This is a genomic window from Flavobacterium caseinilyticum (assembly GCF_004349085.1).
In the GTDB taxonomy this organism is placed as follows: Bacteria; Bacteroidota; Bacteroidia; order Flavobacteriales; family Flavobacteriaceae; genus Flavobacterium; species Flavobacterium caseinilyticum.
On the sequence record NZ_SMFM01000006.1, the window covers coordinates 57,672 to 115,342 of the forward strand.

At 35.2% G+C, this 57,671-nt stretch carries 48 protein-coding genes and 1 tRNA gene (2 of these 49 cut by a window edge); 21 read left to right on the top strand and 28 right to left on the bottom strand.

The features are described from left to right. The 3 genes from E0F89_RS12405 to E0F89_RS17150 all read right to left on the bottom strand — a co-directional run. Positions 1-5,809, bottom strand: partial view of an HYR domain-containing protein gene (locus E0F89_RS12405; protein WP_131910101.1) — the 5' portion only. The gene continues 2,354 nt to the left of window position 1, outside the view; 5,809 of the gene's 8,163 nt are visible here — the first part of the coding sequence; its start codon is at positions 5,807-5,809; its stop codon lies off the left edge, out of view. A gap of 466 nt (positions 5,810-6,275) precedes the next feature. Beyond that, on the bottom strand, positions 6,276-7,430 hold the full coding sequence (locus E0F89_RS12410) for a leucine-rich repeat domain-containing protein (protein WP_131910102.1): 1,155 nt from the start codon (positions 7,428-7,430) through the stop codon (positions 6,276-6,278). Positions 7,431-7,537: 107 nt separating this feature from the next. After that, a complete protein-coding gene (locus tag E0F89_RS17150) occupies positions 7,538-7,693 on the bottom strand; it encodes a DUF7149 domain-containing protein (protein ID WP_165930027.1) in 156 nt (51 codons plus the stop codon). 448 nt (positions 7,694-8,141) lie between these two features. Between E0F89_RS17150 and E0F89_RS12415 the strand changes: the two genes are divergently transcribed. Next, a complete protein-coding gene (locus E0F89_RS12415) occupies positions 8,142-9,326 on the top strand; it encodes a PAS domain-containing sensor histidine kinase (RefSeq protein ID WP_165930028.1) in 1,185 nt (394 codons plus the stop codon). 527 nt (positions 9,327-9,853) lie between these two features. Here E0F89_RS12415 and E0F89_RS12420 read toward each other — a convergent pair. The 5 genes from E0F89_RS12420 to E0F89_RS12440 form a co-directional block, all read right to left on the bottom strand. Further along, positions 9,854-10,771 (bottom strand): DUF6268 family outer membrane beta-barrel protein, encoded by a 918-nt coding sequence (locus tag E0F89_RS12420; protein WP_131910104.1) that lies wholly within the window; start codon positions 10,769-10,771, stop codon positions 9,854-9,856. Positions 10,772-10,987: 216 nt separating this feature from the next. After that, positions 10,988-13,606 (bottom strand): cyanophycin synthetase, encoded by a 2,619-nt coding sequence (cphA, locus tag E0F89_RS12425; protein ID WP_131910105.1) that lies wholly within the window; start codon positions 13,604-13,606, stop codon positions 10,988-10,990. 137 nt (positions 13,607-13,743) lie between these two features. Further along, complete coding sequence (locus E0F89_RS12430; protein WP_131910106.1) at positions 13,744-14,475, bottom strand: DUF72 domain-containing protein; 732 nt, start codon at positions 14,473-14,475, stop codon at positions 13,744-13,746. 190 nt (positions 14,476-14,665) lie between these two features. Next, complete coding sequence (locus E0F89_RS12435) at positions 14,666-15,286, bottom strand: YciE/YciF ferroxidase family protein (RefSeq protein ID WP_131910107.1); 621 nt, start codon at positions 15,284-15,286, stop codon at positions 14,666-14,668. 783 nt (positions 15,287-16,069) lie between these two features. After that, a tRNA-Met gene (locus tag E0F89_RS12440) sits at positions 16,070-16,146 on the bottom strand. Positions 16,147-16,301: 155 nt separating this feature from the next. Here E0F89_RS12440 and E0F89_RS12445 point away from each other — a divergent pair. Both E0F89_RS12445 and E0F89_RS12450 read left to right on the top strand, forming a co-directional pair. Then, a complete protein-coding gene (locus tag E0F89_RS12445) occupies positions 16,302-16,694 on the top strand; it encodes an START-like domain-containing protein (RefSeq protein WP_131910108.1) in 393 nt (130 codons plus the stop codon). A 55-nt stretch (positions 16,695-16,749) separates the two neighbouring features. Beyond that, positions 16,750-17,589: an aminotransferase class IV gene (locus E0F89_RS12450; RefSeq protein WP_131910109.1), complete on the top strand. Its 840-nt coding sequence runs from the start codon at positions 16,750-16,752 to the stop codon at positions 17,587-17,589. Here E0F89_RS12450 and E0F89_RS12455 read toward each other — a convergent pair. The 5 genes from E0F89_RS12455 to E0F89_RS12475 all read right to left on the bottom strand — a co-directional run bounded on the left by E0F89_RS12455 (position 17,586) and on the right by E0F89_RS12475 (position 22,158). After that, entirely contained in the window at positions 17,586-18,146 is a 561-nt protein-coding gene (locus E0F89_RS12455) for a YqgE/AlgH family protein (protein ID WP_131910110.1), read from the bottom strand. The two genes, E0F89_RS12450 and E0F89_RS12455, sit on opposite strands and share 4 nt — an antisense overlap. A 117-nt stretch (positions 18,147-18,263) precedes the next feature. After that, the gene (locus E0F89_RS12460) at positions 18,264-18,536 is read right to left on the bottom strand and encodes an HU family DNA-binding protein (RefSeq protein WP_073017033.1); all 273 of its coding nucleotides are present in this window, start codon (positions 18,534-18,536) and stop codon (positions 18,264-18,266) included. 180 nt (positions 18,537-18,716) lie between these two features. Then, positions 18,717-19,664, bottom strand: a complete 948-nt coding sequence (fmt, locus tag E0F89_RS12465) for a methionyl-tRNA formyltransferase (RefSeq protein WP_131910111.1) — start codon at positions 19,662-19,664, stop codon at positions 18,717-18,719. After that, entirely contained in the window at positions 19,664-21,559 is a 1,896-nt protein-coding gene (locus E0F89_RS12470) for a RecQ family ATP-dependent DNA helicase (protein WP_131910112.1), read from the bottom strand. The genes fmt and E0F89_RS12470 overlap by 1 nt, the downstream gene beginning before the upstream one ends. A 59-nt stretch (positions 21,560-21,618) precedes the next feature. After that, complete coding sequence (locus E0F89_RS12475) at positions 21,619-22,158, bottom strand: AAA family ATPase (protein WP_131910113.1); 540 nt, start codon at positions 22,156-22,158, stop codon at positions 21,619-21,621. Positions 22,159-22,305: 147 nt separating this feature from the next. Between E0F89_RS12475 and E0F89_RS12480 the strand changes: the two genes are divergently transcribed. The 4 genes from E0F89_RS12480 to E0F89_RS12495 all read left to right on the top strand — a co-directional run bounded on the left by E0F89_RS12480 (position 22,306) and on the right by E0F89_RS12495 (position 25,805). Next, entirely contained in the window at positions 22,306-22,590 is a 285-nt protein-coding gene (locus tag E0F89_RS12480) for a DUF493 family protein (protein ID WP_131910114.1), read from the top strand. Positions 22,591-22,677: 87 nt separating this feature from the next. Next, positions 22,678-23,403 carry a DUF4290 domain-containing protein gene (locus E0F89_RS12485; protein ID WP_131910115.1) on the top strand — a complete coding sequence of 242 codons (726 nt, stop codon included), beginning with the start codon at positions 22,678-22,680 and terminating at the stop codon, positions 23,401-23,403. 107 nt (positions 23,404-23,510) lie between these two features. Continuing rightward, positions 23,511-24,821 (top strand): UDP-N-acetylglucosamine 1-carboxyvinyltransferase, encoded by a 1,311-nt coding sequence (gene murA / locus E0F89_RS12490; RefSeq protein WP_131910116.1) that lies wholly within the window; start codon positions 23,511-23,513, stop codon positions 24,819-24,821. A gap of 114 nt (positions 24,822-24,935) precedes the next feature. Beyond that, the gene (locus tag E0F89_RS12495) at positions 24,936-25,805 is read left to right on the top strand and encodes a cation diffusion facilitator family transporter (RefSeq protein WP_131910117.1); all 870 of its coding nucleotides are present in this window, start codon (positions 24,936-24,938) and stop codon (positions 25,803-25,805) included. Positions 25,806-25,962: 157 nt separating this feature from the next. Here the strand turns inward: E0F89_RS12495 and E0F89_RS12500 are convergent, their stop codons facing one another. The 3 genes from E0F89_RS12500 to E0F89_RS12510 all read right to left on the bottom strand — a co-directional run bounded on the left by E0F89_RS12500 (position 25,963) and on the right by E0F89_RS12510 (position 29,681). Further along, entirely contained in the window at positions 25,963-28,452 is a 2,490-nt protein-coding gene (locus tag E0F89_RS12500) for a DUF5686 and carboxypeptidase regulatory-like domain-containing protein (RefSeq protein ID WP_131910118.1), read from the bottom strand. A gap of 175 nt (positions 28,453-28,627) precedes the next feature. Next, the gene (locus E0F89_RS12505; protein WP_131910119.1) at positions 28,628-29,041 is read right to left on the bottom strand and encodes a type II 3-dehydroquinate dehydratase; all 414 of its coding nucleotides are present in this window, start codon (positions 29,039-29,041) and stop codon (positions 28,628-28,630) included. A 76-nt stretch (positions 29,042-29,117) separates the two neighbouring features. Continuing rightward, positions 29,118-29,681, bottom strand: coding sequence for a porin family protein (locus E0F89_RS12510; protein WP_131910120.1), 564 nt, complete (start codon positions 29,679-29,681; stop codon positions 29,118-29,120). Positions 29,682-30,030: 349 nt separating this feature from the next. On the opposite strand from E0F89_RS12510, the gene E0F89_RS12515 reads away from it, so the two are divergent. The 3 genes from E0F89_RS12515 (at position 30,031) to xerD (ending at position 32,372) form a co-directional block, all read left to right on the top strand. After that, complete coding sequence (locus E0F89_RS12515) at positions 30,031-30,621, top strand: porin family protein (RefSeq protein ID WP_131910121.1); 591 nt, start codon at positions 30,031-30,033, stop codon at positions 30,619-30,621. 168 nt (positions 30,622-30,789) lie between these two features. Beyond that, entirely contained in the window at positions 30,790-31,380 is a 591-nt protein-coding gene (locus E0F89_RS12520; protein ID WP_131910122.1) for a porin family protein, read from the top strand. Between the two features lie 80 nt (positions 31,381-31,460). Next, positions 31,461-32,372, top strand: a complete 912-nt coding sequence (gene xerD / locus E0F89_RS12525; RefSeq protein ID WP_131910123.1) for a site-specific tyrosine recombinase XerD — start codon at positions 31,461-31,463, stop codon at positions 32,370-32,372. Between the two features lie 95 nt (positions 32,373-32,467). Here the strand turns inward: xerD and rny are convergent, their stop codons facing one another. From rny to E0F89_RS12545, 3 genes are all read right to left on the bottom strand, one after another. Continuing rightward, positions 32,468-34,033 carry a ribonuclease Y gene (gene rny / locus E0F89_RS12530; RefSeq protein ID WP_131910124.1) on the bottom strand — a complete coding sequence of 522 codons (1,566 nt, stop codon included), beginning with the start codon at positions 34,031-34,033 and terminating at the stop codon, positions 32,468-32,470. Positions 34,034-34,240: 207 nt separating this feature from the next. Then, a complete protein-coding gene (locus E0F89_RS12540; RefSeq protein WP_113637896.1) occupies positions 34,241-34,534 on the bottom strand; it encodes a cell division protein ZapA in 294 nt (97 codons plus the stop codon). Between the two features lie 8 nt (positions 34,535-34,542). Continuing rightward, complete coding sequence (locus E0F89_RS12545; protein ID WP_131910125.1) at positions 34,543-34,833, bottom strand: hypothetical protein; 291 nt, start codon at positions 34,831-34,833, stop codon at positions 34,543-34,545. Between the two features lie 174 nt (positions 34,834-35,007). Between E0F89_RS12545 and E0F89_RS12550 the strand changes: the two genes are divergently transcribed. From E0F89_RS12550 to E0F89_RS12560, 3 genes are all read left to right on the top strand, one after another. Beyond that, positions 35,008-36,705, top strand: a complete 1,698-nt coding sequence (locus tag E0F89_RS12550; RefSeq protein WP_131910126.1) for a M23 family metallopeptidase — start codon at positions 35,008-35,010, stop codon at positions 36,703-36,705. 12 nt (positions 36,706-36,717) lie between these two features. Then, on the top strand, positions 36,718-39,186 hold the full coding sequence (locus tag E0F89_RS12555) for a TonB-dependent receptor (RefSeq protein WP_131910127.1): 2,469 nt from the start codon (positions 36,718-36,720) through the stop codon (positions 39,184-39,186). Between the two features lie 119 nt (positions 39,187-39,305). Next, positions 39,306-40,028, top strand: coding sequence for a hypothetical protein (locus E0F89_RS12560; protein ID WP_131910128.1), 723 nt, complete (start codon positions 39,306-39,308; stop codon positions 40,026-40,028). 11 nt (positions 40,029-40,039) lie between these two features. Here E0F89_RS12560 and E0F89_RS12565 read toward each other — a convergent pair whose 3' ends face one another. From E0F89_RS12565 to E0F89_RS12585, 5 genes are all read right to left on the bottom strand, one after another. Next, positions 40,040-40,741 (bottom strand): hypothetical protein, encoded by a 702-nt coding sequence (locus E0F89_RS12565; protein ID WP_131910129.1) that lies wholly within the window; start codon positions 40,739-40,741, stop codon positions 40,040-40,042. Positions 40,742-40,842: 101 nt separating this feature from the next. Next, complete coding sequence (locus E0F89_RS12570; RefSeq protein WP_131910130.1) at positions 40,843-42,672, bottom strand: ABC transporter ATP-binding protein; 1,830 nt, start codon at positions 42,670-42,672, stop codon at positions 40,843-40,845. Next, positions 42,672-44,399: a phospho-sugar mutase gene (locus tag E0F89_RS12575; protein ID WP_131910131.1), complete on the bottom strand. Its 1,728-nt coding sequence runs from the start codon at positions 44,397-44,399 to the stop codon at positions 42,672-42,674. Before E0F89_RS12575 ends, E0F89_RS12570 begins: the two co-directional genes overlap by 1 nt. A gap of 326 nt (positions 44,400-44,725) precedes the next feature. Then, positions 44,726-45,685 (bottom strand): glycosyltransferase family 2 protein, encoded by a 960-nt coding sequence (locus E0F89_RS12580; RefSeq protein ID WP_131910132.1) that lies wholly within the window; start codon positions 45,683-45,685, stop codon positions 44,726-44,728. A gap of 4 nt (positions 45,686-45,689) precedes the next feature. After that, positions 45,690-46,232, bottom strand: coding sequence for a DUF4199 domain-containing protein (locus E0F89_RS12585; protein WP_131910133.1), 543 nt, complete (start codon positions 46,230-46,232; stop codon positions 45,690-45,692). A gap of 237 nt (positions 46,233-46,469) precedes the next feature. On the opposite strand from E0F89_RS12585, the gene E0F89_RS12590 reads away from it, so the two are divergent. Both E0F89_RS12590 and E0F89_RS12595 read left to right on the top strand, forming a co-directional pair. After that, the gene (locus E0F89_RS12590) at positions 46,470-46,721 is read left to right on the top strand and encodes a type B 50S ribosomal protein L31 (protein WP_039109118.1); all 252 of its coding nucleotides are present in this window, start codon (positions 46,470-46,472) and stop codon (positions 46,719-46,721) included. Between the two features lie 162 nt (positions 46,722-46,883). Beyond that, complete coding sequence (locus E0F89_RS12595; protein WP_131910134.1) at positions 46,884-48,059, top strand: GlmU family protein; 1,176 nt, start codon at positions 46,884-46,886, stop codon at positions 48,057-48,059. Between the two features lie 77 nt (positions 48,060-48,136). On the opposite strand, the gene E0F89_RS12600 is transcribed toward E0F89_RS12595, so the two are convergent. After that, positions 48,137-48,670 carry a murein L,D-transpeptidase catalytic domain family protein gene (locus tag E0F89_RS12600; protein ID WP_131910135.1) on the bottom strand — a complete coding sequence of 178 codons (534 nt, stop codon included), beginning with the start codon at positions 48,668-48,670 and terminating at the stop codon, positions 48,137-48,139. A 585-nt stretch (positions 48,671-49,255) separates the two neighbouring features. On the opposite strand from E0F89_RS12600, the gene E0F89_RS12605 reads away from it, so the two are divergent. The 3 genes from E0F89_RS12605 (at position 49,256) to E0F89_RS12615 (ending at position 53,797) form a co-directional block, all read left to right on the top strand. After that, entirely contained in the window at positions 49,256-50,719 is a 1,464-nt protein-coding gene (locus E0F89_RS12605; RefSeq protein ID WP_131910136.1) for an alanine/glycine:cation symporter family protein, read from the top strand. A 151-nt stretch (positions 50,720-50,870) separates the two neighbouring features. After that, positions 50,871-52,505: an ABC-F family ATP-binding cassette domain-containing protein gene (locus tag E0F89_RS12610; RefSeq protein WP_131910137.1), complete on the top strand. Its 1,635-nt coding sequence runs from the start codon at positions 50,871-50,873 to the stop codon at positions 52,503-52,505. A gap of 266 nt (positions 52,506-52,771) precedes the next feature. Continuing rightward, on the top strand, positions 52,772-53,797 hold the full coding sequence (locus E0F89_RS12615; protein WP_131910138.1) for a hypothetical protein: 1,026 nt from the start codon (positions 52,772-52,774) through the stop codon (positions 53,795-53,797). 66 nt (positions 53,798-53,863) lie between these two features. Here E0F89_RS12615 and E0F89_RS12620 read toward each other — a convergent pair whose 3' ends face one another. Together E0F89_RS12620 and E0F89_RS12625 are read right to left on the bottom strand one after the other, a co-directional pair. After that, positions 53,864-54,148, bottom strand: coding sequence for a GNAT family N-acetyltransferase (locus tag E0F89_RS12620; protein ID WP_131910223.1), 285 nt, complete (start codon positions 54,146-54,148; stop codon positions 53,864-53,866). A 23-nt stretch (positions 54,149-54,171) separates the two neighbouring features. Next, positions 54,172-54,894 carry a pirin family protein gene (locus E0F89_RS12625; RefSeq protein WP_131910139.1) on the bottom strand — a complete coding sequence of 241 codons (723 nt, stop codon included), beginning with the start codon at positions 54,892-54,894 and terminating at the stop codon, positions 54,172-54,174. Between the two features lie 113 nt (positions 54,895-55,007). Between E0F89_RS12625 and E0F89_RS12630 the strand changes: the two genes are divergently transcribed. Continuing rightward, positions 55,008-55,691, top strand: a complete 684-nt coding sequence (locus E0F89_RS12630) for an alpha/beta hydrolase (protein ID WP_131910140.1) — start codon at positions 55,008-55,010, stop codon at positions 55,689-55,691. 28 nt (positions 55,692-55,719) lie between these two features. After that, entirely contained in the window at positions 55,720-56,613 is an 894-nt protein-coding gene (locus E0F89_RS12635) for a lytic transglycosylase domain-containing protein (protein WP_131910141.1), read from the top strand. Positions 56,614-56,887: 274 nt separating this feature from the next. On the opposite strand, the gene E0F89_RS12640 is transcribed toward E0F89_RS12635, so the two are convergent. Beyond that, positions 56,888-57,403 (bottom strand): DUF2892 domain-containing protein, encoded by a 516-nt coding sequence (locus tag E0F89_RS12640; protein WP_131910142.1) that lies wholly within the window; start codon positions 57,401-57,403, stop codon positions 56,888-56,890. 163 nt (positions 57,404-57,566) lie between these two features. Between E0F89_RS12640 and rpmH the strand changes: the two genes are divergently transcribed. Further along, on the top strand, positions 57,567-57,671 hold the 5' portion of the coding sequence (rpmH, locus tag E0F89_RS12645; RefSeq protein ID WP_007136275.1) for a 50S ribosomal protein L34. The gene runs 57 nt beyond the window's last position; 105 of the gene's 162 nt are visible here — the first part of the coding sequence; the start codon lies at positions 57,567-57,569; the stop codon falls past the right edge of the window.

Consider the following 57,671-nt stretch of genomic DNA (forward strand, 5'->3'; position numbering starts at 1 on the left):
GGCTGTTCGCATAAGTAACAGCAATATGATACCATCGATTAGACCCTATTTTATTAGGTGATGTAATACTTCCAACTCCATTCCATCTAAAAGTAACAAAATCATTTTGGATGCTTAAATCGTAACCATTGTCTCCATTACTATTTGCATTTTTTTTCGAAAATATGGTTTGAACATTATTTGATGATGCTTCCGGTTTTACCCATACTTCAAGACTGAAATTTGAATTTAAATGATAATTCTGTGCTTTAAAATCTACATAATCATTTACACCGTCAAAGTCTACAGTTGCGCAATTTGAAATTTCTATGTTTACGCTACTTTTGCAACCAAAAACAGTCCACTCTAGTATATAACTTCCCACTTCTGCTGTAAAAGTTGCGTCGGGATCATGTATGTCAGAAAATGTTCCAGTGCCACAACTGCTGGATCCACTGATAGACCAAGTACCTTGAATATTTGTTCCCGGGTCATCACATGTGGTACAACCCGCCGGAATAATATAAGAACCCTTGGTGGCATTTTGATTAGCAGTTTTGGTGTTGTCGTATGCATTTAATTTTACACTGTTAGAACCGCAATTGTCAGGTCCCAGCGTAATGTTGCTTCCTGCAAAGGAATAGCTCACATTAACATCGGCGAGTGCCGTTCCTAATTCTCCATAAGATCTGCAGCCTGATGCTAATATTGTTGCTCCATATTTGTGTTTTCCTGGTGCTTCAGGTGTATAGGTGTACGATGTTTCTAATACTCCTTGTGATAATGGAGGTACTCCTGGTTTTCCAATACCGTCAGTCCATTCAATTTGGTCTAATACAGGTGCTGTGGGAATTGAAATTCCATCAATAGCCCAGACACTGAAATCAGTTGTGCCATAAAAAGTCCATCTTGCTCGTACTTTTGAGTGCCCTAAGTAAGCACTCAAATCAAAGGAAGAATTATCATTTTTAAAATTGTATGTCGTTGCCGATGATCCTGTGCCCGCATTTCGTGGACTTGCCCAATCCCATGTTTGCCCGCCAACTAAAGTTTGTAAACGATAAGGATACGTAACACCGCCATCTATTGACAGGTCTAAATAAGCGCGATCTGCATCGACTAAGTTATAGGCCTGATCAAAATTAAGAAAAGCGGCTCTCATGTTTACTAAACTAAAAATTGGTGTTTCCAGCGTTGTTTTTCCTTTATAAACCTGAGGTTGTTGTTTTTTTATCCACTCTGAATAGTAATTTCCTTGTGCGATACTAAATTTAGGATCTCCGGAATCATATTCTATTGTTCCAAATTCATGCGGATTTGTAGCTGCCCAGTTGGTTTCCTTGGTTGCATTTCCATTTGCAGTATAATGAGAAGCTGAAGGCGCACCGTCGATTCTCCATGCATCATCATTGAATTTATCGGGGAATTGACCAGTGTTAAAATCTCCACCTTTTCCGGTAATAGCATCTTCCTGAATTGTATAACTTCTGCGAGCTAGTAAAGTTACTTGTTCGTTCAAGCAGATATTGAACACACTTTGAGCCAAAACCGGTGGCTGATCCGCCGGTAACGCTCGCACATAAAAATTGCTGGAATACTGGTAACAGGTTCCTACTTGCACCAATGCTCTGAAATAGGTAGATTCTGTTGTTGTGGGATAAAAAGTAACTGTATAGTTGTTTGTTGTATTTGGAATTGTTGCCCAAACAGCACTTCCTAGGTCATATTTTTCCCATTGAATTATCGTACCTATTTGTCCGGATAAATTCATTTTAATTTCGTTACCGCCACTAGAACATGATTTTATGTCAATGATACTTTTCGCAGTCTTTGGATCATCAACTGTCAAATAGCCTAGTAAAACACCTCCACTAATTTTTTCGGAAGTCATCGTAATATTTTGAACTTGCGTCGCTGCATTTCCTGTCGCATCGGTATAGGTCCAGGTTATCTGACTTGTTCCCAGTACGCTGTATGGGAATTGAATACTTGGAACACCCGTAATTATACCGTTACATGCATCTACTGCAGTTGGATACGTTAATTGAGAACTCAAAATTTGACATCCAATAAAACTTATGTTGGGCAGACTTGTTACACTAGCCACAGGTGCATTTGTATCTGTAACCGTAACTGTTTGAGATATATTTTTGCTATTTCCGGATAAATCAGTAAAATTCCAATTTATAATGTAAAAACCAGGTTTCGAATAGGTGTGTGGTAATGTAATATCGCTAGTAATACCCGTTACTGTTCCGCAATTATCAGGTGAAGTAGGGGCAGTTATGGTTATAGAACAGTTGCCTGTTAGAGCTGGCAGTGATGTTATCGAAGGCAGTTCGTTGTCAATTACAGTTATCGTTTTAGAACCGGTAACTGAATTATTTGAAGCATCCGTGACCGTATAATTAATGGTTGTTACTCCTTTGTTAAATACGTAAGTTCCTACTTGACCGGCTGTTATCATTTTTATTGTAGCACCACTTAAGGTATAAGAAATAGTGGCAGTACAGTTATCAGAAAAAGAAGTATCTACTACTGTTACCGGAGCATGGCAGGCGCCCGGTGAAGTATTTACTGACTGATTTGCTCCTGGAGTTATCGTTGGTAAAATAATGTCCGTTATGGTTACTATTTGTGTTGCTGTAGCACTATTGTTAGCGGCATCTTTCACAGTCCAAGTTACTGTGGTGATTCCAACAGGGAAAGCGGCAGGAGCATCATTTGTTACAGTCAAACTGGCTGTAGCGGTGCAATTATCGGAAACTGTAGGTAATCCCAAAATTACATTAGTCGAAGTACATCCTACATTCGTTGTGCCCGTTTTTGCTACTGGCGCGGTGATTGTTGGCGCGATATTATCTGTTATTGTCACTATTTGTGCTGCTGTAGCAGTATTATTGGCGGCATCTTTCACAGTCCAAGTTACCGTGGTGATCCCAATTGGGAAAGCGGTAGGAGCATCATTGGTTACAGTCAAACTGGCTGTCGCGGTACAATTATCGGTAATTACAGGTGAACCTAAAACAACATTGGTCGAAGTACATCCCACATTAGTTGTTCCCATTGTAGCCGCTGGCGCCGTGATTGTTGGCGCGATATTATCCGTTACGGTTACTGTTTGTGTTGCTGTAGCGGTATTGTTGGCGGCATCTTTCACAGTCCAAGTTACCGTGGTGATTCCAATAGGGAAAGCGGTTGGAGCATCATTGGTTAGAGTCAAACTGGCTGTAGCGGTGCAATTATCGGCAACTGTCGGTGATCCCAAAATTACATTAGTCGAAGTACATCCTACATTGGTTGTGCCCGTTTTTGCTACTGGCGCTGTGATTGTTGGCGCTATATTATCCGTTACGGTTACTGTTTGTGTTGCTGTAGCGGTATTGTTGGCGGCATCTTTCACAGTCCAAGTTACCGTGGTGATTCCAATAGGGAAAGCGGTAGGAGCATCATTTGTTACAGTCAAACTGGCTGTAGCGGTGCAATTATCGGCAACTGTCGGTGATCCCAAAATTACATTAGTCGAAGTACATCCTAAATTGGTTGTACCCGTCTTTGCTACTGGCGCGGTGATTGTTGGCGCGATATTATCCGTTACGGTTACTGTTTGTGTTGCTGTAGCGGTATTGTTGGCGGCATCTTTTACAGTCCAAGTTACCGTGGTGATTCCAATAGGGAAAGCGGTTGGAGCATCATTTGTTACAGTCAAACTGGCTGTAGCGGTGCAATTATCGGCTACTGTCGGTGATCCCAAAATTACATTAGTCGAAGTACATCCTACATTGGTTGTTCCCGTTTTTGCTACTGGCGCTGTGATTGTTGGCGCGATATTATCCGTTACGGTTACTGTTTGTGTTGCTGTAGCGGTATTGTTGGCGGCATCTTTTACAGTCCAAGTTACCGTGGTGATTCCAATAGGGAAAGCGGTTGGAGCATCATTTGTTACAGTCAAACTGGCTGTAGCGGTGCAATTATCGGCAACTGTCGGTGATCCCAAAATTACATTAGTCGAAGTACATCCTACATTGGTTGTGCCCGTTTTTGCTACTGGCGCGGTGATCGTTGGCGCGATATTATCTGTTACGGTTACTGTTTGTGTTGCAGTTGCAATATTGTTAGCGGCATCTTTTACAGTCCAAGTTACCGTAGTGCTTCCAATTGGGAAAGCGGCTGGAGCATCATTGGTCACTGTCAAACCGGCTGTAGCGGTGCAATTATCGGAAACTGTAGGTAATCCCAAAATTACATTAGTCGAAGTACATCCTAAATTGGTTGTGCCCGTTTTTGCTACTGGCGCTGTGATCGTTGGCGCGATATTATCTGTTACGGTTACTGTTTGTGTTGCTGTAGCGGTATTGTTAGCGGCATCTTTTACAGTCCAAGTTACCGTAGTGCTTCCAATTGGGAAAGCGGCTGGAGCATCATTGGTCACTGTTAAACCGGCTGTCGCGGTGCAATTATCGGCAACTGTCGGCGATCCCAAAATTACATTAGCAGAAGTACAACCGACATTGGTTGTCCCCGTTTTTGCTACTGGCGCGGTGATCGTTGGCGCGATATTATCTGTTACGGTTACTGTTTGTGTTGCTGTAGCGGTGTTGTTGGCGGCATCTTTTACAGTCCAAGTTACCGTGGTGATTCCAATAGGGAAAGCGGCTGGAGCATCATTGGTCACTGTCAAACCGGCTGTCGCGGTGCAATTATCGGCAACTGTCGGTGATCCCAAAATTACATTAGTCGAAGTACATCCTAAATTGGTTGTGCCCGTTTTTGCTACTGGCGCGGTGATCGCTGGCGCGATATTATCTGTTACGGTTACTGTTTGTGTTGCAGTTGCAATATTGTTAGCGGCATCTTTTACAGTCCAAGTTACCGTAGTGCTTCCAATTGGGAAAGCGGCTGGAGCATCATTGGTCACTGTCAAACCGGCTGTCGCGGTGCAATTATCGGCTACTGTCGGTGATCCCAAAATTACATTAGTCGAAGTACATCCTAAATTGGTTGTGCCCGTTTTTGCTACTGGCGCTGTGATTGTTGGCGTTATATTATCCGTTACGGTTATTGTTTGTGTAGCTGTGGCGGTATTGTTGGCAGCATCTTTCACAGTCCAAGTTACCGTGGTGATTCCAATAGGGAAAGCGGTTGGAGCATTATTTGTTACAATCAAACTGCCTGTAGCCGTGCAATTATCGGAAACTGTCGGTAAACCTAAAACAACGTTAGTGGAAGTACAACCGACATTGGTTGTCCCCGTTTTTGCTACTGGCGCGGTGATCGTTGGCGCGATATTATCTGTTACGGTTACTGTTTGTGTTGCAGTTGCAATATTGTTAGCGGCATCTTTTACAGTCCAAGTTACCGTAGTGCTTCCAATTGGGAAAGCAGTTGGAGCATCATTTGTTACAATCAAAGTGCCTGTAGCGGTGCAATTATCGGAGACTGTCAGTAATCCCAAAACAACATTGGTGGAAGTACATCCTCCATTTGTTGTTCCCGTTACAGCTGCTGGAGCAGTAATTGTAGGAATGGTGGTGTCATCTACAATTATATTTTGATTTGCAGTTGTAGAATTTCCGTTGTCGTCCTTAAAAGTCCAAGTTACTACCGTTGTTCCTTGTGTAGTTATTGGAAAAATGGTTGTAGTAGTTCCTGTAATGGTACCCGCGCAAATATCAGTTGTTGTTGGAGCAACTGGCGTTCCACCGCATTGTCCAACATTCACATCAGTAAGAGTTGGAGTATTAGGAGAAGTTTCGTCTGGAGTGCACTGCCCGTAACCATGATAAAAATTAATAAGCAGTATAAATATATAAAAGTATTTTTTCCTCATATCGGTATGACTTTTTACAGTTATATTTTGACTTATCACACAGCAGCAGAAAGAGCGTCTGTAAATCAAAATTTAGTGAATAAAAGTATAAAAAAGTCGTTTTAATACCGATGAAAAACTGATAAAATCGATAAACTCCGTTAAAAATAGTTAAAAGTAAGTTAATTGATACAAAAAATATAAGCAGTTATCTTGTAAAAAATCGTTTTCAATTCCTGCAAACAGGTCTTAATTATTTTTTTCTAAATTCCGGTGCGACTGCCTGATGACCTGCAGTTTAGCCATAATCTTTTTACATGAAAGCAATACTCCGCATGTGGATGCCTTTTCACTCGAAGTCAAATAATTCAAATATACAATGACAAATTCTATCAGGAACGGCGAAAGTTCCTGATGGAGTTTAAGTTTGTGGCTATCGAATGACTGAATTGATCACCAAATAAACCACTATGTTCTGAATTTCTGCTTAAAAGCAAGTAGTACTTACTACACAATTATAACCATTAATTGCCACTTGATTTTGAACCTCGGTAACTTCGGAGGCATCGCAACAAATCGATCTCAGATTTGGGTTATTTGCGAAAAAATAATCGGTCAATTTGCTTCCATTTTTTAAGACCAACGTTTGTAAGTTGTTGTTATAAAGGCTTAAACGTGCCATTTCCGGTGAATCACGAATATCTAAACTGGTGATTTGATTGAACGAACAATCTAAACTATTTAAGGTTACCATTCCTTTTAAATCCAAAGCGGTTAATTTATTCCCACTACAGCCCAAGAAATTTAATTTGGTACAATTGGTAATATTCAAAGTGGTCATCGCGTTACTTCGCGCATGCAGCCAACCCAGATTGGTACAATTAGCAGCGTTTACACTCGTCAAGCGATTGGAGTCGCATTGTACATTATAAAGCTTCGATAAGTTACTTACATCCAGCGTAGTCAGTAGATTGTTCGAAATATTCAAAGACTCCAAATTAGTCAAATGTCCTACGGATAAGGTCGTAATCAGGTTGGAATCCCCACGTATAAACTTTATGTTTTTAGAATCACTGATATTCAAATTGCTAATTTTATTATAAGGAAAATCAACTTTTTCCAAAGCCGGCAGTGATTTCAAGTTCAGTTCAGTTAACTGATTTTGGTCGCACGAAAGTTCTTTTAAATTGTTTAAGCCCTGCACATTTAAGTTCGTAAGAGCATTGTTAGTACAGTATACGACTTGTAATTTTTTTAGACTGGACACATCCAAAGAAGTGATTTTGTTATCCCTGCACGAAAAAATTTTAAGGTTTCGGAACGAAAGTAAGCCTTCCAGCGAGGCGATATTGGAATTGTCCACCGTTAGTGAGCCTATGTTTTCGGCTTCACAAACTTGAATGTTACCATCACCATTGGTATCAATTACACAGCCAATACCTTCTAAATTTCCAGCAATACTATATCCGCCAGCAGTTGCTGATAGCAGTTTAGCTTTGAAATTAGCGTCCGGAATATTGACTATCTGGCTGCAATTTTTGTCAGAATTGATGATCTCAGCATCGTCCTCTGAAGTGGTACAACTGGAAACGAACATACTTGCAACGATTAACGAACGGATAAAAAAGGATTTAATTTTCATAAAAAAGTTTTACTGTTTTTTTGTTTATTAATTATTCTCGACAATATTAATTTCTTCGGCAGTCAAGCCATACAACTATAATAGGTTTTCTTCAGGAAATCAATCACTCAGTTTTTATGAAACTCGTCGCTTTCCTTTTCATTGATGGAATCTAAAATCTGAATCAAATTCGTTTTAAAACGCTCAATGTGAATCCGATTTGGTTTGATTTTAAAACATGCTTTGTTGAATGCTTTGCGAGGTTCGAGAAGAATTGTATTCATGGGATTTTTTCAGAATTCTTAGTGATCAAACTTACTATTAAAAAAGGACAACTACAATCAGTAAGATACTATTTATCTGACTATTTGTACGGTCCACAAATGCAGCAATTCGCACAGACAATACTTTATGGCTTTCGTTATTTTTGCTAATAAAAAAGCTTCTGAAAATCTTCTTATATTTTCTGTAAAGGGTATTAAAACTCCATTGCATATCGGTCGGCAACAATTAAACAGCGCTTTTCAACACCCATTTAGTAAATCGCAAGGCGAACGCAGCATAACTAACGTATTTAGCATTAGCATTTTTAAAGTATTAGCGCATCGTTTTTGAAAGAAAAACTAAGAATTGAATATTGCAAAAAATAAAAATATTTTTATGACACATTATACAGTAAAAAAAATACATTTGCGTTTTGATTCTTCATACAATATCTTTAAATCCAATAAAATGTCTACAGCAACAACGACTAGAGGTCTCAAAGAACAATACGTTCCTACAGCAGAATTTTATAGCCAAATCATCGATAGTTTATTGGATTATTCCATTTTTACAGTAGACACTGATTTAAAGATAAACAGTTGGAATTCCGGAGCAACAAATATATTTCAATATGAAACAGATGAAATTATAGGGAAACCTTTTGAAATAATTTTTACCGAGCAAGATAAAAAAGACGGGATTCCCCAAAAGGAGATTGATGTTGCGCGCAAAACCGGAAGATGTACAGATATAAGATGGCACTTGTGCAAGGACGGGAAAACATTTTTTGCAGATGGATTGGTATTTCCATTGAAAGATGAAGATGATGAGGTTATAGGATTTGTAAAAATATTGTGTGATATCACTGCTAAAAAAGAATCCGAGGACGCGATAAAAAAATATGCAAAAGACCTGGAAGACCTTAATGCGCACAAGGAAAGTGTACTTGCGATTTTGTCTCATGATTTAAGAAGCCCATTGGCAGGAATTATTCAGGGTGCTCAATATTTGGAAACAAATTTTGACAAAATTAATCCTGAATTAGCCAAAGATTTGTTGAAGGAATTGCACACTGCTGCAGTTAACGAGTTGAATATGCTGGATTATCTGGTAGAATGGACAAGGATAAAATATGCTGCGGAAGCATTTGTTCCGACAAAAATAGAACTTGTTCATTATGTGAAAAAAGTTTTTGATTCATTAAAAGAAACCGCATCAATCAATACCATAAATCTTCACAGTGAAATAGAGGAAAACTGTAGTGTGTTTGCTGATGAGAAAATGTTGCTTTCTATCTTGCAAAATATAGTTTCGAATGCGATCAAACATTCGCACAAAGGAGGCCAAATTACGCTGTCAGCAAAACAGGATGATGGTATGATGATAGTGGCAATTAAGGATTCAGGTAAGGGCATGTCAAAAAAAATAATGGATAAACTTTTTGCTCCACAGGTTAAATCTCTTTCTAAATCTGTTGAGGAGAATAAAGGAGCAGGCATTGGTTTATTATTGGTAAAAGGATTTTTAGAAAAAAATAATGGTAATATATGGGTTGAAAGTGAAGAGGGTAAAGGATCTTCTTTTTATTTCACGTTACCGCTCGACGAGCCCGTAGATAAGACGGATATTTCAGAAAAAGCAGAGACTGTTTAACCTATAGAAATTCATTCTTGTTACCCTTTGGGTGTAATTAGATTTAAATATTAAAGCTAAGAATTGTAATTTTAGCCTGTTGATTCTGTTATTTCGAGGAACGAGACTCGAGTGACAGCGAACAGGCGAAGCAAATCTCATTATGTAAATCTATAATATGATTCCTCCTCTGTCGGAATGACAAAATAAAAACTTCAGCGAAACACAATCAACCACACTTCGACTTTGCTCTGTTCAAGCTTGAAACATAGAAAAAAAGAGTTAGATAGCCCATTTCCTGACTTCAAAACACTATGATTTTCTTTAAAAAAGATAAACGCCTTCCGAATTTTTAAAATCTCTTTTTCTGCGTGTTACAATAGGAATTGTAATAGCTACAATTTACTTTAGTATTTTAATAAAGCAGTAATTTCTTCGCCACAGATCGATTTGTCATTGCGCTTTAAAATCTTTTTAATCGTTCTAATCTTTGGCAACATCTCCTGTTAATAATTGCAACAATATATCTTATTTGCTCTTTAGTTGTTTTAAGACTTATTTTTTAAGGTGCCCAAATCGAAGCGATAAATAGCTTCCATCTTCAAAAGAAATGTGTTTGAAGTATTCTGTATTAATTGTGTTCGGTTGTCTCCCAATCTCAAAACTAGAATTTGTAAATCAAGTTTTTGGTCTATTGGATAAACTCTGAAATCGTTTAAAGAATAGCCCATTTTCAGACGCAAAAGAATCTTTTTGTCCAAAACGCTTCGCTGTACGTACGAAGAAAAATCTATTGAATTATTTTCGACATAATTAGCACGAACGTTGTCAGTGGTCACTTTATAACTGTTTCCATGACCCAGAAAATCCACGCCAACTCTTGTTTTATCAGTCAAATTATAATTGATATCAGCGTCATTTGGCATAAAGGCATTTATTTCAAAACGTTTGTTTGGACTGCGATAATAGAAAGTGACAATAGGAACCACGGACATTCCATAAGCTTCGCTGCTGCTGTAAATCCCAAAGCCATAACCGAAATTTTCGTTTCTTTTGTATTTTAATAAAGCCAATCCTCCCAGGTAAATATCTTCGGTGCTGATATTGATATAATCAGATGCCACTTTTGGGAGAAAAAGGTATAGTCCACTCCAGTGTTCGGAATGATTGACACTCAGACCTACTCTTAAATTTGTAGAGTATAAATGATTGTTATCAGAATCAGGGAACAATTGTAGGTTGTAGCTACTGAAATTTACATTGGTTAAAGCAATATATTTTTCATTTAAAACAATTGGTAAAATAAGATTCGTTTGAAATGTTGTGATGTCGGTCTCAAAAGATGAATTTTCGAAAGTCGTTTTTTGCGATTTACCATAATTGATAGAAAATAGATCGATGTATTCCTGCGCACTGCATAAAAAAGGCAGTATTAAAAATAACAATGGTATTAATTTTTTTTTCATTTTATAAATGTAGATGTTATGTTTTTGATCGATGGGCATTTCACTTTTGACAAATATTTCAGCTGTTTTTCTTTAAAACAAAACCACAATACAAATTTAAGAGTGTAAAGTATCACAGCTGTTACAGCAGCGAATTATCCTTGGCTAATTTATTTATATTTCCAGTTGCTTTCGTAAGCTTATTATACTAAATTATTACTATTATGAATGCGATATTTATTCAGCTATTTCGTTTTCCTTATCTAATTGTTGTTGGACATAGGCAAGCGTATTTTGAATGTCATCGACACACACAAAAATAAATTCACCGGTTTGCGCATGATCAATGGCATATTGTACGGATTCTATTTCATTTGAGATGATACTTATTTTAATGTTGCTGTCAATTTCCCGAATACCATCAGAAAGCATCGTGCTAAGTTCTTCGGTTGTTCTTCCTCTGTTGTCTCCGTGTCTGATTATTATTTCATCAAACATTTGAGCAGAAAGCCGGCCAATGTTTTTTATATCTTCGACACGACGGTCGCCGGTGGCTGAAATAATCCCTGTTTTTTTTGTGGCGTCAACCTGTGCCATGAATTTTTGCATCTGCACGTACCCATCGGTATTGTGAACGTAATCAATCATTAATTTAAAATTCTTAAACTCGAAAACATTCATTCTGCCGGGTGTCAATGTTGGCGATGGAATGAAAGATTGAAGCGCAGCAGTAATGGTTTCGACAGGAAACTCGCTGATTGTTGCAGCTAAAATAGCGGGTAAAACATTTTTAATCATAAACTCGCAGGTAGCGGAAAAGGTTAGAGGCACCTGATCAACTGCTGCAATTTTCGTTTTCGATTCGCCTTTACTGATGACAAAATAATTATTCTCAACAAAAGCCGCTAGTCCGCCTTCACTGCTATGTTTTTTGATACGTTCATTATTGGCATCCATGCTGAACAATGCGATTGTGCAGCTAAGCGTATTTTTCATTTGATAAACCAAATCGTCATCCGCATTTAGAATTGCGGTTCCGCTATCAAAGGTGCTTTGCGGCACCACTGCTTTGACACGTGCCAATTGTTCGATGGTGTCAATATCATTTAATCCCAAATGATCCTCAGTAACATTGGTTACTACACTGATTTTGCATTTATCAAATCCTAAGCCGGATCTGAGTATTCCGCCTCTGGCACATTCGAGCACTGCAAAATCAACAAGCGGGTCGCGAAGCACGGTAGCTGAACCGCCAGGTCCGCTGCAGTCTCCAAAACGAACTGTAGTTCCATCGATATAAATTCCATCCGTCGTCGTATATCCTGTGTGATGACCGGCTGCTTGCGCCAAATGAGCAATCAATCGTGTAACCGTTGTTTTGCCATTGGTGCCTGAAACAGCAACAACGGGAATACGCCCGTCTGCATTATTAGGGAAGAGCATATTTACTATAGGTTCAGCCACATTTCTTGCTGTACCTTCGGTAGGGGAAAGGTGCATTCTCAAACCCGGACCTGCATTTACTTCAATCACAGCTCCGTTTTTTTCGGTGATGGGAATAGTGATGTCTTCTGCCATGATATCAATACCACAAATATCTAAATTCATCAGACGTGCAATGCGTTCCGCCATAAAAACATTCTGTGGATGCACTAAATCAGTTACATCTGTGGCTGTTCCGCCCGAGCTTAAGTTCGCGGTGTCTTTTAAAAATAAAATTTCTCCAATAGGTAAAACCGAATCCAGTCTAAGTTCTTTTGCTGCTAAGATGGATAGTGTTGCCGTATCAATTGTTATTTTGGTAAGTACTTTCTGGTGTCCTTCCCCTCTGTTTGGATCGGTATTAGTTTCATGAATCAGTTCTTCAACTGTTGCTATGCCATTGCCCGTCACTAAAGCCGGTGTTCGTTTTGCTACCGCTGCCAATTTGTAATTAATAACCAAAAAGCGATAGTCATCACCTGATATAAAACGCTCGATTATCACATTTTCGGAAATTTTTTGAGCATCATCAAAACCATTTTGTGCCTGTTCTAAAGTTGTTATTCGTGTAGTAATTCCTCTACCGTGGTTGCCATTTACCGGTTTGGTTACCAGCGGAAATCCAATTTTCTTTATAGCTTCTTCCAGCCCAGTTTTATCGTCAATTAACAGACCTTTAGGTACGGGAATGTAAGCCTTCGATAAAATGTTGCGGGTAGCATCTTTATTAGAAGCCAAATCAACGGCTATGTTGCTGGTAGTTGATGCTATGGAAGCGCGGATAATTTTTTGGTTGTATCCTTGTCCCAACATCAATAAAGAGTTCTCATTTAGTCTGGTATAGGGAATATTTCTGCGTTCCGCTTCTTTAACAATGGCAAACGTACTGGGACCTAATTTTTCTTTGTTGTACAAGTGCTGCAATTCTTGTATGGTAGCATCCACATTATAATCTAATCCGATCAATAAATCTTTAACTAAATCAACCGCAGCTTTGGCAGCATATTTCCCGGCTCGTTCCGTACTATATGAAAATACAACATTATATATGCCCATTACATTGGTGGATAGAGTTTGTCCGAAATCACATTCCATTCCCGCAAGGCTTTGCAATTCAAGTGCAACATGTTCTACGACATGTCCGAGCAATGTTCCTGTTTTTACACGCTCCAAAAAACTGTCTTGAACTCCTTCTGAACATTGGCGCATTTTTATGGACGGCAACAGTTGTTCCAATGCTTCGCCAAAACCTTCTATCCTGTTAGTTGGCTTTTGTTCCCAATCACCAAGATCAAGTTTCATGACAATGAGGTTTTTATTGTATCCTGACCAGTAATTGGGCCCGCGCATCACTTTAATTGCTATTATTTTCATTGTCTTTTGCTATTTTTTAAAACGTATTATTTTATTAATTAAATCCATCTGTACAAAAATTATCTACTTTGAAATACCTTTAAAAAGAATTGAACTCTATCTAAGAACAACTTGGTACAAAGTGCATAAATTGATAATTAAGATTTAAAAATTGTGGTTAGTTTTTTTGCATTTAAAACTTCGGCTTCGCTTGCGGTGTTATTACAATATATAAAGACTTGTTCGAGTAATTTCTTTTCAATAATAACATCATGAAGCTTTATCAAATCAGTAAAGCTGTACTCAGAATAAAACATCTTTGGAATTCCGTGAAGCCTGACATAACCAACAGTTGAGGTGGCAATAATATCAGTTGGCATTGCCGGACGGCTGACGCTGGCAAAGGTAATATTATTTCTTGCTAAGCGTTCATACACTTCCTGAGACCACCAACCTGGGTGTCGCAATTCGATCGCTATTTTAAAATCGGGGCTCATAGATTCTATAATAAGATCAAGCTTTTCAGGGCTATAATGAAAACTCAGTGGAAGCTGAAATAAGATGCACTCCAGTTTTTCATTGAGTCCTTGTTTACAGAGCGAGAAGAATTCATCTATTTCTGATTTGCAGTCCACGAACTTTTTGATATGCGTTATCAATTTTGGTGCTTTAACGGAATAGATAAAACCATCCGGGCTTTTTTTATACCAATTTTCAAAGATTCGCAACGTTGGAAATTTATAAAATGTAGCATTTATTTCAAAGGTATTGAAATGCGTGCAATAAAAATTAAACCATTTGGACGGCAGAATGTTTTCAGGATAAAAGACATTCTTCCATTTGGTATTATGAAAGGAAGAATAACCGATATGTATATTTTTAGCGAACATAAAAATAAGAATAAAATTAATGAAAAGGAATGCTGAATTGTTGTCAGTTCTACTTAACAAAAAAGTCTTCTTCAAACATTTTGACTGCAATGAAGAAGATTAGAATCCAAAAAAGTAAAAAACGTAAGCGCCCAAATCTTTGATTCGGGCGCATTGTATCTCTATTAAATCCTTGATTGAGAATCTTTATTTATTTATGACCTTCATGCGCAGCATCAACATTGATATGTGATACAGCGATTTCCTTTAATTTTATTTCAGCGTTTTTCTCTTCTGCGAGTGTTTTTGCAAGTAGTAAGGCAGTTCTTGTTTTACCAAGAGTAACTGCGTAAACACGCAAAGTTCCATAAGCAGCTATTTCATAATGCTCCACTTTCTGTGCTGCGGCTATCATCGCTGCATCACGAACATTCCCAACTTCCGTTTCTTGGATTATTTTATCAGTCTCATCTAACAATCCTGCCATCGCATCGCATTTTTTGGCAACTGCTTCCAGACCCAGTGATTCAAAAACTTGTTCCAAACGGGTAACATGTTCTTCTGTTTCCTTCAAATGATCTTCAAACGCTTTAATTAACTGAGTAGATGTTGCATTTTTGGCCATTTTAGCCAGTGCTTTTGTCAATGCTTTTTCTGCCCAATAAATATCTTTCAAACCATCTTCCAAAAAATCTCTTAAGTTTTCCGCTGCATCAGGTTTTGCTTTTACCACTCCGTCTTTTGGCATAGCAGTCAATTCCTGAGCTGCTCTTCCAGTCCTTTTTATCGATGGTTTAACAGCTTTTACAGATTCCTCTTTCGTCGTTTTCATAACTATTTATTTAAGAAATTAATTACGGTATTAATTCAAAAAACAAATTTAAAAATTAGTGAAATTCATTCTGTACATAATTCTTTTTATTAATTACAAAATTCACAGTCTTGGAAATTTAATTTACCGGACTGTCATATTTATTTATAATTTTTTTAAGGAATTAAAAATTGATCTCAGCTGCAAACTTTAGTGTTACGGGCCATGGCAATTTGCTGTATCCTGATCAATAAATATTTTTTAAAAATTTAGGTTCCCGAGAAAAATTTGAAGCCAAAACTGTAATAAATTTTAAAAAAAAATCTATTACAATTTGATTAAAGGTACGGAGAGTCGATGAACGTGGTAATTTCGATAAAGTTTCTTTAAAAAAAGGTCACAAATGACTTTTTTTTCTGTTCTGAGCGGGAATTAATAAAAAGTATAGTTTGAAAAATTTATATAAAATATATTTTACGCGTGTTAATAGCGCATTGGACAATGAAATTGGAATTTACATATCTCAATCAATTAATGAAGTTTCGAAAAATTGGTAATTCAATATCAAACCTTCATCAGTGAATGCAAAACTGGGCTTCGGAGGTAAAAAAATTCATTAAAACAGAAAGTTTGTAAATGAAAAACTACATTTCATTATTCCTTTTTTTTTCATATTTAAAGAATTCCTATCTAAATTTATAAAATTCCGCACCTCTTTCCCTCACCTGAAAGTTTTAAAGTCCGTGTTTTGGAAAAATAATTTCAATAAAAAACCCTAACATATTGATGTTAGGGTTTTTGCTTTGGTAGCGAGACCGAGATTTGAACTCGGGACCTCAGGGTTATGAATCCTGCGCTCTAACCGACTGAGCTATCTCGCCATGATTAGGGTTGTAAAACCTACCCTGAATGCGGGTGCAAATATAAAAATAATATTAGAGCTTGCAAGTATATTTTTAAGAAAAAAAAATATTTTTAAAAACACTTTTTTTTCGAAGTTAAATTCTATATATTTCCGAAAAATTAAATGTAGCTCATGGATCAAAAAGTACGTTACGAAATCGAGTTCCCCATAAATTCCTCACCTCAATTGTTGTATCAATATATATCGACTCCATCCGGTTTGTCTGAGTGGTTTGCGGATAATGTCAATTCTCGTGGAGAGTTTTTTACTTTCATTTGGAATGACTCTGAAGAAAAGGCAAGATTAGCCTCGAAGAAAACAGGCGAAAAAGTGAAATTTAAATGGGTCGATGAAAATAGTAAGGATACGGAGTATTTTTTTGAACTGCATATTTTAGTGGATGAGCTTACCAAAGACGTTTCGTTAATGGTTGTTGATTTTGCTGAGAAAGATGAGATAGATGAAGCTACACTGCTTTGGGAAAATCAAATTTCGGACTTGAAACATCTGATTGGATCTGTTTAGTAAAATCATTTTTTATGACTTATATTTGCCCTGAATAAAATTTAGGGCTTTTTTTATGATTAATTTTAATGGAACTATAGTGTCGCAAGATGCTAATATAATGACTCAAAATCGTGCTTTTTTATATGGTGACGGCGTTTTTGAAACAGTGAAAATACTAAATAATAAAATTCTTTTTCTGGAAGATCATTATTTTAGGTTAATGTCGTCCATGCGTGTTGTACGAATGGAAATCCCGATGAATTTTACCATCGAATATCTGGAGGAACAAATCCTTTCTTTAGTTCGTACAAACTCATTGTCAGAGTCGTTTCGGGCCCGAATTACAGTTTACAGGAATGATGGCGGTTATTATTTACCACAAAATAATACTGTATCTTTTATAATTCATGCAGTAGCGCTTGAAACTACCATTTATGCAATTGATAAAAAGAATTATGAAGTGGATTTATATAAAGACTTTTATATTGCTAAACAATTACTTTCGTCTATTAAAACGACCAATAAAATCATTAATATTACAGGAAGTATTTTTGCGAATGAAAATGGATTAGACAATTGTTTATTGCTAAATGACAGTAAGAATGTGGTTGAAGCATTACAAGGAAATATCTTCATGCTATTGGGTAATAAATTGATTACGCCTCCCGTTTCTGAAGGTTGCCTGAACGGTGTTATGAGAAGGCAAATTTTAAGCTTAGCTAAAAAAATAGAAAATTTAGAGGTCGTAGAAGAAGTAATTTCTCCGTTTGATCTTCAAAAAGCAGATGAATTATTTATTACCAATGTCATAAAAGGAATTCAACCGATTACGCAGTACCGTAAAAAAGGATTTGCCACGAATATATCAGTTCAATTGTTGGGGAAACTTAATGAAATGATAAGTAGTACTTAATTTAAATACGGGTTTTCCGGTGCATTGGACCAAATTATGTAATCTCCACCGAGTTCAATAATTTGTTCTTTCCAGAAATGTGTTGCTGATTTTCCAATTATTTTATTCTCATACGTATTTGCAGTAATAATCCAAGAATTACTTTCGGTTTCACTTTCTAATTGGTTTTCATCCCATCCGGTGTAACCCAAAAAGAAGCGGATATTATCTTTGCTCACCGCTCCTGTATTGATGAGCTGTTTGGTGGATTCAAAATCTCCTCCCCAATATATTCCATTGGAAATTTCTATGCTGTTAGGAATTAGTTCCGGAATGTTATGGATAAAGTAAAGGTTATCTTGTTCTACCGGACCACCGTTGTAAATTTTAAAACTAGCATCAATATCCGGGATCAAATCATGAATGGTGTATTTCAAAGGTTTGTTAATAATGAAACCAACTGAACCCTCTTTATTATGATCTGCCAATAGTATTACCGATCTATTAAAAGATAGATCTCCAATTATCGTAGGCTCTGCAATAAGCAAATATCCTTTTTTTAATTTTTCTGAAATCATCGGGTTATATTTTTAATTAAATTTAAGTTTTTTATTATAATGGTACCAAATAAAATCGTTGAAATGTATAAAAAAACCTTCCAGATGGAAGGTTTCATTATATTGCGTAAACTTAGACTAGTTTACTGCGCCTTCTAATTCTGCACCTGCTTTAAATTTCACAACATTCTTAGCTGCAATTTGGATAGTTTTTCCTGTTTGAGGATTTCTACCGTCTCTAGCAGCTCTGGCTGAAACTGACCAAGATCCGAAACCTACTAAAGATACTCTTCCACCTTTTTTCAAAGTACCACCTACGTTTCCTAAAAATGACTCTAAAGCTAATTTTGCAGCAGCTTTTGTGATTCCTGCATCAGCAGCGATAGCATCGATTAATTCTGATTTGTTCATAATGAATAGTTATTAATTGTTGGTTAAAAAAAATTGTTAATACACAAATTTAGTAGGAAATACGTTCCTTGCAAGCGTTTTATGTTAATTTAGTTTATTTTGTTGATAACTTATTTTTTTTGTTGATAAATCAATAGTATTTTCTGGTTTGCATATAGAAACACCCCGTTTTTGTTGGTATTAATAGACTTTCGCATCGGTTGAAAAAGTAATTCCATTCAATAATTCTGGTGTACTCATTTTCTTTTTGCCTGGAAATTGTAAATTTAGTATTTGGACAAATCCATTTTGTACCGCTATCTTCATTTCTTTTTTGGTACAAAGTATAGTCCCAACAACATAATTATGTTCCTCTGAAATTATTGTAGCTTCGTATATTTTTACATTCCATTCGTCATTTTTATCTCCAAAGAAACACCAAGCAGCGGGATAAGGACTCAAACCTCGAATCAAATTGTTTATCTCCTGAGCTGATTTTGTCCAATCTATTTTGCAATTCTCTTTATTGAGTTTATAAGCTGTTTTGATATCGGCAGTGTCTTTTTGAATAATTGTCGACACATTTCCTTTTTCAATCATTTCCAAAGTGTCAATAACAGTCTTGCTTCCTAATTCCATTAATCGGTCATGCAAATGTCCCGCATTTTCGGTTGCATCAATTGCAATTTCCGAACTTAAAATCATCGCGCCAGTATCAATTTTGTCATCGATAAAAAAAGTGGTGACACCCGTTTTGGTTTCTCCATTTATGATTGCCCAATTTATAGGTGCGGCACCGCGATAATTAGGCAGGAGTGAAGCATGAAGATTAAAAGTACCTAAAGATGGCATTTCCCAAACAACTTTTGGCAACATTCTAAAGGCAACTACAATTTGTAAATTAGCATTCAACGCTTTTAATTCAGCTAAAAAAGTCTCGTCTTTTAAGTTTAAAGGCTGTAATAAAGTAAGATCGTGAGCCATAGCATATTCCTTTACTGCAGAATACTTTAATTTTTGTCCCCGGCCTGCCGGTTTGTCCGCAGCAGTGATTACACCTACAACCTCATAGTTGTTTTTGATTATTGTGTCTAATATTCCCACTGCAAATTTGGGAGTACCCATAAAAACAATTCGTAATTTTTCCATTATGATCGTATAGTATATTTGTTATTTGGTTTAACCAAAATTGTGTTGTTTTCTAATAAATCCTGAAGTACGCCAATAACTTCGTCCGTACTGTTTTTAGTTTTGTTTTGAATATCTCTTGAATTTAAATCTTCGGTTTGCAATAAGGCAATTATTTCTTTTGAAAGCAGCGATACATCTTTCTTCTTTATTTTCTTAGTAATACAAAAGGAACAAATGCCGCAATCAACGGTTGTTTTTTCACCAAAATAATTTAAAATTAACTTGTTTTTGCACACTTTTTTCTCACTAATGTAGTGGATTACGGATTGAAGCTGCTCTTTTTTTAATTGATTTTGATTCTCTAAATGTTTTGAAACCCGATTGATGGTTCTGTCATCTTCCCGAACTTCATTGAAAATTAATGTGGCATCATTATTTTTGGAATGGTAATCTATGATTTCTTTTTCTTTTAATTTATGTAAAACAGCCTGAATTTCAGTTTCCTTATGATTTGATTTTTTTGCAATCAACTGCAGGTTGAACGCGGTTTGCATTTCGTAAATCCCCGGATACGTTCGCAAAATGGCTAAAATAATTTCCTCATCGTTTGGATTTAAACTCATATACCGAATCACTTCTTTGGAAGGTATCAGAAACTGCATGGTAATTTTTTCTGAAAATTCTTGCGACAGGCTAATGATTCCTTGTCTGTCCAAGAATTGCATGGCATTGTAAGTTTTCAGTGTTGGGAATTCATATTTTAAACAAAAATGATGCAGATTGAATGTGAATTGTTCGTTGATTCCCTCTCCATAAGCGATTTGAAAATAGTTGCAGAGCTTGACATACATCAGATTCAAAAACTTTTTATCGGGAAGAATATTTATAAATTGGCTTTGAGCCTGAATACTATCGGATGGACTGGTCAATAAAACGGCAAAGGCTCTTTCTCCATTTCGTCCCGCACGACCGGCTTCCTGATAATAATTTTCCATGTTCTCCGGCAGCTGAATGTGGATTACAGTTTTTACATTGGCTTTGTCAATTCCCATTCCAAACGCATTTGTAGCCACAATAACCTGTACTTCTTCATTCATCCAGGATTCCATGTTTTTGTCTTTTTCTTTGGACGAAAGTCCGCCGTGATAATACGTTGCTTTAAATCCTAAGGAATTTAATTGGGAGGAAATATCCAGACACGACTTTCTGTTTCTTACATATATTATAGAAGGTTGTGGGTTTTTTTTCAGAATTTGTTCTATTCTAAAAAGTTTATCCTCGACCTCAAAAATCATGTATGCGATATTTTCTCTAGCAAAAGATTTTTCGAAAACTTGTGGTTTGTGTAATCCCAACTCATTGATGATGTCTTCTTTTACTCTTGGCGTCGCAGTGGCTGTCAAGGCTAAAAAAGGTACTGTTGGAAAATGCTTTTTTAATTCTGAAATTTTTAAATAAGCAGGTCTGAAATCATGTCCCCATTGTGAGACGCAATGCGCTTCATCTATGGTGATTAAATTGATGGGGAGATTTTTTATTCGTTCCAAAATCCAATCGGATTGAAGACGTTCTGGCGATAAGTAAAGGAATTTGTAATTTCCAAATTGGCAATTGTCCAGCAAATCAATCATTTCCTCGGATCGAATTCCGCCTGTTAATGCTATGGATTTAATGTTTCGCTTCTGCAAATTGGCGACTTGATCTTTCATCAGCGCTACTAATGGCGAAATGACCAGACAAATGCCTTCATTCATCATAGCCGGAATCTGAAAACAAACTGATTTTCCACCGCCGGTTGGCATCAATGCAAAGGTATCCTGACCGCGTAAAACGGAATCGATGATTTCGTATTGTAGCGACCTGAATTTGTCGTGTTTCCAATATTTTTGAAGAATAGCTACTGCTTCTTGCATAAAGTATAGATTTCATTTCATTGAAAAACAGTCCAAAGCATAAATCCTAAACCTGCAGACTATTTAGAAATTTCATCTAAGATAAAAAGAATTCTGTTATCCATCGTGTCTTTTGGAACTTCTATGAGTTCGTAACCGTAATTCTGATAGGTTTCCGTAAGATGATTGTAGATGAGTTTCGCTTGTTCGAAGTTTTCATAACGTTCGTCATCGCTAATATAGATTTCCTCCCATGGCGGAAGAATGAAGATTTTTGAGTAGGTATGTTCGCGGCAAGCGGCATCAAAAGTGGCAGGATAACTATCGCCAATGTAATGCATATACGCTAAAACATCCGGAATTCCTCTGTCGATAAAGACAACTTCATGAGGCTCATTTGAAGCATTTTGAAATTGTTTCTTCCTTCCTTCAAGAAGTAATTCGCTGAATAGCAAAGGTTTTTCAAGGAATAATTGCTCGATTCCTTGTTTTTTTGCTTCCAGAGTCAACTCCCGGGAAATTTCGGGATAACAACAATGTCCTTTAGCGACCAATCCGTCGATAATAGTGGTTTTACCTGTTCCTGGACCGCCAATGATAACTATGATTTCTTTTTGCACTTTTAAAAAATAAGGGGCAAATTTACTTAAACTTATCGGGATTTGAAAAAATCATTGCGGTTAAAATGCGATTAGACAAAAAATCATAATTCAAAATTCATAATTTACGTTTGAAACCGTATATTTGCCCTTATTTTTAAATAAAAAATGGATAAGAAGACTGAAGAATTTTATGATAGATTAAAAGTGGAACTGGATATGAGCAATACATGGCCAGCAGAATACTTATTTAAATTTATTGTACCAACAGTAAGTGATAACGTAGAACAAGTGGAGTTGGCTTTTGATTGTATGGGCGCGGTTATCAAAACCAGAAAATCCAAGACGGGAAAGTTTACCAGTATATCTGTTGATGTCACCATGAAAGATGCACAAGAAATAGTAGATAAATACCTAGAAGTTTCTACAATAAAAGGTATTATTTCCCTCTAGATATAAAATAAAATTTTTATGTATTATGCTCGGATAATTCTAATATTCGAAAAAAAGGCATAAGAATCAATATAGATACAATCGAATATGAATTCAAAATATATTAAAGAAAACTCGAACGATGTCGTGCATCATTTGGAATATAATGCAGAGAGATCGCATTTAATTATTCCGGAATATGGCCGTCATTTGCAGAAATTGATTGATCAGGCAACTAAAATCGAGGATGATGTAGAACGCAACAAAGCAGCAAAATACATTATTCAGGTGATGGGTAGTTTGAATCCACATCTTCGTGATGTGCCGGATTTTCAGCACAAATTGTGGGATCAGCTTTTTATTATGTCTGATTTTAAATTAGTGGCTGATTCACCGTATCCAATTCCTTCTCGTGAAGTTTTGCAGTTGAAACCGGATGTTTTAAAATACCCACAGAATTTTCCAAAATACCGATTTTATGGCAACAACATTAAATATATGATTGATGTGGCTAATAAATGGGAAGATGGCGAGATGAAAAGTGCTTTGGTGAAAGTGATCGCTAATCACATGAAAAAATCGTATTTGAGTTGGAATAAAGACACGGTAAAAGATGATGTTATTTTCGAACATTTATATGAACTATCCGATGGTAAATTGAATTTGATTCAGAGTACAGAGGAATTATTAAATACTACGGATTTATTACGAACCAACAAACGGGTTTCGAATAAAATTTTACCGGTTGGACAGCCAAAAATTCTCAGCAATAAGAATACAAAAACCGGAAAACCAAATCCGGTACACAAAAACCAAAACAGAAAACCTTTGTAAATCAGTTATAAATTAGTAGTCAAAAGTTATGAATTTTTTCAGTAATAACTTTTAGCTCATAACTTTTTAACTCATATCAAATAATTTATAACTCATACCTATAAAAAATGGGAATTTTCAAAATAGAAGGAGGCATTAGTCTAAAAGGAGAAATCACGCCACAAGGAGCTAAAAATGAAGCGTTACAAATTTTATGTGCCGTTCTTTTAACGCCTGAAAAAGTGGTAATCAATAATATTCCAGATATTATAGACATCAATAAACTAATTACACTTTTAGGGAATTTAGGAGTAAAAATCCAAAAAACAGGATCAGGTTCGTATACTTTTCAAGCGGATGAAGTGAACATAAGCTATTTAGAAACCGAAGCATTCAAGAAAGAAGGTGGTTCCCTGAGAGGTTCTATTATGATTGTTGGACCACTATTGGCACGATTTGGAAAAGGATATATACCGAAACCAGGTGGTGATAAAATTGGACGCAGAAGATTGGATACTCACTTTGAAGGATTCATCAATCTGGGCGCTAAATTCCGTTACAACAGAGAGGATCATTTTTATGGCGTAGAAGCACCAAAAGGATTGAAAGGTGCCGATATGTTATTAGACGAAGCATCTGTTACCGGAACCGCTAATATTGTTATGGCTGCCGTTTTGGCCAAAGGAAAAACAACAGTTTATAACGCTGCTTGTGAGCCTTACTTGCAACAATTGTGTAAGATGCTGAACTGCATGGGGGCTAAAATAACAGGAGTTGGATCTAATTTGTTGACCATTGAAGGGGTCGAAAGTTTAGGCGGTTGCGAGCATAGAGTTCTTCCTGATATGATTGAAATTGGGAGCTGGATTGGTCTGGCTGCAATGACAAAATCAGAGATTACAATAAAAGATGTCAGCTGGGATAATCTTGGCGTAATCCCGAATACTTTTAGAAAGCTAGGAATTACTCTGGAACGTCGCGGTGATGATATTTACATTCCTGCTCATGTAGATGGGTATGAAGTAAAAACGGATATTGACGGTTCTATTCTGACAATTGCTGATGCGCCTTGGCCTGGATTTACTCCGGATTTATTAAGTATTGTTTTAGTGGTTGCCACTCAAGCAAAAGGTGATGTTTTGATTCACCAAAAAATGTTTGAAAGCAGATTGTTTTTTGTCGATAAACTGATTGACATGGGAGCAAAAATAATGCTGTGTGATCCGCACCGTGCAGTTGTTATGGGACATGATTTCAAATCACAACTTAAAGCGACCACAATGTCTTCACCAGATATTCGTGCCGGAATCTCCTTATTGATTGCTGCGCTTTCTGCAAAAGGAACGAGTACAATTCAAAATATTGAACAAATTGACAGAGGATACGAACGTATTGATGAACGATTGAGAGCAATTGGAGCTAATATTGTAAGAGCATAAAGCAAATAAATAAGTATAAAATATCGTTTAAGTAAACCAGAAAAGATTTGAATCTAAAATTCAATTTGGTTTACTTAAACGATTTTAGTTTACATTCATCTATAATCAAAATACATGTCAAGCGAGCAAACGGCAATCAAGGCGACTTATTTTAGTATTATTGGAAATACATCTTTGGCGATTATTAAAGGTCTGGCAGGTTTTTTTGGAAATTCGTATGCACTAATTGCAGATGCAATTGAATCAACCACCGATATTTTCGCTTCATTTTTAGTGCTCTTTGGAATCAAATATTCAAATAGACCGGCAGATAAAAACCATCCTTACGGACACGGCAGGGCAGAGCCATTAATCACTTTTTTAGTTGTAGGTTTTTTGATTACTTCGGCGACGGTAATTGCTTATGAAAGTATCGTTAATATTAGAACGCCTCATCAATTGCCAAAACCGTGGACCTTATTAGTTCTTGGGGCAATTATCATTTGGAAAGAATATTCTTTTCGTTTGGTGATGAAACGAAGTATTGAAACCAATAGTTCGTCACTTAGAGCCGATGCCTGGCACCATCGCAGCGATGCAATTACATCTGTGGCTGCATTTCTTGGGATTTCGATTGCTTTGATTTTAGGAAATGGTTATGAATCTGCGGATGATTGGGCAGCACTTTTTGCTTCGGGATTCATACTTTATAACAGTTACCTTATTTTTAGACCTGCCTTGGGCGAAATAATGGACGAACATTTATACGATGATTTAATAGAAGAAATTCGAGTAATTTCGCTTACGGTGGAAGGAATTATTGATACCGAGAAATGTTTCATTCGAAAAGCCGGTATGCAATATCACGTAGATTTACATGCTACTGTTGATTCAAATATTACCGTGAAAGAAGGACACGATCTTGCTCATAAACTAAAAGATACTTTGCGGGAAGAAATTCCGGAATTGGGACATGTGTTGATTCATGTGGAACCGAATGACTAGATTTTTATCCAATACAATTAAAAAAGGCACCGAAATTATTTTCTGGTGCCTTTTTTAATTCGTTATACTTTTGTCACATCGAGCGTAGTTGACATGCAATACTAGTTCTTACTGCGCTCGACCTGATAATAATCCTTAATTATTTATATTGTTTTTTTTACTCCAATATATTTAAAAACTTAAGCCCAAAAACCACGCCGTCACCTTGAAAACCATTTTGGTACGAACGAACATAATCCACACGAAGCATTTTAAATTTACCAAAACCTAAATTGTCCAGTCCAACGGTGACTTCTGTATAAGGTTTGTTATTGGGCGTAGACAGCGCATGAGCTCCCAGTATCAAAGTTGATTTTAGTTTGTTCAACAAAGGTATTTTATTCATGATATAGCCTTTGTCGTTGTATTCCGTATGCGCTTCAAAATAGCTGTCATTCGTACTGTTAGAATAATATGGGAGCAAGTTGAATACATTCAAATAGCGTTCAGATTGCCCAATATGGGTTTGGTTTCCATTAAAATGCTTGTAATCTATAAAAGCAATATTATCCGCATTCAGAAATTTTCCTGCTTTTAGATTCAATCCTAAAACTCCTTTATTTCCCAAGGTTAAATCGTATGTTAATCGGGTGTTGAAATGGTCAAATTCATACTTCTTTTCGTTGGCAGCAACTGCTTTTTCATAGCCTAAATAAAGAGTCGGATATTTTTCATTGCGGATGTTAAATTTCCCATCGGGACGGGAGGAATACTTGTTTCCAAAATTGATTTTTGCAAGTAAATTGATTTTTGTCAAATGGTGTTTTTCAAAACCTGGACTGGTGAAATCATTTGGTGCCAATGGATTATTCGAAGTGTAAAAATCGTCCTTGTTAAACAAAGAAAAATCAGTATTGTTGAATAATGGTTTGCGTTGTTGGTATTCTAATTTTCCGTTGAGGTTCACTCCATTTGCAATATCCTGGCTGTAGCCAATTGCCGCAGATTCCAGATTGTACAACTTCATGAAATTGTTCTTGAAAATTAATGAGCTTATCGAATTTATCGCTTTGCTGATGGGTTCATTCGGATTAAATTGCTTTACGGAACTGCCTCCCGTCATATATAAAGTGGCATAATTCTGATTGTTGAACCGATGGATAAATTGTCCGGTGACACGCAAACGATCTTCAGCAAATCCGTAATTGAGTTTTGTACTGATGGAAGTGTAAATTCCTTTATTTTCCTGATTTTTCCAATTGGTATATTTAAATCCCGAATCAAAATTATATCCTTGTACCGTATTGAAACTTAGCGAACCAACATTTAATAATCCCTCGTAACTAAAACTGTGTTTTTCGGCACTATTCTTATAGGTGTAACCGGTCAGTAGCTTTAGTAATTTAAATTTATTTTCTTTTGCATCAATTGAATCTAAGTATTTTTCTGAATTTCGGACTTTGTAAATGCTGTCTTTTCTGATATAATCCGTGCTTTCTTCCATTGTTAAGGGAATGGGTCTGTTTGTATTCCAAAATAAGCTGTCTTTTTTATTGGCATTTATTTCGATGCGCGTAATTTCATTTGTAAATGTTTTGGCAGCAAAAGTATCTATGAATTCATAATTGCTATAGACGTAATTGTATTTTCCATTAAATTTTATCCCAAAAGCGCCTGCTGTAATTTCGAGACTTTGGGTGTTTTTGGCCCAAATTTTATTACTGTTGTTGTAACTGAAGTTTTGTTTTAAGGTCATCAAATCTAGAAATTCCTCTTTTATGCGGTAACCTTTTATATCCAAATCAACTGCGTAAATTGCCCAGGAATCTTCCACAATATAAATGTATCCTTCAAAAACAGGTTCGCTGTCACGCTTTGCCATCACTTTTAATTTGTTGATCATATTTTTATTCTCGTCAAAAAACGTGCTTTCTAAGGTGTAATTATAGTAGTTAAAAGCGTTGTTTGCTATTGGAGAAATCATTTGGACACCGCCAAAATCGATGGTATTGTCATAGAAATCATAAAACGAAGATCTGGCAGTGTTGTAGCTGTAGCCATTGTCTCTGCCGCTTACTTTTGAGGCAGTAACTACTTCTTTTAAGTTGTTAGGTTTTTCAAAGGCTATTTTTGAAAAGGTTTCCGATAAGGAAATAATCCCGGTTCCGGTAGAATCCAAAGCACCATTCAAATCACCAATTTTTTGCCCTAATATTTTTTTCGGTGCATTTTTTAATTTAAAAATACCTCTGGAATAAAAGTCAGCGTTGAATCGATTTGTTTTTTCGGTGTTTTGTTTTCTGCTGGCAATCGCACTTTTTATAATTGCCAAAGCCGGATTATTTTTTTTGCTGATGATTACTTCGTTCAACGAAAAACTTTCTTCGATCATTTTGATATTCAAAGAATAAGGTAATTTATCGGTTTGTATCGCTACTTTTTGGGTTTTAAAACCTAAAAACTGAAAGACAACCGTTTGTTTTCCTTTTTTATTTAAATTAAATTCATAGTTTCCCTGTTCATTTGAAGTAGTCCCATTATAAGTGTCTTCCTGAAAAATAGTGACAAAAGGCAAGGAGTTTCCTTTTTCATCCGAAACGGTTCCTTTTATCTGTGCATTGCTGACAAATGAGAGTAAAATAAGCAGAAATAAGTAGTATTTTTTCATGAAAGTTTTTTCTTTCACAAAAATAGAAGAAGTTTAAAAAGACCGTATTAATTATTTGTTAAAGATTTTGTTAGGAGGTAATTAATCTGTTCTAATCTTTGAAATCTGTGGCAAAGAGATGTAGCGTTTTATTGAAATACTGCATTAAATTTATGCTGTAACTTATTTCTTAAGACTATAAAAAAGACTGTACCGCCAACTCATAACTTTTTAATCCAAAACCCAGAATAACTCCTTTTGCATTTCCTGAAATATAAGATTGATGTCTAAAACTTTCACGGGAAAACGTATTTGAAATATGAACTTCGATCACTGCTGTTGTAATCGCTTTGACCGCGTCGCCAATTCCTATCGAAGTATGCGTGTAAGCTCCAGCATTCAATATAATACCATCGAACGAAAAACCATATTCCTGAATTTTGTCAATTAATTCACCTTCAATATTACTCTGAAAATAAGTAAATTCAATCGTTGGAAATTGGATTTGCAAAGTGGTAAAATATTCTTCAAAAGTTTGACTTCCATAAATTTCTGGTTCGCGTTTACCAAGAAGGTTGAGGTTTGGTCCGTTGATGATACTGATTTTCATAATTCTAGTTTTTGTAAAAATAAAAAAAACCGTTCTATTAATAGAACGGTTTTAGTAAATTTAATTTTTAATCTTTCTAGAAACGTAATCCTGCGGAAATCTGAACAACTGAGTTCTTAACTTCTGCGTCTCTTGAAGCCTCGGTTAGTCCTAAGACATAACGGCCTTGTAGAAAAATGTTTTTTGTCACGTTTAAAGTTAAACCTCCTGCCACTCCAAATTCAAAAGATTCAGAATCTTTAAAATTAACATTTTTTCTTTCGCTTAATAAAAAAGAAGCTTGTGGACCAAGATCCAAACTAATGGTTTTATTGAAATTAAATTTAGCTAAAACAGGTATGGATATATATCCCAATTCATTTTTAAATTCTTCAAAAGCATTTTTGTAAGTAGCTCCCTGAGTGGAATACAATAATTCGGGCTGCACAGAAAAACCATCGGTCACTTTAATTTCTGCTAATAAACCCACGTGGTAACTGGTAATAGCTTCTTTGTTGTAATTATCAGTATTAATAGTAATTCCGCTTCCGGACTGATTCGCGTAATTTAGACCACCTTTGATCCCAAATTTAAATAATTGTGCTTGCATGTCAATAGATCCTGCAAGAAGAACGAGCGCAACTAAGATTATTTTTTTCATAAAATGATATTTAATTTGTGTTAATTATTTAGATTTAAAACTCGCTATTTAGAAAATTATTGCACATTTCTATAAAACAAAATAATTGTAATGAATAGATAAAAACTAAAAACAGGATTATCAAATTGGTATTTTTAGTAATTAATACTATTTGAAAATACGTAATATTATAATTATTTATAATTTCCAATACACGTTTCATGCCAAAAAATGAATATTAAATCTTACTTATTATTTAATTGTCTGTTTTTGAACGTAATATATTGACAGTCAACGAGTTTAAGTAATTAATTACGAATCAGAGTTTTGTTTTTTTACCTTTACGGTAATAAAATTTAAATAACAGATCATGAAAAAAATTACTTTTTTATTAGTTACAGTTTTCACATTTGGATTTGTGAATGCTCAAGACAAAGAAAATATGTCTTTTGGAGTTAAAGGAGGTTTAAATATTTCTTCAATTTCTAATCTTGATGAAGATGGAATAAATAAAGACCCTCTAATAGGATTTCACATAGGTTTTTTTGGAGAATTTATGATAAGTGATCAATTTGCTGTTCAGCCTGAAGTATTATATTCAACTCAAGGAGTGATAGCAAATTTTGACGGCGAAAAAGCAGATTTTAAATTAAACTATATCAATATTCCAGTTATGGCAAAATATTATGTAGCTGATGCTTTTAGTCTTGAATTGGGTCCGCAAATTGGCTTTTTAGTGTCTGCCGATGTAGAATCTGAGGGAGTATCTGTCGACATTAAGGACGAAACCAAATCTGTTGATGTTAGTTTGGGATTTGGCGCCAGTTATATTTTTGCTGAAAAATTTATGTTCGGTGCACGTTATAACTTGGGTTTAACACGAGTTCAGGAAGATGTATTTCCGGGAGATTCCGAATGGAAAAATTCAGTTTTTCAAATCTCTGTCGGTTACAAATTCTAAAGAAAGAAAATATTTGTATTTACCTTCCGTCACAGCGGGAGGTTTTTTTATGCATATATTTCTTTTGGAGTAAGCTTTATAATTTTAATATCTTATTGTCGTTAAAAACAGTACCTTTTTCAATAACAATTTATTAGATTTGTTTTGAAAATTTTAATTCTTACAAAAATGAAAAAAGTAATTTTAGCAGTCGCTGCAATGTTAGTATTCATAACTGGTCATTCTCAAAAAGAAGGTGGATTTAGAGTTGGCTTAGATGCTGGCTTTGTACCTTCAAGCGGTGGCGGTGGAGCTTTATTGTCGTTGGAACCAAAATACAATATTGCGGATAATATGAACATTGGTTTACGAATAGGAGTTGCTGCCAAAGTTAGAAATGTAAATTTCTCTGATGCCGATACGAGTACAAAAGCATCGGCTAGTAACTCTTATGTAGCTACCTATGATTATTATTTTAATACAGCTGAAAAAACTTTTGTTCCTTACCTTGGTGCGGGTCTGGGGTATTATAATATAGCAAATATCGAATTTGATGATACAGATAATTCTAATGATTTTAATGCAGATGCGTCAGGTAAATTCGGAGGATTAATAAGAGCCGGTTTTGAGTGGAGTAAATTTAGAATGGGATTAGAATATAATTTAGTGCCGGAATCTACTTTTCAAGATATCAGTGGTAATAATAAAGGGACAGTTGCAAATTCCTATTTCGGAATTCATTTGGGATTTTTTGTAGGTGGAGGGAAATGGGGAAAATAAGCCTGTGATTCAATAAATTGTTTTTAAAACCACTTGATACAGTGGTTTTTTTATACCTAAAATAGTGTTTCTTTGTATTTATGAATTGGAATACCTATATAAAAAGTTATCAATCATATCTGAAAATTGAGCGCGGATTGTCTAAGAATACAATAGAAAACTATTCTTTTGATATAGAACGTTTGTGCCTTTTTTTAGATCAAAATAATATCTCTATTTCACCAATACAAATTGGAGAAGAAACCGTGCAACAGTTTATTTATAACGTTTCAAAGGAAGTCAATCCGCGTTCACAAGCTAGAATTATCTCGGGTCTCAAGAGTTTTTTCAGCTATTTGATATTTGAAGATTATAGATTAGACAATCCACTGGAACTTATAGAAACACCCAAAACCGGTCGTAAACTGCCTGATACTTTATCTGTGAATGAGATTGATAATCTTATTGCGGCTATCGATTTAACGACCAACGAAGGCGAACGCAACCGTGCAATGGTCGAAACACTTTATGGTTGCGGGCTTCGGGTTTCAGAACTAATTACATTAAAAATTTCCGATTTATTTCTGGACGAAGATTACATTAAAATCACCGGAAAAGGAAACAAACAACGTTTTGTGCCCATAAGTGAAATTACTCAGCGATACATTAACATCTACCGTGAAACGATTAGAACACATGTTACAGTTCAAAAAGGTTTCGAAGACACTTTATTTTTAAACCGGAGAGGTAAACAACTGACCCGAGCTATGATATTTACGATCATTAAAAATTTAGCCGTAAAAACAGAATTAAATAAAACGATTAGTCCGCATACTTTGCGCCATTCGTTTGCCACACATCTACTGGAAAATGGAGCTGATTTACGTTCAATACAATTGATGTTAGGCCATGAATCAATTACCACCACAGAAATTTATGTTCATCTTGATAGAAAATTTCTAACTCAAGTTATAAATACCTTTCATCCCAGAAAGAATTCAGATTTAAAATAAAGATAAGGCTAAAATAAAAAAAAAACGTACTGATTTTAAATCAATACGTCCTTTTAAATCGTTTAGTTTTTCTTTAACTAAAGAATAAGTCTATTTTATTTAGCAATGTTTACTGCTCTTGTTTCGCGAATTACAGTTACTTTAACCTGTCCCGGATAGGTCATCTCCGTTTGTATTTTTTGTGAGATATCAAAAGATAAGCTGGCAGCATTTTCATCCGAAACTTTCTCACTCTCTACAATAACACGAAGTTCTCTACCTGCTTGAATTGCGTATGCGTTTTTAACGCCGCTGAATCCGTAAGCTACTTCTTCAAGATCTTTCAAACGTTGAATATAAGAATCCAACACTTGTCTTCTTGCTCCCGGTCTTGCTCCTGAGATTGCATCGCAAACCTGAATGATTGGTGATAATAATGATTTCATTTCAATTTCATCGTGGTGTGCTCCAATAGCGTTGCAAACCTCTTCTTTTTCACCGTATTTCTCCGCCCATTGCATTCCTAATAATGCGTGTGGTAAATCACTTTCGGCATCCGGAACTTTACCAATATCGTGTAATAAACCAGCTCTTTTAGCCAGTTTTACGTTTAGACCAAGTTCAGCAGCCATGATTCCACAAAGCTTAGAAACTTCACGCGAGTGTTGTAGTAAATTTTGTCCATAAGAAGAACGGTATTTCATACGACCTACTACTTTAATTAATTCAGGGTGTAATCCATGAATTCCTAAATCGATAACGGTACGTTTACCAACTTCTATAATTTCATCGTCAATTTGTTTAGCAGTTTTGGCAACTACTTCTTCAATACGAGCAGGGTGAATTCTTCCGTCAGTTACTAATTTGTGTAATGCCAAACGCGCAATTTCTCTTCGAACTGGGTCAAAACAAGAAAGGATAATCGCTTCAGGCGTATCATCTACAATAATTTCTACTCCGGTAGCAGCTTCCAGTGCGCGAATATTTCTACCTTCACGACCAATGATTCTACCTTTTACATCATCCGATTCAATATTGAATACTGAAACACAGTTTTCTACTGCTTCCTCAGTTCCAACTCTCTGAATGGTATTGATAATAATTTTTTTAGCTTCTTGTTGTGCAGTCAATTTAGCTTCTTCAATAGTATCTTGAATGTGCGACATTGCCTTGCTTTTAGCTTCAGCTTTCAATCCTTCTACTAATTGATCTTTAGCCTCTTCAGCAGATAAACCAGAGATAACTTCTAATTGTTGCAATTGACTTTTGTGCAATTTGTCAACTTCAGCTTGTTTCTTGTCTAGATTTTCAATTTTAGTAGTGAATTCTAGAGTTTTTGCTTCAAAATCATCGTTTACTTTTTTAGCTTTTGATAATTCATTTGATACTTGAGATTCCTTGTCACGGACTCTTTTTTCTATTTCAGCAACTTTTTTATCGCGGGATAAAATAACTTGCTCGTGTTCTGATTTTAATTCAATAAATTTCTCTTTTGCTTGTAGAATTTTATCTTTTTTTATGTTTTCGGCTTCCAGATTAGCATCTTTCAAAATGGATGCTGCCTCTTTCTTTGAGTTTTTAATTAGGTTGGAAATATTGCTTTTTTCTATCAGTTTGGCGATGCCAAAACCTGCTGCAATACCTAGAAATCCTGTAATAATAATCGTTAATATGTTGTCCATGTTTGTTAAAATTTATATATAAAAAAGCCTACATTAGAGTGAATTGAATAAACTCGAAAAGACAAGTTTTGAGCTAACTCGTTGTTCAAGCTTCCAAACTGAATTGGCTTGCTATAGTAACGATGATTTGCTCATTCTAAATTGTTAGTGTTGAGTTTACCAAATAAGAACTAATGTAGGCAGTATCTTAGTTTTTGTAAAGAACGTTTATTTGTCGAGATATTGATCTAAAATCGCATTGATTTTTTTAATTCTTTCAATGGTAGCTTCTCCATCAATGGCATTATCAATTTGTTTTTGTTCTGTCTGTGAGGCAAATTGTAAGGCACACATTGCCAAAACATCTTGTTTGTCACGAACAGCGTAATTTTCTTCAAACTGCTTAATCATTTTATCAATTTTTTTCGAAGCGCTTCTAAGGCCTTCTTCCTGAGCAAAATCAACCGTTAACGGGTAAACTCTGTCTGCTATTGATATTTTAATTTTAAGCTTTTCGTCCATATCTTTTATTAATCTGATAGCTGTGCTATACAGTAATCAATTTCGCGAATTAATGAATTTATTTTAAGCTTTGTATCTCTTTTATTATCGTCACTGCCTAGTAATGTATTTGCTACTTTGAGTGTTTCATACTGCGTTTTCAGCGCTTCAATCTCTTGTGATTGAGTTTGTATTATGGATGCAGTTTCTGTTAATTTGCTTTTCAAATCTTGATTATTTTTCTCCAAACCTTTCATTTTGATGAACAGTTTTTCGACTTTATTTTCAAGAGTATCAATAATTTCTGCAATCGCACTCATTATATATCTTATTCATTACATAATCATACAAAGTTAGTATTCCTTTTTAATTTTGCAATATTTTATTATTTTTTTTGCATTAAATAAATTAAATATCAGTTTTACAAATGGTTACGATCGGTTTTTTTTAGTGCTGTTTTGAATACTTTATTTATCTTAGCAAAAATGTAAACCATGAGATTTTCCGTATTTTTTTTCTTTTTCTGTACTGCTGTTTTTGCACAAGTTGAATATCCAACAGATTATTTTAGATCCCCTTTAGATATTCCGATGCAATTGTCTGGAAATTTTGGAGAGTTACGACCAAATCATTTTCATGCAGGTTTTGATTTGAAAACGCAACAAAAAGAAGGATTAAAAGTATATGCTGTTGCTGATGGATATGTGTCAAGAATAAAGATATCAACTTTTGGAAATGGAAAAACAATTTACATCAATCACCCAAATGGTTTTACCTCCGTTTACGGACATTTGAAATTTGCCAATGGTGCAATAGAAAACTACATCAAGAAAACCCATTATAAAGAACAGTCCTTTGAGATTGAAATGTTTTTTAAGCCCGGCGAAATGGTGGTAAAAAAAGGAGAAGTAATTGCTTTTTCGGGTAACACAGGTGCTTCCGAAGGACCGCATCTACATTTTGAATTTCGGGATTCAAAAACAGAATTTGTAATCAATCCGATGCTTTTTGGATACAACAAATTTTTAAAAGACACAAAAAAACCAATTGTTACAGGAGTTTATGTTTATCCTTTAGATTCGAAAACAACGGTAAATAATTCAAAACGACCTTTATTGTTGAATGTCTCGTTGCAAAAAGACGGAACCTATTTATCCGAAAAAGTAGTGGCCAATGGAGCTATAGGCTTTGGAATTTCTGCATATGACACAGATAATGTTTCGTTTAATAATAATGGAGTTTATAAAGTACAGTCTTTTTATAACGGAAAACCCAATTTCGGATATGAATTCAACACGTATTCCTTTGATGACATGCGTTACATTAATGCGCTGATTGATTATTCGCGATATAAGAATATGCAACAACGCGTTCAGAAGCTTTTTATGAAAAACCCGTATAATTTAAGGTTCATTCAAGCCGAGGAAAACAATGGAGTTTTGCAGGTAACTCCAAATTTAGCATCATTGTATCGTATTGAAGTTTCGGATTTCTTTGGTAACAAAAAAACAATAGCAATTCCTATCAAATATGATGTTTTACCTACCATAATCAGTAAGGAGCTATTGCAATCAAATTATTTTGTAAGAGCAAATAAAGACAGCAATTTCGCTTTAGCAAATATGTCGGTTTTCTTTCCTGCGGGAACTTTTTACGAAGATTTTGATCTGAATTTTGATGTGAAAAATGATATTTTGCTTTTACACGACGACACGGTTCCTGCCCACACTAATTTTACGATTTCAATTGAAGACATAAAATCGACTGAAGTACAAAGACAAAAAATGTTCATTGGCAGAATCGATGGAAAAAAAATAAGCTACAATCCAACTTACAGAAAAGACAGCGTCTTTAGTACAAAGGTTAAAATTTTAGGTAAATACGCTTTGGTTTCGGATACGGTTGCGCCAAAAATTAATATGGCAGTTCCCGTTGAAGGGAAATGGATTAGTGAGCAAAAAACAATTCAGGTTTCCATATACGATGAACTGTCAGGTATAAAATCATACAATGGCTATTTAAACGGAAAATGGGTTTTATTTGAATATGATAATAAAACCAGAAAATTAACACATTTTTTTAATGATGGGATTGTTGCTGATGGTGCCAATGAATTAAAAGTTGTTGTAACTGATAATGTAGGAAATTCAACTATCTTTGAAACTAGTTTTTTTAGAAGTCAAAAAAAATAAAAACCAAATCATTTGAGTCTTAATCAATTATTATCTGTATTTCTTTTTTTTAGTTTTGGGTTGTCCGTTTCGGCTCAGTCATCTAGAATTAGAGGAGTTATTTTGGATAAAAACAATCAACCGGTAGAAAACGTAAATGTATCTTATTCAAATTTTGGAACTCAATCCAATCAAAATGGGTTTTACGATTTAAAAGTCCCTGCAAACCAAAAAGTAACACTTGTTTTTACGCATATCTCTTTGAAAAAAGTAACGATAACTTTTACTTTAGATTCTAATGAACAAAAGGAGTTCAATCCAATAATGAGTGATCAGGAGGAGCAAATGGGGGAAGTGATTGTCACATCCAAAAACAGGAAGTTAATTCAGGGCGTTGCAACAATTGAGCCTGAGATTATCCGAAAAATCCCGGGAGCCAATGCAGGTATCGAAAATATTTTGAAAACCTTACCGGGAGTAAATTCTAACAACGAATTGAGTACGCAATACGCTGTACGCGGTGGGAATTATGATGAGAATTTGGTTTATGTAAATGAAATTGAAGTTTATCGCCCGTTTCTAATTCGTTCGGGACAACAAGAAGGGTTGAGTTTTACCAATACGGATTTGGTACAAAATGTTGATTTCTCTGCGGGAGGTTTTCAAGCTAAATTCGGGGATAAATTGTCTTCTGTTTTAGATATTACCTACAGAAAACCGGTAAAATTTGGCGCAAGCCTTGAAGCGAGTTTCCTTGGCGGAAGCCTCTCTGTTGATGCGGTTTCCAAAGATAAAAAATGGTCTGCGGTTACGGGAGTTCGATACCGCAACAACAGTCTTTTGGTGAATAGTCAAGAGACACAAACGAATTTTACACCGTCGTTTGCCGATATTCAAACCAATATAAACTATCAGGCTTCTGCCAAATGGCATTGGAGTTTTCTGGGGAATATTTCCCAAAATAGATACCAATATCAACCATTAACAAGACAGACTAATTTTGGAACCATAGATAGCCCAATGGCTCTTACCGTTTTTTATGAAGGTCAGGAAAAGGATAAGTATGAAACTTATTTTGGAGCTTTAAAATCAACTTTTAATGTTTCAGATAATTTTACTTTGAAATTTATTGGTTCTGTTTTTCATACTTTGGAACAAGAATATTTTGATATTTTCGCCCAATATCGTCTAGGCGAAGTGGATTCTAATATTGGTTCCGAAACTTTTGGAGAAGTTGCTTTCACCAGAGGAATTGGTTCGCAGTTGAGTCATGCCAGAAATGATTTGGATGCCTTGATTGTAAATACCGAAATAAAAGGATTTCATGATTGGAAGGAAAGTCAGTTGGAGTGGGGAATTAAATATACACGAGAATCCATTCGGGACAGAATAATAGAGTGGGAAGTAATTGATTCGGCCGGTTTTTCGCTGAATCCACCTCTTATTGATTTGCCTAAAAATGACCAGCCATATTCGCCTTACATCGGACCACTTGTTCCGTATCAAAATATCCGGGCGACTAATTTTAATTCCATTAACAGATTTTCGGGTTATGGTCAATGGAGTTTAAAATCGAGTATTGGGTCAAGTCAAGTTTGGTACAATGCCGGTGTCCGTTTGCACAATTGGGAAGTTACAGGCGATGGCATATTGGGAAAATCCCAAATTACTTTTAGTCCAAGAGCACAATTTGCGATAAAGCCAGATTGGGAGAAAGATATAGTTTTTAGACTTTCGGGAGGATTGTACCATCAGCCGCCATTTTACAGGGAACTGAGAGCTGCGGATGGAATGGTGCAACCCAATACTAAGGCACAGCAATCGGTACATTTTGTCTTTGGTAATGATTACAGTTTCAAAATGTGGGATCGTCCTTTCAAATTGGTTTCGGAGTTGTATTATAAATCGCTGACAGATGTGAATACCTATACAATTGACAACGTTCGCATTCGGTATGCAGCCAACAATAATGCGACAGCTTACGCGCAAGGATTGGATGTTCGCCTGAACGGTGAGTTTGTTCCCGGAACCGAATCGTGGTTTAGTTTTGGTTATTTGAAAACAAAGGAAAACAGTAATGATAAAGGATATATTGCCAGACCGACGGATCAAAGATTGAAATTCGGACTTTTATTTCAAGACTACATGCCTAATATTCCAAGTTTAAAATTATACTTGAATTTAGTTTACAATACGGGGCTGCCGGGAGGTTCGCCATCGTATGCCGATCCTTATTTGTACCAAAACAGATTGAATGATTACCGCCGAGTGGATGTAGGTTTTTTTAAGGTTTTTATAGACAATACTACTGGAAAAAAGAATTCCGGATTGTTTAAAGACTTTAAAGAGTTGGCGATAGGATTGGAGATTTTTAATCTTTTTGACAATCAAAATGCCATAACTAATACTTGGGTTCGCGATGTGTATTCTAAAAATCAATATGCAATTCCTAATTATATGACTACCAGAGTTTTTAATGTGAAATTAACTGCGAAGTTGTAATAGAAATGAATTTAATGAATTAATATAAATTTCACTGCCATTTAATTCGGGAAATCGACAGCCGAAATTCATTACCATTTTTTAAAAATGATTACATTTGGATTTTAAAGTACAGGATTATGAAAAAACTACATATCACAGTAATAGGAATAGCAATTTTGTTTTTAACAAGTTGTAAAGAGGAAGTGGAAGTGCCAAAAGTGACCTACGAAGGATCTGGAAAAGCTAAAGAATTACCAAAAACTGATTCAAGTCAGATTCAAATTGCAGATCTGCCAATTCAAATGACAGGTACGGATTACTTGATTCATCCCGTTGCAGATTTGAGTATTCGGGAGCGAGGAGTGAAGTCAAGATACGGTTCTTCGAGCGTTAATGATTTGAGCTTTACCATATCTAATTATGGCGAATTTGAAATCACTGGTTTTTTACAAAATTTAAAATTCCAAAAAGTAGATTCGGATTCTATCCGTAAATTGACAGATAAACCTGTTTTGATTCAAACAGCGACTTATTTAAAGTCCGTAGCTGATAGAACCAATAACCAGATTATGGTTTACACAATGGTGGATATGGATACCAATAAAGATGGAAAATTAGACACAAGCGATATTAAAGCATTGTATTTAAGCGAAATCAGCGGCGAGAATTTCACCAAAATATCTTCTGACTTTCAGGAATTAATTGACTGGAAATTGATAGGTTCTAAAAACCGTTTGTACTTTCGAACTGTTGAGGATACTAATAAAAATGGGGAATTTGACAAGCAAGATGTGGTGAATTATTATTACATTGATTTATCTACCAAAGAATGGAAAATAACTGGTTACGAGCCAGTTTAGTAGTGCTAATTTTAAATCAAAATATCACTTTCCAAGTCTGATTTTTCAATGGTGAAATCAAATCCCAATTCTGTTACTAACTGAATGACGAGGTTTTTGTACCAATTTTCGGATTTAGGATGAATATATATCCGTTCAATCAATTGATTTATATTGATACTAATTTTTAGTCCTTCATTAATTTTAATGTCGCCTTCACCAATGTCCGAAATGATGCGGACTTCACGTTCGTATTGAAAACTTTTTCGTTTGAACAAAAAAGGAAAAAACATATCGTCAAAAGGAATGTGTTCTTTTTTATAATCGATGTAATTTACCTCTCCAATATATTGCTTAAGATTTGTTTCAGCGACAAGAGATCGCTGTAACCGACCGATGGTTGATTGAATAGCCAGACCTTCGCTGTTTTGAGTAAATATCTGCCACATGGCATACGATTCGTATTCGTTGATATGCCAACTACTAATTGCCACTTTTTCCCGATGTGTTTTGTAATAGTTTAAAAAGTCAGGATTGTCTATTGAAAGTTTTTTTATTTCCTCAAAAGTGGGTTCGCTGAAAGTCCCTTCGTATTGATCTTCAAATTTATCAGATCGGGACATAAATAGCTTTTGTGACAGCAATAAATCTAAAAACTTTGACAAATCCAGGTATTTCCAAACAATAGTGTCTGGATCTTCGGGAAGTTTTATGTTTTGATTATTGATGTACATTTTAATTTAAAGATTAGATGATTTAAAGATTTAAAAATCTGTCAAAATCTGTATTTTTACTTTAGGAATAGGTTTCGTAAGTATACTTAAAAACGCAATTATTATTCAAATGATTGCATCGTAACCAACTTATTATACATTCCATTCATTGCAATCAGTTCCTCGTGTTTTCCTTGTTCTATAATTTTTCCTTTTTGCATCACCACAATCAGATCTGCTTTTTGAATGGTAGAGAGACGGTGCGCAATTACAATCGAGGTTCTGTTTTGCATCATATTTTCGAGTGCAACTTGAACGAACTTTTCGCTTTCAGTATCCAGTGCTGAGGTTGCTTCATCCAAAATCATAATCGGAGGATTTTTCAAAACGGCACGGGCAATAGATAAGCGTTGTTTTTGACCGCCTGAAAGTTTGTTTCCGCTGTCGCCAATGTTGGTAAGTATTCCCAATGGTAAATCTTTCACGAATTCATAAGCATTCGCAATTTTCAAGGCGGCAATAATTTCTTCATCAGTAGCGTCTAATTTTCCTAATGAAATATTTGCTTTTATAGTGTCATTAAACAAAATACTATCTTGAGTAACTAATCCCATTAATCCGCGAAGTGACTGCAGATTCATATCTTTTATGTTAATTCCGTCAATTTCTATAGTTCCTTCATTGACATCATAAAAACGCGTCAATAAATTAGCAATGGTACTTTTTCCGCTTCCGGATTGTCCAACAAGAGCTACTGTTTGTCCTTTTTTCACCTCTAATGAAAAGTCTTTCAAAACCGCTTCATCTTCATATTTAAAGTTAATGTTTTTGAGTATAACATTAGAATCAAAAGTGTTTTTATCAACAGCATTTTCTTTTGAAGTAATTTCGTTTTCGACTTCTAAAACTTCAAAAACACGTTCTGCAGCTGCTAAACCATTTTTAACGGAATAGGAAGCTTTAGAAATTGCTTTTGCCGGCGTAAGAATATTAAAAGCCAAAGTCAGGTAAACAATAAAAGCAGCGCCATCCAATGTTTTTTCCACTAATACTAAATTTCCGCCATAAAAAAGTAAGACAGCAATGGTTGTAATTCCCAGAAATTCACTTAATGGAGTCGCTAAATTGTTTTTGTTTCCGATGCTGTTTGACAAATTCAGTAATCGGGTCACTGAATTGTGAAATCTGCCTTTAAAATTGTTTTCGGCATTGTAACTTTTTATCACTTTCAATCCGCTCAAACTTTCATCAACAATAGAAATTAGAAAGCCGCTTTCTTTTTGTGCCTCCAATGATTTTGCTCTCAGGTTTTTAGCAATTTTTGATATGATTAATCCAGAAATAGGGATAAAAACCAAAACAAACAACGTCAATTTTACGCTTATAAAAAACATCGTTATTAATGCAAATACAATGGTTAATGGTTCTTTTACTACAAGTTCCAAAATGGAGAAGAAGGAATTCTGAACTTCATTGACATCGCCAAGCATTCTGGCCATAATGTCTCCTTTTCTTTTTTCGGAATAATAGGAGATGGGTAATTCTATTATTTTATTGTACATTGATTTTCTCAAATCCCGTAATACACCATTTCTTAAATGCATAATGTGGTGCGACGCCAGATAATTAAATAGATTTTTAAATAAGAACGTTGTAATAACCATTAAAACAACAAATAAAAGTGCAGTTTGAACACTATTCTCTTTTGTTAATTCTGAAATTTTAAAATACATAAAATCCGAACCAAACTGTTTTATATTTCCTATTCCTGTGTAAACCGGCTCTTGTAGTATCGTTTTGGTTTTACCAAAAAGGACCTCAAGTACCGGAAGAAGTGTCAACATAGAAATAGTGCTGAACAACGCATACAAGATGTTGAATACGATATTCCAGGTAATATGAGACTTATATGGTTTTGTATAAGGGATTAGTTTTAATAAGCTTTTGTCCATTAGTTCAATTGCATTGCAATAATAATATTTTTAATTTTTTCATTCAAAATCGCTTCTACTTCAGGGAAATCTTCAATAGATTCCAATTCCGCATTGACGCTGATGTAGAATTTTATTTTAGGTTCCGTTCCGCTTGGTCTGGCACAAATTTTAGAGCCATCTTCGGTATAATAAATCAATACGTTCGATTTTGGAATATCCATTTTGGATTCCTCATCAGTAAGTAGATTTTTCGCTATTGACGATTGATAATCTTCCAACATAATCACTCGTTGTCCATTGATTTCTTTCAAAGGATTTTCTCTCATGTCAATCATCATCTGATTGATTTCCTGTAAACCGTCCATTCCTTTTTTAGTCAATGAAACCAAATGTTCTTTATAGAATCCATTATTTACATACAATTGTAGCAATTCTTTGTAAACGGTACTTCCTTTTTCTTTTGCCTGAGCGGCCAATTCGCAAACTAATAAAGTTGCGGCAACTGCATCTTTATCACGAACCGCATCGCCCACCATATATCCAAAGCTTTCTTCGCCGCCACCAATGAACTCCAACTCTGGAAAGTCCTTTATCATTTTGGCAATCCATTTAAATCCGGTCAAACCCACTTTGCATTCCACGTCATAATTGGTGGCTAATTCCATCATCATAGGAGTAGAAACGATTGTAGAACCCACAAATTGTTTTCCATTGATTTTTCCAGCTTTTTTCCATTGTTCCAGTAAGAAAGCAGTCATCAAAATCATCGTTTGATTTCCGTTAAGCAACGTCATTTGGCCTTCATTATTTCGAACGGCAACACCTAATCGATCGCAATCAGGATCTGTCCCAATAACAATATCCGAATTGGTTTTATCCGCCAACGCCATCGCCATTGTCAATGCTTCCGGTTCTTCAGGATTAGGGGATTTGACCGTTGGGAAATCACCATTTGGCACTCTTTGTTCTTCCACGATATGCACATTCGTGTATCCGGCTTGTTCCAAAGTATCGGGAACTAATGTTATCGAGGTTCCGTGCAATGAGGTGAAAACGATATTTAGCTTTTCTTTGGCTTCAGCCGAAGTTCCAAAACTGGCATTCTCGATAGTCGATTTTATGAAAGCGGCATCAACTTCCGTATCTATATAATGTATCAAATCTTCATTGGCCGAAAACTTGATTTCGTTGTAATTTAAGTTTTCAATTGTGTTGATAATGGCTTCATCTTCCGGAGGAACAATTTGACCGCCATCTTCCCAATATACTTTGTAACCATTGTATTCGGGCGGATTATGAGAAGCCGTAAGAACAATTCCGGCTTGACAACCCAAATGTTTAACCGCAAATGACAATTCAGGAGTAGGTCTTAATTCTGAAAACAGATAAACCGTAATTCCATTTGCTGTGAAAACGTCAGCAACTACTTTAGCCAAAGTATCGCTATTATGGCGACAATCATAAGCAATAGCGACCTTCAGATCTCTATTTGGGAACACTTTATGCATGTAATTTGCGAGACCCTGTGTGCTTTTTCCAAGGGTGTATTTATTGATTCGATTGTTTCCAACTCCCATAACACCGCGCATTCCGCCCGTTCCAAACTCCAGATTTTTATAAAAACTTTCTTCCAGTTCTTTAGGAGAAGTGGTCATCAATTCCTTGATGGCTATATGAGTTTCATTGTCAAATGTTGGCGTAAGCCATTCATTTACTGCATCCAAAATGTTTTGTTTGATATCCATTTTATAGATTTTTTTTAGTTTCTGAATTTTTATTTTAAAATTTCAAAATAGTTATCTCGTTTAACAATTTTGATGTTTTTTAGGAGCTCTTTCCTGCTTTCCGCTTCAATCTTTTTATCGGTAAAAACCTCAAAAAAGGATTTCCACTGCAAATAAAATTCACTGAACTCCTATTGAAATAAAAGCTATGTGAAGTAATCAGGGCTAGAGATTTGTTGCGACGAAAAATGTTTTATTTCAATTTTACTTCTTGCAATCCGAATGACAGAAATCGTATAATTCAATCGTCATGTCCTACTATAAATGTATGTTTTATTTCGTGAGGATTATAAAAAATTCACCTCATTCGAAACTTTGTACCGTTCCTCATTGTTTTTTGTTCGCAAAATTATTTCGCCAAGAAATCCAGCTAAAAATAATTGTGTTCCTAAAATCATCGTCGTCAATGCGATATAAAACCAAGGATTGTTCGTTACCAGACTATAGCGCATGTCATTATACATATAATATAATTTTGAAATGCCAATATATCCGGCTAACATAACCCCAATAACAAACATTAACGATCCCATGGCTCCAAATAAATGCATCGGTCTTTTTCCAAAACGGGAAAGAAACCAAATAGTAATTAAATCTAGGAAACCATTGATAAAACGTTCCATCCCAAATTTAGTTTCACCATATTTTCGGGCTTGATGTTGTACCACTTTCTCACCAATTTTTCCAAAACCGGCATTCTTTGCCAAAACCGGAATGTAACGGTGCATTTCACCTGATACTTCAATGTTTTTCACGACAATATTTTTGTAGGCTTTCAGTCCGCAATTGAAATCATTTAATTCCACTCCTGATGTTTTTCTCGCTGCCCAATTGAACAATTTAGAAGGCAGGTTTTTTGCTACAACCGAGTCGTAGCGTTTCTTTTTCCAACCGGAAACTAAATCAAATTTTCCGTTGACAATCATGTCGTACAATCCCGGAATTTCTTCTGGGCTGTCTTGCAAGTCAGCATCCATGGTAATTATAACATCACCTTGCGCTTTTGCAAAACCAGCATGCAGCGCTTGTGATTTTCCGAAATTTTTCATGAAACGAACACCTTTTACATTTGGGTTTTCTTGCGCGAAGCCTTCGATAATATTCCAGGAGTTATCTGTACTTCCATCATCGAGAAAAATGATTTCGTACGTGTAATTATGAGAATGCATCACTTTAATGATCCAGTTATAGAGTTCATTAAGTGATTCCTCTTCATTAAGAAGTGGTATGAGTATTGATAAATTCATTAATTTAGAAGCTTTGAGGTTTTTCGTTTTTTAGAATTGCACCAATAATCAGTGAGTATATTAAACCAAAGAAGGAATACATCGCGAGAGTAACTGGAAAAGCAAATAAAGGATTAGCAAATTTTCTGGTCAGTGAGATTCCGATTTCTAGTTGTTCGGAAGTTATTGAAGGGTTTTGTTTAATCATCGCATCTTTACTAATTGCAACCATTTCGTTAATAAATTCGGGAAAAATAAAATTGAAAATAACGTTAAACAGAGCATAAATAAATGCTGCAAGAAAAGTTATGGAAACTCCAGTTTTTAAGCATTCATTAAAAGATATAAATCCTTTATTTATATTTTTCTTATAGTTGTTGCATCCTAAATAAATAAATAAGATTGGTAAAATTAAATAGTTAGAGAGGTTTATTATCAAACCTACGCTGGTTCCAACTAATGATTTCATTCCGATTATATACATAATCACAAATTCTAAAACCATAACAACACCAAACAAGACACCAAATGAAATTCCAGATTTTGCTGGCGAAACATTATTTTCCATAAATAGTTTATTTATTAATCCACAAATATAGCAATTCCCAATTTATGCGAAGATAAAAAATGCTTTTTACGATTATAAAAAAAAGTGATGCAAAGATTTGTTTATTGGAAAATAATTGTAAATTTGCAAACTCAAAATAATAATGTAAAACAAAAAGTTATAAGGAGTTTATACCTTTTCTGTTAGAAGAAAAGCTTCAAGACAAATTATAATTAACAAATAAAAAAGATTAACAAGATGAAAAAAGGAATTCACCCGGAAAATTACAGATTAGTTGCATTTAAAGACATGTCAAATGACGAAGTTTTTATCACTAAATCTACTGCAGATACAAGAGAAACATTAACAGTTGATGGTGTTGAATACCCAGTTGTAAAAATGGAGATCTCTAGAACTTCTCACCCTTTTTACACAGGTAAATCTAAACTTATCGATACTGCAGGACGTATTGATAAATTCAAAACTAAATACGCTAAACACGTTAAATAATTTTAACTTGTTTTTAATTATATCAAAGCCTTTCTTTTTGGAAGGCTTTTTTTATTTTAATTATTTGAAAACTTTGTAACTTTGAAGCCAATATTATAAAAAGGGAAGTTGTTTGATGTAATTTCTAATCAAAACTAACCGAATCAACAAATAAACAATTTTATGAATTACATACTTTTTGACGGACCTTCCAGAAATGCCTTGCTGCCTTTTACGTTCACCCGTCCTGTTGCTGATATTCTTATTGGAATTATGACTATTCGTCAAAAATGGGAAATGCATCTGGGTTCTACCACCACCACATTGACTGAGGACTATTTATCGGAGAAATTTCCAATGGTAGAGTTAGAGGTGAATGTTATGATAAATGCTTCTTATCTTCCTAATGCTGTTTTGGTTGAAATGGTTAGTAATCTAGAACCAAATCAGGCTATTTTCAAAGGCGATGAAGTGATTGCTTTTTACACGACGGAAGAACAGGAAGAAGTAGATTTTGATTGCTATGAAATTTTAGAGTACAACGAGGACTGTTTGACGGTACAGAATACTTGGGACATTTTTTCTAAAAATGATGCCGCCATTCGGGAAGATTTTGAATATTTAACGGAGGATAGAAAATCACAACCTATTCCAAAAAGCGTTAACGTAATAGCACCAGAGAATATATTTATTGAAGAAGGAGCAAAGTTAGAATTTGTGACTCTGAATGCTTCTACAGGTCCAATATATATAGGTAAAGATGCTGAAATCATGGAAGGTTCAGTAATCAGAGGTCCTTTTGCATTGTGCGAAAATGCACAAGTGAAAATGGCATCAAAAGTATATGGTGCAACAACGGTTGGGCCTTTTTCCAGAATTGGAGGCGAAGTCAATAACTCCGTTTTATTTGGATATTCTAATAAAGGACATGATGGATTCTTAGGAAATTCTGTTCTTGGCGAATGGTGTAATATTGGAGCCGATAGTAACAATTCTAATCTGAAAAATAATTATGAAGAAGTCAAATTGTGGAGCTATGAAACGGAAGGCTTTGCAAAAACGGGTCTTCAGTTTTGCGGTTTGATGATGGGTGACCACAGCAAGTGCGGAATTAACACCATGTTTAACACAGGTACAGTAGTGGGAGTAAGTGCTAATATTTTTGGCAGTGGATTTCCACGAAATTTTGTGCCAAGTTTTTCTTGGGGTGGTGCTTCTGGTTTTGCGACCTATATCACCAAAAAAGCATTTGAGACGGCAAGACTAGTGATGAGTCGCAGAAACGTAGATTTTGATGAAAGAGAAGCTGCAATTTTAGAACATGTTTTTGAAGAAACTAAAAAGTGGAGAAAAGAATAGTTTCTGCATTATATATAAAACCACAAAAGCCTCTAGATTGAGGCTTTTGTGGTTTTATAGAAAAATAAACGAACTAATTATTGGTAAGCATATACTAGCGAACCATCTTTTATCAGGTCGATCAAGGTAATAGCATTGTTATCCGGAACAGAGAAACAACCCAAACTAAATTTACTGTACATCATTTTTGAAGAATGCACCACTATGTTTCTTTTTAATGCATTCGAATTTTTATCACTTTCTAGACCGTTTAGTTTTAATGAATAACCCCACATTCCTTTGTATGTTTGTAAGGTTACGTAACATCCTAAAGAAGTTGCGTTGCTTCCCACAGTATTACTAAACGACTGAGGTGTCAGTCCTGTTCCAGAGCCAGATCCATGATCAACATTACTGGTCAGGAGTACTTTACTGTTTTTTAAATCTACAACGTAAAGTCGGGCTTCCTCGATCGATTTTGAAAAATCAATTAGGGTTATAATGTTTTTGTTTTTGGCTTTATAGCCCCATTTTGTCTGTACCTCGTTTGCCTTTTTTACAAGTTCTTCGTGTCCTTGTGCCACAATAAAATTGAAAAAGCATAAAAGAATCAGTAGTAATGTCATTTTCATGGAATCATCTTTATAGTGTTTTTTTTTTAAAATTTGAATAATTCAAGTATGTCGTTTTAGTATCAGTTTGTTTATTTCAAACCTTTGAATATCAAATGTAAAACTATGAAAATAGAATATTATTGTAGACAGATTAAATTTTATATTTCAAGGTTTTAAAATTTATTTTGTTGTAAATTATTCAATTGATTTCTTCAATAAATGGAACTGAAAATTAACTTTAGAAAAGCACTTAGTAATAGGAGCATCTCTAATCATTAAATTTCACAATTTTATATAAAGACACATATTACAAGCGATACTATTTTCTGCAATTTTGTAAGATTTGAAATCGATACTTGTTGAAATGGAGTTTTTGATTCAGTAGTTTTTTTTCAATTTTGAACATTGAGGCTTATTCCTGAGTATCAGAAAAAAGTATGAAAACTGTATTTAGGTGTATAATTTAGATTTATTGGCGACTGCTGGTTTTAAATAGTTTAGCGGTTTCTTTGGCTTTTAGACGGGCTTGAGTTAGTTTTCCATGGCTGAATGCTTTATTTTTATGAAAATTAAATGTGGGGATTATTAATTTAAATTAAAAATATGGAAGAGATTGTCGGGATGATAAATGAAATAGTTTGGAGTATGCCTTTAATAATTTTGTGTTTAGGAACAGGGCTTTATTTTTCAATTCGAACACGTTTTCTTCAGTTGCGGCATATCAAGGAAATGTTCCGTTTGTTGTTTGATGGGAAAAGTTCAGAGTCAGGAGTTTCTTCTTTTCAAGCATTATCAATGTCTTTGGCAGGCAGGGTTGGTACTGGAAATATTGCGGGAGTTGCTACAGCTATAACTTTTGGGGGTCCTGGTGCTTTATTTTGGATGTGGGTTGTTGCTTTTTTAGGCGCAAGTACAGCATTTGTAGAAGCAACTCTTGCGCAAATTTATAAAGAAAAACATTTGGGACAGTTTCGAGGAGGTCCCGCTTTTTACATCGAAAAGGGATTGGGCGTAAAGTGGTTTGCTGTCTTATTTGCCATTGTTTCAGTTATATCAGCAGGTATTTTATTACCCGGAATTCAGTCAAATTCTGTTGCTGACGGTTTAAATAATGCGTTTAATTTGGACTCTAGAATCACCGCCGTTATTGTTGCTGTTGTCTTTGGAGCTATTATATTTGGCGGAGTAAAACGAATTGCAAAAGTGACTGAAGTAGTGGTACCCATCATGGCAATTGGCTACCTTTTGATTGTATTAGTTATTATAGTTATGAATCTTGGAGAGCTGCCTGGTGTGATTTCTTTAGTGTATACCAGTGCTTTCGGTCAGGAAGCAGGATTTGGAGCCGTTATTGGATTGGCAATTCAATGGGGTGTAAAAAGAGGGCTTTATTCTAATGAAGCAGGACAGGGAACGGCACCTCATATTGCCGCTGCAGCAAATGTTTCGCATCCTGTAAAACAAGGTTTAGTACAATCATTTTCAGTCTATATTGATACATTATTGGTTTGTAGCGCAACCGGTTTTATGTTGCTGATTACAGGTAAATATAATGTAGAAAATCCGGTCTTAGGTGCAAATGGAGCAACAAAATTTTTATATCAGGGTGCGCACAACGTCACTGCTGGAACAGGATATACACAGAGTGCTATGGATAGTGTTTTGCCTGGCTTTGGTTCTTTATTTGTTGCAATTGCATTGTTTTTCTTTGCTTTTACTACCATTTTGGCATATTATTATATAGCTGAAACTAATATTTCATATTTGACCAGAAAATTGAATTCTCCAATTTTTAACCGAGTATTAAAAATTGTTATGATATTGGTTGTAATGTACGGCTGTGTCAATGAAGCAAAATTGATATGGAATATTGGGGATATTGGTGTGGGGATCATGGCTTGGTGTAATATTATTGCAATTCTGCTATTGCAGAAACCAGCTTTTGCAGCATTAAAAGATTATGAAAAACAAAAGAACGAAGGTCTAGATCCTGTTTTTTATCCAAAGAATATTGGTGTTATGAATGTGCCGATATGGGATGAGATTAATGAGAATAAAGAAGTATAATTCAAATATTTTTTTTTAAAAAGCTTCCAGAAATAGAAACATCATTCTCTTTTTGGAGGCTTTTATTTTATAGTAAACAAATTACTTAATTAATCTATCTTTGCATTTTTAAAATCTGATAATCTAATTATCTAAAAATCTTATAATCTAAATGATTACAGTTAACGATATTTCGGTGCAATTTGGAGGCACTACCCTTTTTAGCGATGTTTCTTTTGCTATAAATGAAAATGATAAAATTGCCCTCATGGGTAAAAATGGAGCCGGAAAATCGACGCTTCTTAAAATCATTGCGGGTCAAAGCAAACCTTCAACAGGGAATATTTCGGCACCAAAAGATGCTGTTGTGGCCTATTTGCCTCAGCATTTATTGACTACGGACGGAGCAACGGTGATGGAAGAAACGTCAAAAGCGTTTGGTGAAATTTTCGGTATGAAAGCAGAAATTGATGAAATCAATGAGCAATTGACAGTTCGTACTGATTATGAAAGTGATGGGTACATGAAATTAATCGAAAGAGTTTCTGATTTAAGCGAGAAATTCTATGCGATAGAAGAAGTAAATTATGAAGCCGAAGTAGAAAAAATTCTGATTGGGTTGGGATTTGTTCGTGAAGATTTTAGCCGTCAAACTTCAGAATTTTCCGGAGGGTGGAGAATGCGAATCGAACTAGCAAAAATCCTTTTACAAAAACCAGACTTAATTCTACTGGATGAGCCAACCAACCACATGGATATCGAAAGTATACAGTGGTTAGAGGATTTTTTGATCAATTCAGCGAAAGCGGTTGTAGTAATTTCGCATGATAAAGCCTTTGTAGATGCTATCACTAATCGGACAATTGAAGTTACGATGGGCAGAATTTACGATTATAAAGCAAAGTACTCTCATTATTTGGAGTTGAGAAAAGACCGTCGCATGCACCAACAAAAGGCATACGACGAACAACAAAGAATGATTGCTGATAACAGGACCTTTATCGATCGTTTTAAAGGGACATTTTCTAAAACGGATGCCGTTCAATCCCGCGTCAAAATGCTGGAAAAACTGGTAATTGTACAGGTTGATGAGGTAGACAATTCGGCTTTGAAACTAAAATTTCCAGCGGCAGTTCGATCCGGTCAATATCCGGTAATTGTGAAAGATATGTCAAAATCGTACGGTGATCACGTGGTTTTCAAAGATGCCAATATCGTTATCGAAAGAGGGGAAAAAGTAGCTTTCGTAGGAAAAAATGGAGAGGGGAAATCGACGATGATTAAAGCCATTATGAAAGAAATTGAAATCAATGGCGGAAGTTCAGAAATTGGTCATAACGCGCAAATCGGTTATTTTGCCCAAAACCAAGCTTCATTGTTAAATGAAAACGCAACTATTTTTGAAACGATAGATGATATCGCCGTAGGTGATGTTCGAACTAAAATTAAAGATATTTTGGGAGCTTTTATGTTTCACGGTGATGATGTGACCAAGAAAGTAAAAGTGCTTTCAGGTGGTGAGAAGACCCGTTTGGCGATGATAAAATTATTGTTGGAACCAGTAAATTTATTAATTCTGGATGAGCCTTCGAATCACTTAGACATGAAAACCAAAGATATTATCAAGGATGCATTGCGCGATTTTGATGGAACATTGATTTTAGTTTCTCACGACAGGGATTTCCTGGACGGATTAGCCACTAAAGTTTTTGAATTTGGAAACAAAAGAGTAGTAGAACATTTTGAAGATATTACAGGATTTTTGGCACACAAAAAAATGGAAAATTTAAGAGAAATAGAAAAGTAAAAATAATAAAAATGCGCCCTATCAGGGAACAGGTTTTATAATGGAGTGAATTAGGAAGGCATACGGATAACGTGTGCCTTTTTTGTTGAGGTTTTATTTTATTTGAATTTAAATAAGATTATGTCATTTTTAACGGAATTTGCTATGCTATTTCATGTCGAATGATTAAATAAAAATAGTTTTAAAGTGCTCTTAATGAGTATTTTAAAACTATTTTTTTGTACCTTGTATTGTAGTTTAGTATCAATTTATAAAATTTTGATATCATGAAAAAAATAATTTTATACTTTGTGTTTTCAACAGCAGGTTTTCTTAGTCTTCCTATGTTTTCACAAATAGAAAACAGATTTGTAGCTCTAGATATGCCAGGTGATAATCTAAATCTTTATGCTGTATTGGATGTCTTTCAAAACTCTAAAACTTTGGAAGAATTTGAAAGAGCACTTAATAGTAAAGATAATCTCAATAATCTGGATTTGAATAATGACAATTTTATAGATTATATTGATGTGGTCAGTTTTAAGAATGGCGATTCTTATTCAATAGTGCTTCGCATAGCGCTAAATAATATCGAATTTCAAGATGTTGCGGTTATAGCGGTCAATAAAAATATATATGGAAGGGCAGTTGTTCAAATTATAGGCGATGAAGAATTATATGGAAAAGATTATATTCTGGAACCCTCCGCAGGAGATGGCTTAACGCCAAATCCGGGTTTTCTGGGTTACGAAAGAACGTATTCCGGGAATTATTGGAATGGTATGGTTTACGTTAATGATTGGCCGATAATAATTCATTTATTTTCTCCGTCCTTTGTGGCATATGTATCTCCATGGCGGTGGGGATATTATCCGTCGTACTGGCGCAGACGAATTCCCATTTTTTATTATGATTATTGGGGATATCACCGTCACTATTACAGAAATAATTTTTATCGCAGAGTGGGATACGTCAGATATCCATATGCTTACTCTAATTATTATTCCAGAAGAAACAGTTCTCCGATTGTGACTAGGAACAGAATAAACAATGTTTACAGAGACACCTATCAAGGAAGAACTTTTGGAAGACCTCAAGGAACGGTGCTTCCAAGAACTCAGGAACAAATAAGGGGAAGTCGTTCCGTAAATCCTCGTACTGTTCGCCCCGTTCAGCCTGCAGCTCCAACAAATCGCCAGCCGGCACAAAGGACGCGCCAGCAAAACCCTCCCTCAGTTCGTCCAACTCCGCCTGTAAATCGTCAATCTGCGCCCAGATCAAATAATCCAACTCGAACTCGCAACAGAAATTGAGTAAATTCATTGAAATTTTATTTTGATAAAAAAAAGAGACATTCTTCATAGAAATGTCTCTTTTTTTTATAATCTAATTCCTGGAGGAAGCAACTCTTTGTAAACAGGGTTTTTCTTAAAAAAAACCACTATTTTAGGAAGAATAGGAACAACTTTGAATTTTCTTTCTATCGCAATTTCCATAATATTTTTTAGGAAGTTAGAAATGAATTCTTCGTCTTCATACGATTCCGGTACATTTATTTTTGTTAAAAATATTTTCTTCTCCTGAAACGAGTATTCAACAGAAACTAATCCTTCGTCGACTGTAGTTTCAAATTGTCTTGCAAAAGTATTGTCTTTGATATCCATAATCAGTGCTGTATCCATAATAATTAACTGTGATTCATTGGCACTTCTACCAACAGTATTTTTGACTTGGTAATAATTTTGATTTCAAATTCATTAAAATCCGTTATTCCCATGGCATCTCTTGCCTTCAAAATTTGATTGTCAACTTCTATTTCGCCTTCAATCAAAAATAAGTAAACGCCGTTTTTTGGGATTTTAACTTTATAGTTGGTAGTGATTTTGCTGTCAAAAATTCCAAGATAAAAATAGGTTTTCTGATAAACCCAAAGTGCATTGCCATCATTTTTATCATTTGGCGAAACGATGTTTACAAAGGTATTGATTTGATCCTCAATATCAAATGATTTCTGGTCGTATCTCGGCGTTACGTTCTCAGTGTCAGGAAAAACCCATAGCTGCAGTGTTTTTGCAGGGTCTTTCTGGCTTGCATTCATTTCAGAATGTTCCACTCCTGATCCTGCACTCATCACCTGGACTTCTCCAAAACCAATTACACCTTCATTTCCCATGCTGTCTCGGTGCATCAATCCGCCTTCTAGCGGTATGGTGATGATTTCCATATTGGCGTGGGCGTGAGTGCCAAAACCCGATCCGCCGGCAATCGTATCGTCATTTAAAACGCGCAACATTCCAAACTGTTGGCGCTCCGGATTGAAATAATTCCCGAAAGAAAATGAGAAATTGGCTTTAAGCCAGCCAAAATCAGCTTTGCCTCTTGTGTTCGATTCAAATAGTTGTGTAGTCATAAATTATTGATAATATAAAGTAGATAGTTGGATGGTTTCCAATAAAAAATTTAATTTTATACAAAATTCACTATAAAAAATCAGATTTTTGTTATAAAATCGTTAAAACAACTATGAGTAAAATTCCAGTTTATCTAATGCCAGGTTTGGCTTCAAGTGCTGCCATTTTTGAGCGAATGGCGCTCCCGAAAGACACGTTTGAAATCGTCTTATTAGAATGGGAGATTCCGCTGGCAAATGAATCTTTGACAGATTATGCGAAGAGAATCACCGAGAAAATTAAACATAAAAACCCGGTATTGATTGGTGTTTCGTTTGGAGGAATTTTAGTTCAGGAAATGGCTAAATTTATTGAGACACGCAAAGTTATTATCATTTCGAGTGTGCGTAGCAATTTGGAATTTCCACGTAGATTAAAAATCGCCAAAACGACGAAAGCCTATAAACTGATTCCGATGAGCCTGATTGCAAATATTGAAAGTCTGGCTAAATTTTCGTTTGGAGAAAAAGTAAATCAACGACTAAAACTCTACGAAAAATTTCTTTCGGTTCGGGATATTGGGTATTTAAATTGGGCGGTGGAACAGGTTGTTTTATGGAACAGAACCATTATTGACGAAAACGTAATCCACATTCATGGAGATGCCGATGATGTTTTTCCTTTAAAGAATATAAAAAAATGCATTGTTGTAAAAGGTGGTACTCACATAATGATTCTGAACAAATACAAATGGTTGAATGAAAATTTGCCATCCATAATATTGGAAACAAAAAAAGAAACCAGCAAACTTTTGTAACCATCAAAAACTATTAAAAAATAAACAGATGAAATTCACGAATAAAATTAGTCAAATCTTCACCGTAGTTATTGCCAGTGGCGTACTTATTTTTGCCACAATAAATCCGACGAAGGAAAATAAAATGAATGAACAAATTGCTGTTAATCTTCCAAGCAAAATTGATTTTGCCGGTGAAGAAACGCCTTTGAAAATTGCAGATGTCACAGAACGATTAGATAGAGAATTATTGGTAAATATTAATGCACATGCATCAACTATTTTGGCTATAAAAAGAGCCAATCGTGCTTTTCCGGTTATTGAGCCAATTCTCAAAAAAAATGGTATTCCGGATGATTTTAAGTATCTCGCAGTGATAGAAAGTGGTTTAGTCAATGCAGTTTCGCCAGCAGGAGCACGAGGAATTTGGCAATTCATGCCGGATACCGCAAAAGAACGTGGAATGGAAGTGAGTGAAAATGTGGACCAACGCTATGATCTTGCAAAATCAACACAAGCAGCTTGCAGCTATTTGTTGAGTGCCAAAGGGAAATTTGGAAGCTGGACTTTGGCGGCAGCCTCTTATAACGGAGGAATGACAGGTGTGAATAAACAAATTGGAATCCAAAAAGTATCTACTTTTTATGATTTACTGCTTACTGAAGAAACATCTCGCTATATTTTTAGGATTTTAGCTTTGAAAGAAATTATGAAAAACCCTGTAAAATATGGATTTAACATTGCTTCCGAAGATTTATATCAAACTTTGCCGACCCGAAAGATAGAAATTGACAGTTCGATTACGGACTTGGCTGATTTCGCAAAAAGTCAAGGAATCAATTATAAAATTTTGAAGATTCACAATCCTTGGCTTAGGGAAACGAAATTAGTAAATGACACCGGTAAAAAATACCAGATCGAAATTCCGTTAAAAGGTTATTAATTAATAAAGTCATCAAGGTTTTGAAAGTGCCTTTAGGTACTGAATATTGGTAGATAAATAGGAATCGTAATAGAACCGGCGTGCCTTAGGCAAGCAACAAAACGGTGATATTGCGTACCTACTGCAAGCTAACGAATTTTAAATCTTGTTACTACTAATATTTGGTACCTAAAGGCACAAAAAAGAATATCTCAACTTTTATTTGGTTTGAATTAGCAATAAAAAAGGGTCAAATGTTATGTGCATTTGACCCTTTTTCGATAAGTATAAAAAATTATATCTTTTTCATTTGTTCTTTCATCATGACAATTTGATCTTTCAGCATATTCTGTTTGTCTAATTTTTTAGCTTCGTTCAACAAGGAGGTAGCTTCAAGTTTACGACGACGTGTCATCGCAACGCCCGCCAGATTTAATTTGGCTACAGCCAAATCCATATCCATTGATAATCCTAACTCAATTGCTTTTTTGAAATATTTCTCCGCTTGATTAATATTGGTTTGCGAAAGCATGATTCCGTGCAGGTAATTGAAGTAGCCTTGTTGTTTTTGAACCAAAGCTGTTTCCGGGTTTTTGATGTATGCCAACCATTTTTTGGCACCTTCAAAATCTTGTTTTCTTAGTTTCAAGAAAGCCAATAAGATAAATTCGTTTTTGAAGTAAAGGAATATAGGAATTGCACTCAATAATATTAGGAAGATTCCGTTACCGATATTGCTTTCAGTGAATTGCCAAATGCCAGTAGCGATAATAAGTCCGGCGATAATAAGTTTAATATTTCTGTGAAACATAGTGTGGTTATTTTAAGATCACAAATATAGTAAAATGAATTGAAAATATTTTTACAAAACTACTTGCGAGAAAAAAAAGTCTTTGTATATTTGCACTCGGTTTTAGAATAACAGTTATTCGAAATAGGAAGACATATAAATAAGATTTTAAAGATACAAAGCAATGAGCAAAAGAACGTTTCAACCATCGAAAAGAAAAAGAAGAAATAAGCACGGATTTATGGACAGAATGGCTTCTGCTAATGGAAGAAAAGTTCTTGCGCGTAGA

What these genes read in the sequence shown, in the direction of transcription:
- E0F89_RS12640 (WP_131910142.1), bottom strand. Translation starts at nt 57,403, where the DNA reads ATGTTTCACAGAAATATTAAACTTATTATCGCCGGACTTATTATCGCT.
- E0F89_RS12500 (WP_131910118.1), bottom strand. Translation starts at nt 28,452, where the DNA reads ATGAAAAAATACTACTTATTTCTGCTTATTTTACTCTCATTTGTCAGC.
- E0F89_RS12455 (WP_131910110.1), bottom strand. Translation starts at nt 18,146, where the DNA reads ATGATTTCAGAAAAATTAAAAAAAGGATATTTGCTTATTGCAGAGCCT.
- E0F89_RS12470 (WP_131910112.1), bottom strand. Translation starts at nt 21,559, where the DNA reads ATGCAAGAAGCAGTAGCTATTCTTCAAAAATATTGGAAACACGACAAA.
- E0F89_RS12570 (WP_131910130.1), bottom strand. Translation starts at nt 42,672, where the DNA reads ATGGACAAAAGCTTATTAAAACTAATCCCTTATACAAAACCATATAAG.
- E0F89_RS12505 (WP_131910119.1), bottom strand. Translation starts at nt 29,041, where the DNA reads ATGAAAATCAGTATCATCAACGGACCAAACCTCAACCTTCTTGGTAAA.
- E0F89_RS12435 (WP_131910107.1), bottom strand. Translation starts at nt 15,286, where the DNA reads ATGAAAACGACGAAAGAGGAATCTGTAAAAGCTGTTAAACCATCGATA.
- E0F89_RS12480 (WP_131910114.1), top strand. Translation starts at nt 22,306, where the DNA reads ATGGATAAGAAGACTGAAGAATTTTATGATAGATTAAAAGTGGAACTG.
- E0F89_RS12580 (WP_131910132.1), bottom strand. Translation starts at nt 45,685, where the DNA reads ATGAATTTATCAATACTCATACCACTTCTTAATGAAGAGGAATCACTT.
- murA (WP_131910116.1), top strand. Translation starts at nt 23,511, where the DNA reads ATGGGAATTTTCAAAATAGAAGGAGGCATTAGTCTAAAAGGAGAAATC.
- E0F89_RS12460 (WP_073017033.1), bottom strand. Translation starts at nt 18,536, where the DNA reads ATGAACAAATCAGAATTAATCGATGCTATCGCTGCTGATGCAGGAATC.
- E0F89_RS12600 (WP_131910135.1), bottom strand. Translation starts at nt 48,670, where the DNA reads ATGAAAATGACATTACTACTGATTCTTTTATGCTTTTTCAATTTTATT.
- E0F89_RS12550 (WP_131910126.1), top strand. Translation starts at nt 35,008, where the DNA reads ATGAGATTTTCCGTATTTTTTTTCTTTTTCTGTACTGCTGTTTTTGCA.
- E0F89_RS12540 (WP_113637896.1), bottom strand. Translation starts at nt 34,534, where the DNA reads ATGGACGAAAAGCTTAAAATTAAAATATCAATAGCAGACAGAGTTTAC.
- E0F89_RS12635 (WP_131910141.1), top strand. Translation starts at nt 55,720, where the DNA reads ATGAAATTCACGAATAAAATTAGTCAAATCTTCACCGTAGTTATTGCC.
- E0F89_RS12450 (WP_131910109.1), top strand. Translation starts at nt 16,750, where the DNA reads ATGATTAATTTTAATGGAACTATAGTGTCGCAAGATGCTAATATAATG.
- E0F89_RS17150 (WP_165930027.1), bottom strand. Translation starts at nt 7,693, where the DNA reads ATGAATACAATTCTTCTCGAACCTCGCAAAGCATTCAACAAAGCATGT.
- E0F89_RS12515 (WP_131910121.1), top strand. Translation starts at nt 30,031, where the DNA reads ATGAAAAAAATTACTTTTTTATTAGTTACAGTTTTCACATTTGGATTT.
- E0F89_RS12445 (WP_131910108.1), top strand. Translation starts at nt 16,302, where the DNA reads ATGGATCAAAAAGTACGTTACGAAATCGAGTTCCCCATAAATTCCTCA.
- E0F89_RS12485 (WP_131910115.1), top strand. Translation starts at nt 22,678, where the DNA reads ATGAATTCAAAATATATTAAAGAAAACTCGAACGATGTCGTGCATCAT.
- xerD (WP_131910123.1), top strand. Translation starts at nt 31,461, where the DNA reads ATGAATTGGAATACCTATATAAAAAGTTATCAATCATATCTGAAAATT.
- E0F89_RS12545 (WP_131910125.1), bottom strand. Translation starts at nt 34,833, where the DNA reads ATGAGTGCGATTGCAGAAATTATTGATACTCTTGAAAATAAAGTCGAA.
- E0F89_RS12590 (WP_039109118.1), top strand. Translation starts at nt 46,470, where the DNA reads ATGAAAAAAGGAATTCACCCGGAAAATTACAGATTAGTTGCATTTAAA.
- E0F89_RS12575 (WP_131910131.1), bottom strand. Translation starts at nt 44,399, where the DNA reads ATGGATATCAAACAAAACATTTTGGATGCAGTAAATGAATGGCTTACG.
- E0F89_RS12615 (WP_131910138.1), top strand. Translation starts at nt 52,772, where the DNA reads ATGAAAAAAATAATTTTATACTTTGTGTTTTCAACAGCAGGTTTTCTT.
- E0F89_RS12430 (WP_131910106.1), bottom strand. Translation starts at nt 14,475, where the DNA reads ATGTTCGCTAAAAATATACATATCGGTTATTCTTCCTTTCATAATACC.
- E0F89_RS12415 (WP_165930028.1), top strand. Translation starts at nt 8,142, where the DNA reads ATGTCTACAGCAACAACGACTAGAGGTCTCAAAGAACAATACGTTCCT.
- E0F89_RS12620 (WP_131910223.1), bottom strand. Translation starts at nt 54,148, where the DNA reads ATGGATATCAAAGACAATACTTTTGCAAGACAATTTGAAACTACAGTC.
- E0F89_RS12585 (WP_131910133.1), bottom strand. Translation starts at nt 46,232, where the DNA reads ATGGAAAATAATGTTTCGCCAGCAAAATCTGGAATTTCATTTGGTGTC.
- cphA (WP_131910105.1), bottom strand. Translation starts at nt 13,606, where the DNA reads ATGAAAATAATAGCAATTAAAGTGATGCGCGGGCCCAATTACTGGTCA.
- E0F89_RS12595 (WP_131910134.1), top strand. Translation starts at nt 46,884, where the DNA reads ATGAATTACATACTTTTTGACGGACCTTCCAGAAATGCCTTGCTGCCT.
- E0F89_RS12625 (WP_131910139.1), bottom strand. Translation starts at nt 54,894, where the DNA reads ATGACTACACAACTATTTGAATCGAACACAAGAGGCAAAGCTGATTTT.
- rny (WP_131910124.1), bottom strand. Translation starts at nt 34,033, where the DNA reads ATGGACAACATATTAACGATTATTATTACAGGATTTCTAGGTATTGCA.
- E0F89_RS12520 (WP_131910122.1), top strand. Translation starts at nt 30,790, where the DNA reads ATGAAAAAAGTAATTTTAGCAGTCGCTGCAATGTTAGTATTCATAACT.
- E0F89_RS12630 (WP_131910140.1), top strand. Translation starts at nt 55,008, where the DNA reads ATGAGTAAAATTCCAGTTTATCTAATGCCAGGTTTGGCTTCAAGTGCT.
- E0F89_RS12495 (WP_131910117.1), top strand. Translation starts at nt 24,936, where the DNA reads ATGTCAAGCGAGCAAACGGCAATCAAGGCGACTTATTTTAGTATTATT.
- E0F89_RS12605 (WP_131910136.1), top strand. Translation starts at nt 49,256, where the DNA reads ATGGAAGAGATTGTCGGGATGATAAATGAAATAGTTTGGAGTATGCCT.
- E0F89_RS12410 (WP_131910102.1), bottom strand. Translation starts at nt 7,430, where the DNA reads ATGAAAATTAAATCCTTTTTTATCCGTTCGTTAATCGTTGCAAGTATG.
- E0F89_RS12420 (WP_131910104.1), bottom strand. Translation starts at nt 10,771, where the DNA reads ATGAAAAAAAAATTAATACCATTGTTATTTTTAATACTGCCTTTTTTA.
- E0F89_RS12510 (WP_131910120.1), bottom strand. Translation starts at nt 29,681, where the DNA reads ATGAAAAAAATAATCTTAGTTGCGCTCGTTCTTCTTGCAGGATCTATT.
- E0F89_RS12565 (WP_131910129.1), bottom strand. Translation starts at nt 40,741, where the DNA reads ATGTACATCAATAATCAAAACATAAAACTTCCCGAAGATCCAGACACT.
- E0F89_RS12560 (WP_131910128.1), top strand. Translation starts at nt 39,306, where the DNA reads ATGAAAAAACTACATATCACAGTAATAGGAATAGCAATTTTGTTTTTA.
- E0F89_RS12610 (WP_131910137.1), top strand. Translation starts at nt 50,871, where the DNA reads ATGATTACAGTTAACGATATTTCGGTGCAATTTGGAGGCACTACCCTT.
- fmt (WP_131910111.1), bottom strand. Translation starts at nt 19,664, where the DNA reads ATGGAAAAATTACGAATTGTTTTTATGGGTACTCCCAAATTTGCAGTG.